This window comes from Kitasatospora sp. NPDC098663 (genome assembly GCF_044760075.1).
Taxonomy (GTDB): domain Bacteria; phylum Actinomycetota; class Actinomycetes; order Streptomycetales; family Streptomycetaceae; genus Kitasatospora.
On record NZ_JBIWAP010000012.1, the window covers coordinates 55,788 to 112,585 of the forward strand.

The window sequence follows — 56,798 nt, forward strand, 5'->3', positions numbered from 1 at the left end:
AGCCTCTACGAGACCGGCCGCGCCGACGTCCCGGTGTACTCGATCCCGGACAACGGCCGGATCGCCACCCGTGCCCTGGAGCTGGACGGCGCCCCCGCGTTCATCGCCGAGGGCATCTTCGCCGCCGAGATCACCGCCGAGTGCGCCGCCGAGGGCCTGCTCGGCGATGCCCTGTGCCTGCGCAACGGCGCGCTCACCACGGCCTGGCGCCGGCTGCGCCGGGACGTCCGGGAGGGCCGCAAGTCGCTGCCGGTGCTGCTGCGGCGCGGCTGGCGGCTGATGCGCGCCGAGCGGTCCATCGTCGGGCGGCAGGTCACCCTGGGCTCCCACCCGTGCGCCGGGGCCGAGGCCGAACGCCGGATCCGCGCCGCGGCCGGGCGGCGGGAGCTGTCCTCCGTCTGAGCCGTCCTCCGTCTGAGCCGTCCTCCGTCGGGGCCGTCCTCCGTTCGGGTGGGCCGTCTCCGGACGGGGGCTCGACGCGGAACGAAGACACGAAGAACGACGGGCCCGGTGCGTCTCCCCCGCACCGGGCCCGTCGCCTTCCCGAACGGCCGTCGGGCTCCCCGTGTTCGCCGCTCCCCCGAGCCGGCGTCCACGCACCGCGACCGTCCGCTACCCGTCCCCCGACGGGAGCTCCACTCCTTCGCGTCACCCGCGTCCGCGTCAGGCGACCAGCTCGCCGAACGCCCGGACGGTGTCGCCCGACTTGTTCAGGTGCTCGTCCTCGCGCAGCCGGCGCAGCGCCCGCCAGATGCTGCTCTTGACCGTACCGACGCTGATCCCCAGCACGTCGGCGATCTCCGGGTCGGTCTTGCCCTCGTAGTACCGCAGCACCAGCATGGTGCGCTGGTTCTCCGGAAGCTTCGCCAGCGCCTGCCAGAGCACGGTGCGCAGCTCGGTGCCGCCCATCGCGTCGGTGTCGCCGGCCGTCTCCGGCAGCTCCTCGGTCGGGTACTCGTTGACCTTGCGGCGCCGCCAGGCGGAGATGTGCAGGTTGGTCATGGTGCGGCGGAGGTACCCGCCGACCGCGGCCTTGTCGGTGATCCGGCCCCAGGCCCGGTAGGTGCTGAAGAGCGCGCTCTGCAGCAGGTCCTCGGCCTCGTAGCGGTCACCGGTCAGGTGGTACGCCGTGGCGTACAGGGAGGCGCGGCGCTCACGCACGTACGCGGTGAACTCCGTGATGTGGTCCTCCGCGACGGCCGGGTGCTCCGCCTGCGCGTCCGCCCGTCCCGCCTCGGTGGTGCGGGCCGCCGCCGGGTTCAGCTGCAGCAGCGTCGCACCGGCGGCCTCGCGGCCGGCCGACTCCCCCGAGCCGACCGTCCGCAGGCCGTTCCCGCCGACGCCCCGGTTCCCCGCCGGAGCGTCCTTGCCCTCGACGCGGACGGGGAGGATCCCCCGCAGCGTGAGGGTGTTGCCGGAGTCGGCCGCGTTCCCCACCCGGCCGATCCCGTACAGCTCCCCCGTCCTGGCGCCGCCGCTCACCCGGCGGGCGACAGGGTTTCCACCGGTGCTGTGCGCGCACCCCCGTACGGTCACGGCACCGGAGTTCTCGTCGGTCCTGACCTCGTACCGGGTCCGCGGGGCGGTGGCTGACGAACGCGCGGTGCGGACAGCCGGGTTGGTCCGGGTCTGAAGCATGGCGTTCATCGTGCGCCCCCTGGGTCGGTACGAGCGGTTCCTGTTGCCGCCTTCCAGCCGGCCGGGTTGGCCCGCTGTCCTGCGGCGACATGGAAAATCTTGCCCGCCGGTTGTGATGGCGCTGTCCGCCGACTGTCACAGGGGTGTCACAGGGGCGGGCCTTTCGTCCCGGTCCGCCTCCCTCCGTACCGGACGCCGGTAGGGCTCCTTCCGGTTCCCGTACGGGCGGTGAGCGATCCTGGGGGTGATTCGGCGCTTCGCGTGGGCCAAAATGGGGCCGTGCCATTCCTCCTTCTGATCGAGGACGACGACGCCATCCGGACCGGCCTCGAACTCGCCCTCACCCGCCAGGGCCACCGCGTGGCCACCGCCGCCTCCGGCGAGGACGGTCTGAGGCTCTTCAAGGAGCAGCGGCCCGACCTGATCGTGCTGGACGTCATGCTGCCCGGAATCGACGGCTTCGAGGTCTGCCGCCGCATCCGCCGCACCGACCAGCTGCCGATCATCCTGCTGACCGCCCGTTCGGATGACATCGACGTGGTGGTCGGCCTGGAGTCCGGCGCCGACGACTACGTGGTCAAGCCGGTGCAGCCACGGGTGCTGGACGCCCGGATCCGGGCCGTGCTGCGGCGCGGCGAGCGGGAGAGCTCCGACTCCTCCGCGTACGGCACCGTGGTGATCGACCGGGCGGCGATGACCGTCACCAAGGACGGGCAGGACCTCCAGCTCACCCCGACCGAGCTGCGGCTGCTCCTGGAGCTCAGCCGCCGCCCCGGCCAGGCGCTCTCCCGCCAGCAGCTGCTGCGGCTGGTCTGGGAGCACGACTACCTGGGTGACTCCCGCCTGGTGGACGCCTGCGTGCAGCGGCTGCGGGCGAAGGTCGAGGACGTCCCGTCCGCGCCGACCCTGATCCGCACCGTCCGCGGCGTGGGCTACCGGCTGGACCCGCCGGCCTGAGTGCCTCTCCCGTCCTCCTGCTTCCCGTCCCCTTGCTTCCCGTCCTCCTGCTTCCCGTCCTCCTGCTTCCCGTCCTCCTGGTTGCCGCCCTCCTGATCCGCCTGGGCTGCCCGAAATTCCTGAACTCCCTGAACTCCCTGAACTTCCGTACGACGACAGGCTCTTGTGACTGATCATCAGACGACGGCCCGCCGCTTCGCCGCGGGTCCGTGGCGCAGGCTGCGTTCCCTGCGGGTACGGCTGATCGCGGTGTTCGCGGCGGTCGCGCTGCTCGCCGCCGTCTCGGCCTCCGGCATCGCCTACTGGCTCAACCGCGACGCGGTGCTCAAGCGCGCCCAGGACACCGCGCTCAACGACTTCCGGGTGTCGCTCAGCCGCAACGTCTCCGAGCTGCCGCTGAACGCGAGCTGCCCGGACCTGACCACGCTCGCGTCCACCGTCGCCAGCTCCGGGCTGAGTTACGACGTGGTGGTGGCCGACCCGGCGCACCCGGAGTGCACGGCCTCCTCCGACCCGGGGCAGTTCACGCTGGCCGACGTCCCGGCGGCGCTGCAGTCCACCGTCGCCAGGCAGCGCGAGGTCACCGAGAACAACCCGTACCCGTACCACCTGTACTGGCAGCGGCAGAACCTGGCGGGCCAGCCGTTCCTGATCGGCGGCACCAAGGTGGTGCCGACCGGCCCGACGGCGTACATGTTCAAGTCGCTGGAGAACGAACGCAAGGACCTCAACACGCTGGGCTGGTCGCTGGCCATCGCCACACTGCTCGCGCTGATCGGCTCGGCGCTGCTCGCCCAGGCCGCCTCGTCGACCGTGCTGCGGCCGGTCAAGCGGCTCGGCGAGGCCGCCCGACGGCTCGGCCAGGGGCACCTGGACACCCGGCTGGAGGTCGAGGGCGGGGACGAACTCGCGGACCTGGCGAGGACGTTCAACCGGGCCGCGGAGTCGCTGCACGAGCAGGTCGAGGAGTTGAGCGCGCGCGAGGCGCAGAGCCGGCGGTTCGTCGCCGACATGTCGCACGAGCTGCGCACGCCGCTGACCGCGATGACCGCCGTCACCGACATCCTGGAGGACGAGGCCGAGTCGCTGGACCCGATGATCGCACCGGCCGTACGGCTCGTGGTCAGCGAGACGCGGCGGCTGTCCGACCTGGTGGAGAACCTGATGGAGGTGACCCGCTTCGACGCCGGCACCGCCAAGCTGGTCGCCGACGAGGTGGACATGGCCGACCTGATCATGTCCTGCATCGACGGCCGGGCCTGGTACGACGCCGTCGAACTGGACGCCCCGCGCGGCATCCTGGCCGTGGTCGACCCGCGCCGGCTCGACGTGGTCTTCGCCAACCTGATCGGCAACGCGCTCAAGCACGGCGGCTCCCCGGTGCGGGTCAAGGTCCGGCAGACCGCGGGCTCCGTCGTCATCGAGGTCTCCGACAGCGGCCCGGGCATCCCCGAGGACGTGCTGCCGCACGTCTTCGACCGGTTCTACAAGGCGGACCGGGGGCGGGCCCGCTCGGAGGGCAGCGGCCTGGGGCTGTCGATCGCGATGGCCAACGCACAGATCCACGGGGGCACGATCACGGCGGCGAACGGGGAGGTCGGGGCGGTGTTCACGCTGACGCTGCCGCTGGCCCCACCGCCTCCGCCGAACGAGGGCGACACCGGTGACGGCCCCGTCGGCGACGCCGCCCAGGACAAGGACGCCACGTGACCGCCCCCACCCGCACCGCCCTGCGCCGCACCGCCGGCGCCCTGCTGCTGCTCGCGCTCGCCTCCGGCTGCGGCATCCGGCCGACCGCCGTCCCGGTGGACGCCGGCGCCCCGGCCAGCCGGACGGCCTGCCCGACCGCCCCGCACATACCGACCGCCCTGGCCACGCCCTCGGCGCCCACGCCGACCCCGCCGGCCCGCGGCGCCGCCAAGGCCGGGGTGAGCCCGAGCCCGTCGCCCACGGTGGTGCCCGCCACCCCGCCGGCCGACAACGTGTTCGGCGCGGTGCCGACGGCTGCACCCTGCCGGTAGTTCCGGCTGTCCCTCGTCCGCCTGCCCGCCTGCCCGTCGCCCCGCCGTTCCGCCGTTCGGCGTCGGGGTGACGGGCGGCCGGGGGCGCGCCCCGGAATGTTCACGCCCGGGGTGGAACCACCGCGCCACCGGCCCACGTCCTTCCCCCCGTGCAGCGAGATGGCACCAGGACACGCGACGAGCGTTCCGGCGCACGGACCAGGAACCGGCCGGCGACGGCCGTCCACCGTCCCCTTCGAACAGCCGGACTGGCGGGCCTGACCTGTCACCTGGCCCTCGTCCTCTGGCTGGTGGTGCTGAGGCCGCTACCGGTTCCCTGGGTGTACGACACCAACCTGACGCCGCTGGCCTCCCTCCGCTCCTCCACCGGCTGGCAGGTGGTCGGCGAGTTCCTCCTGCTGGCCCCCCTCGGCGTGCTGCTCCCGCTGGCCGGCGGCCGCCTGCGGGCCCCCTGGCTGCCGTCCTTCCTGCGCACCACCGGCGCCTCCGCCCTGCTGGCGACCGGCCTGGAGTTCCTCTCCTCCTGGACGCCCGGGCACGTCCTCAACGTCGACCACATACTGCTCGCCGTGATCGGCGTGGCCATCACCCACCTGGCCCTCGTCCCCGGCCTGCGGCGGCTGCTGCGCGACCGGCGGCCGCGGCTCCAGGTGCCGGCGCCCTCCCCCGAGGCCGTACCTGCGCCCGTGCCCGCGCCGAAGGTGACCGCCCTGGTCGGCCCGCCGGTCGCCCGCGCCCGCGCCTACGCCGAGCCCACGCCCCCCGCCCGCTGAGGCCCGTCCTCCCGCACCACGGCGAGTGTGTTCCCCCACCTGCCGCCGGGGCCGCAAAAGACCCGCGACACCTCATAGTCAGTCATTTCCCACCTCGTCAATTGCCGTTCCGTCGGGGTGCGACGACTCCGTGCTGAAAAGGCGGCGCCGAATGTCGGCCGCCTCCGGTAATCTGCGCTGTCGCCCCACAGGCCTCACCGTCTTATCCCCCCGTCCCACAGGAATCCCCCTTGAACAATCTCGATTTCAGCGCCGAGCCGCTTTTCTCCTGGTACGTCGTCGCGCTGGCGATCAGCGGTGCCGCCATGCTGGTCCTCGGAGCGGTCAATCCCGGTAGCGGCCTGAAGGTCGGCTGGCGAATCATCAACGTCCTCGCCGGCCTCGGATTCCTGGGGTACGCCTACTACCTCGCGTTCGTCTTCGAAGGCGGCCGGTACGAGATCTTCTTCAAGGCGTTCATCCTGCCGATCGCGCTGATCGCCAACTCCGTGAAGGCGATCGTCGAACGCGGCAACGCCAAGAACCAGCAGCCGGCCCCGCAGGCGGCGCCGTACGACCCCAACGCCCCGCAGGCGCCGTACGGCCAGCCCGTCCCGCCGCAGGGCGCCGCGCCGCAGGCCGCGCCGTACGCTCCGTCGGCGCAGCCCGTGCCGGACAACCCGTACGCGCAGCCGGTGCCGCCGGCCGGGCAGCCCGGGCAGGCGCAGTAACCGCCTGTCGATCCGCCGCCGACGGGCGGGGGGCTCCGGTTCGCCCGGTGCCCCCCGCCCGTCGGTGTCAGAGCATCAGGAGTCAGAGCGTCAGGGGTCAGGGGTCAGGGCGTCAGGCGGTGGAGGTCGCGCGGGAAGAGTGCGGTCCGGCGGATGTTGTCGGCGCCGGTGAGTCGCGCCGTCCAGCGTTCCAGCCCCAACGCGAACCCGCCGTGCGGCGGCATCCCGTGCGCGAAGGAGCGCAGGTAGCCCTCGTACGGCTGGAGCGGCTCGCCCCGGGCCGCCAGCGCGGCCAGGTAGTCCTCGTGCCGGTGCAGCCGCTGGCCTCCGGTGACCAGTTCGAGCCCGCGGAAGAGCAGGTCGAAGCTGTTGGAGTACTCCGGGCGGCCCGGTTCCGGGTGGGTGTAGAAGGGCCGCTTGCGCATCGGGTAGCCGACCACGAACAGGAACTCGCTGCCGTGCTCGCGCAGCGCCCACTCGCTGAGCCACCGCTCGTGCGCCGGGGCGAGGTCCGGCTCGTCGACGCCCAACAGCCGCATCGCCTCGGCGAAGTGGAGCTGCGGGATCTCCGCCGGGACCTCGGGCAGCTTCACCTCCAGCAGGTCGACGGCGGCACCGGCCCGCTCGGCCACCGAGGCGACCATCCCGGCGACCACCTCGCGCAGCACGGCCATCACCTCGCGGTGGTCGGTGATGAAGCCGAGTTCCGCGTCGAGGCTGGTGTACTGCGCCAAGTGCCGCGCGGTGTCGTGCGGTTCGGCCCGGAACACCGGCCCGGTCTCGTAGACCCGCTCGAACACCCCGACCATCGCCTGCTTGAAGAACTGCGGCGACTGCGCGAGGTAGGCGGGGCGGCCGAACCAGTCCAGCGCGAAGACGTTCGCCCCGGACTCGGTGGCCGAGGAGACCACCTTCGGGGTCTGGATCTCGGTGAAGCCCAGGCCGTCGAGGGTGGCCCGGAACCCGCCCACCGAGGCCGCCGTGATCCGGTGCGGGGCGGACAGACGCGGGTGGCGGAGGGTGACGGGGGCGCCGTCGAGGATCACCGGGAGGGTGGCCTCGACGGTCGGCCGGAACAGGCTGAACGGGGGCGCCTCGGCGAGGCTGGACAGGACCTCGACGGTGGGCGAGGTCAGCTCGACGCCGGCCGGCGCCTGCGGGTTGGCGGTGACGGTGCCGCGGATCCGCAGGACGGTCTCCTCCGGCAGGTCGGGGCCCGCACCGGTGGCGACCACCTGGGCCGGTCCGGAGCGGTCCCGGATCACCAGGAAGGTGACGGACTTGAGTGCGCGGCGGCGGTGCAGCCAGCCGCTGATCTCTACGGATTCGCCGACGTGGCCGGGTAGTTCGGCGGCCAGGACACGGGTCGTCGGGTGGATCATCGCGGCCCTCCAGGGGCGTCGTGGTGATCCCTTCGGAGTGCGGGCGAGAAGGGCAACTCGCGGTACCACCGCACTTTCGCCGTCGCCCGCGCGGGCGGCGGCCTCATTGCGGCCCGTTGACGGGGGCCGGCCGGCGGGGCATTTCCTCCCCGCACTCGGGAGTGTCTTCGCTCCGGGGCGCGGGGCCGCCTTCACAGCTGCCGGCGGCTCTCTCGGCCCACGGGGCCCGGAGGTACTCGTCTCCCTCGACGTGTTGCCGGAGAGGCTAGACCGGCCCGCCGCCGGACCGCAACGGGCTTTCCCACCGCCGGGCGGGCACCACCTGGGGCGCCCTCACTCCGGGCGACCCTGAGACGGACCCCGACACCCGGCTACGACTCACCGGCGAGTCGGCGGGGTGGCGAATCGACTGTCAGGTGGACGTTTCCGGGAGCGCGGTGGCGGAGAGTGGAAATTAAGCCCGCCGGATCGCCCGGATCGGGTGCCACGACACGGAGTTGACCCATGAGCGCCCGTCTCGCCCGTCCCCGTCACAACCGCGTCATCGCCGGCGTCTGCGCCGGGCTTGCCGAGCGCTACGGCGTGACGCCGTGGACCGTGCGACTGATCTTCCTGATCTCGATCATCCTGCCCGGACTCCAGTGCCTGGTCTACCTGGCCCTCTGGGTGCTGCTCCCCCAGGAGCCGTAAGCCCGTAGCCGCACGCCCGGAACCGAACGCCCGACGCCGTCGCGCCGGGCCCGGTACGACGGCGGGCCGCCCGCTCCCGGGATCACCGGGGCGGACGGCCCGTCGCCGTGCCGGCGGCCAGGTCAGCCGGTCAGGCCCGGCAGCGGCAGGGTGTGGGTCAGCCCGCCGATGGGGGTCTTGTCGACGCCCGGGATGGTCGGGATGGCGCCACGCGTGGCGGCACCGGCCTCGGCGGCCGGGGCGGGCGCCGCCTGGCCGGCGGCCGGGGTGAGGGTGCCGAGCGTGCCGGTGACCTTGTCGCCGCCGGGCAGCTTGGCGGCGGTGTCGGTGACCGCGCCGGTCACCGCGGGGTTCGTGACCGCGCCGGTGGGCAGCCCGAGGCCGCCGGGGGCGGCGGCGGAGGCGGTACCGGCGCCCACCGCCGCGATGGCGATGCCGAGCGCCGCGGTGCCGGCGGCCTTGAGAGCCTGCTTCATGGTTCGTCCCTTGGGTCGTCGTCGGTGGCCGACATCGGGACGGGGCGGACGGGCTACCGCCGCCACGGCCTGTCAGCATGGACGGGCACACGGTAGTGAGTGGGCCACGCGAGGACCAAAGGGCGTTCACTCACCCGAGTGAGTAGTCGGATGAACGCCAACTCCCCTTCGGGACATGGGCGTTCACCCGACCATTCGAACGGGCCGGGCCGCTCAGCTGTCGCCGGTGCCCGAGCTGAACAGCCACTCCGCCTTCAGTTCGGCGTACCCCGGCTTGATCACGTCGTTGATCATCGCCAGCCGCTCGTCGAACGGCAGGAACGCGGACTTCATCGCGTTCACCGTGAACCACTCCATGTCCCCCAGCGTGTAGCCGAAGGCCTCCACCAGGTGCCCGAACTCGCGGCTCATGCTGGTGCCGCTCATCAGCCGGTTGTCGGTGTTCACGGTGACCCGGAACTTCAGCCGGCTGAGCAGCCCGATCGGGTGCTCGGCGTACGAAGTGGCCGCCGCGGTCTGGAGGTTGGAGGTCGGACACATCTCCAGCGGGATGCGCTTGTCGCGCACGTACGCGGCCAGCCGGCCGAGCTCGACGCTGCCGTCCTCGGCCACCGTGATGTCGTCGACGATCCGCACGCCGTGGCCGAGCCGGTCGGCGCCGCAGCACTGCAGGGCCTCCCAGATCGACGGCAGGCCGAAGGCCTCGCCCGCGTGGATGGTGAAGTGGTTGTTCTCGCCCTTGAGGTAGTCGAAGGCGGCCTGGTGGCGGGTGGGCGGGTGGCCCGCCTCGGCACCGGCGATGTCGAAGCCGACGACACCCTGGTCGCGGTGGCGGTTGGCCAGTTCGGCGATCTCGGTGGAGCGGGCGGCGTGCCGCATCGCGGTCAGCAGGGTGCCGACCCGGATCCGGTGGCCGGCCGCGCGGGCGTTGGCCTCGCCGAGGCGGAAGCCCTCGTTCACGGCCTGGACGACCTCGTCCAGGGACAGGCCGGCCTCCAGGTGCTGCTCGGGGGCGTAGCGGACCTCGGCGTACACGACGCCGTCGGCGGCCAGGTCCTCGGCGCAGTCGGCGGCGACCTTGATCAGTGCCTCGCGGGTCTGCATCACGGCGCAGGTGTGCGCGAAGGTCTCCAGGTAGCGGACCAGCGAGCCGGAGTCGGCGGCCTCGCGGAACCACTCGCCGAGCTCCTTGGCGTCGGTGGTCGGAAGGCCCTCGTAGCCGACCGCGGCGGCCAGCTCGACGACCGTCTCCGGGCGCAGCCCGCCGTCGAGGTGGTCGTGCAGCAGCACCTTCGGCGCGCGGCGGATCTGGTCGGTGGTGGGGATGCGCGGGCCGGCGCCCGCAGCGGTGACAGGGATCTGCTTCTCCATTGCGGAAATATAGCCCCTACGCGCGTAGACCCACCACTGTTAACACGGCCGGTTCGACGAAAGTCCACCGGGAATTCCACCGCCCGGGTCATCCGCGGCACCTTCGACCCGGTTCCGGCCCGATCGCGGCTCAGGTACGGCCCCGGTGCGGCCCGGTCGCGGCCCGATCGCGACTCAGGTGCGGCCCGGTCGCGGCTCAGTCGTGCTGCAGCAACCGGCCCCGCCGGGACAGCACGAAGTCCCGGAACGCCGCCACCGGCGGGGTCAGCGGCCGCCCCGCCGCCCAGGCCAGTCCGATCGCCCGCCGGGTGCGCGGCGCCGTCACCTCCAGCTCCACCACCCCCGGCCGCGGCACCAGCGCCGGCGGCAGCAGCGCCACCCCCAGCCCGGCCGCGACCAGCCCGCGCAGCGTCTCCGCCTCCTCCCCCTCGAAGGCCAGCCGCGGCACGAACCCGGCCTGGGCGCAGAAGCCGTCCGTGATCGCGCGCAGCCCGTACCCCTCCTCCAGTCCGACGAACGGCTCCTCCGCCACCTCCGCCAGCCGGATCCGCCGCCGGCCCGCCAGCCGGTGGTCCGCCGGGACGACCAGGTGCAGCCGCTGCTCGTCCAGCGGGCGGGCCGTGAAGGCCGGATCGTCCGGCAGCGGCGCGACCAGGCAGAGGTCCAACTCCCCCGCCCGCAACCGCTCCAGCATCGCCCCGACGTAGTCCTGCACCAGCTGGAACCGGACCTGCGGATGCCCCGCCCGGAACCCGCGCAGCAGCGCCGGCACCGCGTCCGTCCCCATCGTGTGCAGGAAGCCGAACGCCACCCGCCCGGCCGCCGGATCGGCCTCCGCCCGGGCCGCCTCCGCCCCCCGCTCGACCTCCGCCAGCGCCCGCTCCACCGAGGCCAGCAGCAGCCGGCCCGCCCTGGTCAGCCGGACCGTCCGCCCCTGACGGGCCAGCAGGTCCACGCCCAGCTCCTCCTCCAGCCGGGCCACCGCCCGCGACAGCGTCGGCTGCGGCACCCCGAGCAGCGCGGCCGCCCGCGTCACGTGCTCCAGCCGGGCCACCGCCGCGAACTGGGCCAGCCGGGGCGCCAGCAGCACCGCCGGCTCGTCCGGCCCCAACTCCGCCACCCGGTACCGCGGCTCCGTGCCGTCCGTCACGTCCGCCCTGTCCGCCCCGGCCATCCCGCCACCACCTCGACTCATACGACAACGCATCGATCATCCACCGTTCATGCATTGGACGCATCAACCGCGGCGCGCCTACCGTCGACGACATGCAGCCCGCCGATACCAGGGCATCCGTGACCACCCCGGATGCCCCCGCCCCCGCCCCCTCGCACGACGACCGCCACCGCCCCGGCCAGCGCGCCTTCCGCCGCGCCAACCTCGCCCTGTTCGCCGCCGGAGTCGCGACCTTCGTCCTGCTCTACTCCACCCAGGGCCTGCTGCCGATCCTCTCGACCGACCTCGACCTCACCCCCGGCCAGGCCAGCTGGACGGCCTCCGCCGCCACCCTCGGACTCGCTCTCGCCCTGCTCCCCGCCAGCGCCCTGTCCGACCGGTACGGCCGCACCGCCGTGATGACGGCCTCCACCCTCGCCGCCGCCACCCTCGCCCTCGCCCTGCCGTTCGCGCCCGACCTCACCACCCTCGTCGTGCTGCGCGTCCTCCAGGGCGCCGCGCTGGCCGGGCTGCCCGCCACCGCCATGGCCTACCTCGCCGAAGAGGTCCACCCCAGCGCCCTGGCCTCCGCGATGGGCCTGTACGTGGCCGGCAACAGCATCGGCGGCATGGGCGGCCGGCTGCTCTCCGGCTGGACCGCCGCCGCCTTCGGCTGGCGCTGGGGCCTCGCCGCCTCCGCCGCCCTCGCCCTGCTCGCCGCGCTCGCCTTCCGGCTGCTGATCCCCGCCGCCCGGCACTTCACCCCCGCCCCGGTGGACGCCCGCGCCCTCGCCCGCACCGTCGGCCGGCACCTGCGCAACCCGCTACTGGTGCGGCTGTACGCGCTCGGACTGCTGTTCATGGCCGTGTTCGGCGCGGTCTACAACACCGTCGGCTACCGGCTGATCTCGGCGCCGTTCCACCTGCCCGAGTCCGTCGCCGCCTCGATCTTCGTCGTCTACCTGGTCGGCACCGGCACCTCCGCGGCCGCCGGCCGACTCGCCGCCCGGCTCGGCCGCCGCGGCGCGCTCTACGTCTCCATCGGCGTGACCGCCGCCGGGCTGCTGCTCTCCCTCACCGAGTCCCTGGTCTGCGCCCTGCTCGGCCTGGTCCTGATCACCGCCGGCTTCTTCGCCGGCCACGCCACCGCCTCCTCCGCGGTCGGCCGCACCGCCACCGAGGGCCGCGCCCAGGCCTCCGCCCTCTACCTGATCGCCTACTACCTCGGCAACAGCCTCGGCGGCACCCTGGGCGCCGACGCCTACCACGCCACCGGCTGGCCCGGCGCCGCCACCGTCGGCCTCACCGCCATGACCCTCGCCGCCGCCGTCACCCTCTACGCCACCCGCCAGGCCCACGCGGCCCGGCGAGCGGTCGCGGACGCCTGACAGCCGCCGCCGATACGCTCCGGGACATGAGCGTCGATCCTGCTGTGTACGCCCGGTTGCGCGAGATCGCGGATCAGCTGCCGAAGGTGCCGGGGACAGGGAAGATCGAGATCGCCGACGGCGAGATCGTCATGATGACGTCACCCGTGAAACGTCACGAGCTCGCCGTCATCCGCCTGGCCCACCAGCTCAATGCCCAGCTACCGCAGACCCACCCCGGCTACCTCGCCCACGGCGGCGCGGATCTGGAGGACGTCGGCCTCGGTCGGCTCCGGAATCCCGACCTGATGGTGTTCCCCGACGCGGCCCTGGACGACGACGACCCGGCGTTCCTCCCCCACGAGATCCTTCTCGTCGTGGAAATCGTCTCCAAGTCCAACCCCGAGAACGACTACCACGACAAGGTCCGCGACTACTCGGCCATGGGCATCCCGTTGTACCTCCTGGTCGATCCCCGCAAGGGCACCGGCATCGTCCACGACGAGCCCGGCTACACCCGCCGCAAGGACTTCGTCTTCGGCGACGAGATCGCCGTCGGCCCCTGGACGCTCGACACCAGCGTCCTGCGGACCTACGCCTGAACCCGCATCCGCAGGGCACCGGCCGACCGGGCCCGAGCACACGGAAGGAGCCCGCACCCGGCAGACCGGGTACGGGCTCCTCGTCGGTCCTTCATGCAGCCGGCACGCTGCCGCATGAAGGGCAATCGCATGACTACGCGATGCGGTCGAGGACGATCGGGTTCGGGGTGAAGGCCGTGCCGGCCGGGGAGACCGTGATGCCGTCGGCCAGCGCCTCGATGGCGTAGTCGTAGCGCTCGGGGGTGTCGGTGTGCAGGGTCAGCAGGGGCTGGCCGGCCACGACGGTGTCGCCGGGCTTGGCGTGCATCTCGACGCCGGCGCCGGCCTGGACCGGGTCCTCCTTGCGGGCGCGGCCGGCGCCGAGGCGCCAGGCGCAGACGCCGACGGCGTAGGCGTCGAGCTCGGTGAGGACGCCGGAGGCGGGCGCCGGGATGACGTGCTGCTCGCGGGCGACCGGGAGCGGGGCGTCGACGTCGCCGCCCTGGGCGGCGATCATGCGGCGCCAGTGGTCCATCGCGGAGCCGTCGCGCAGCGCGTCGGCCGGGTCCTTGCCGTGCACGCCGGCCGCGGCGAGCATCTCGCGCGCGAGGGCGAGGGTGAGCTCGACGACGTCGGCGGGGCCGCCGCCGGCCAGCACCTCGATCGACTCGCGGACCTCCAGCGCGTTGCCGGCGGTGAGGCCGAGCGGGGTGGACATGTCGGTGAGCAGGGCGACGGTGTTCACGCCGGCGTCGGTGCCCAGGCCGACCATGGTGCGGGCGAGTTCGCGGGCGTTGTCGATGTTCTTCATGAAGGCGCCGGAGCCGACCTTGACGTCCAGGACCAGGGCGCCGGTGCCTTCGGCGATCTTCTTGGACATGATCGAGGAGGCGATCAGCGGGATGGCCTCGACGGTGCCGGTGACGTCGCGCAGCGCGTAGAGCTTCTTGTCGGCGGGCGCGAGGCCGTCACCGGCGGCGCAGATGACCGCGCCGGTGGTGCGCAGGACGTCGAGCATCTCCTCGTTGGAGAGCAGGGCGCGCCAGCCGGGGATGGACTCCAGCTTGTCGAGGGTGCCGCCGGTGTGGCCGAGGCCGCGGCCGGAGAGCTGCGGGACGGCGGCGCCGCAGGCGGCGACGAGCGGGGCGAGCGGGAGGGTGATCTTGTCGCCGACGCCGCCGGTGGAGTGCTTGTCACTGGTGGGCAGCGGCAGCGAGGAGAAGTCCATCCGGACGCCGGAGCGGATCATCGCGTCGGTCCAGCGGCTGATCTCGTGCGGCTTCATGCCGTTCAGCAGGATCGCCATGGCCAGGGCGGACATCTGCTCGTCGGCGACCTCGCCGCGGGTGTAGGCGTCGATGACCCAGTCGATCTGAGCGTCGCTCAGCTCTCCGCTGTCGCGCTTGGTCCTGATGACGGAGATGGCGTCCATGCGTGCTCCAAGAGGGGTTTCAAAAGCGAAGAGTGTCGCGAGATGACCGGGTTCCGGCCCACTCGCGACACTCTACGCGCGTAACAATTGTCGAAGCTAGAGCCGTTCCGGCCCGAACGCGTCGGGCAGGACCTCACTCATCGGGCGGATCCCGGAGGGCAGCTCGATCAGCAGTTCCGGCCCGCCGTGCTCGTAGAGCAGCTGGCGGCAGCGCCCGCACGGCATCAGCAGTTCGCCCGCGCCGTCGACGCAGGTGAAGGCCGTCAGCCGGCCGCCGCCGGTGGCGTGCAGCGCGGACACCAGCCCGCACTCGGCGCACAGCCCGAGCCCGTACGAGGCGTTCTCGACGTTGCAGCCGGTGACCAGCCGCCCGTCGTCCACCAGCGCGGCCGCGCCGACCGGGAACTTGCTGTACGGGGCGTACGCGTGGGTCATCGCCTCGCGCGCGGCCGCGCGCAGCCGCTCCCAGTCGATCGCGGCCGACGCCGCAGACGCCGTCACTTGCCCTGGCCCTTGCGGTAGATCTGGCCGTCGGCCTTCGGCATCCGCAGCCGCTGCGACGCCAGCGAGAGCACCACCAGGGTGATCACGTACGGCGTGGCGACGATCAGCGGGCGCTGCACCTCGTCGGTGAGCGCGTACCAGGCGCCGAGACCGCCGGCGACCACGAAGGAGATCGCCGCACCGGTGAACTTGCGCCGGTACAGCTGCCAGAGCGCGAGCAGCGCCATCGCGATGGCGACGGTCAGGATCAGCACGTGCACCGACTCCGGGTCGCGCAGCTGGAGGCTGTCGGTGAAGCCGAACAGGCCGGCGCCCATGGCGAGGCCGCCCGGCATCCAGTTGCCGAAGATCATCGCGGCGAGGCCGATGAAGCCGCGGCCGAGGGTCTGGCCGTCCTTGTAGAAGTGCGCCGCGACCAGCGAGAGGTACGCACCGCCGAGACCGGCGAACGCGCCGGAGGCGATGACCGCGAGGTACTTGTACTTGTAGACGTTGACGCCCAGCGACTCGGCGGCGGTCGGGTTCTCACCGCAGGAGCGCAGCCGCAGGCCGAACACCGTGCGCCAGAGCACGAAGTAGCTGACCACGATCATCGCGCCGGCCACCAGCACGACCACCGAGATGTTGGTGACCAGGCCGCCGACCACGCCGGCGACGTCCGAGACCAGGAACCAGTGGTGCTTCTCGATGTCGGACAGCCACGAGGACAGCCCGGGGACGGTGATGTACGGCAGCGGATCCGCCGGCGGCGACTGGTTCGCACCCGCGCCGACCGCGATGTAGTCCTTGTAGTAGATCCGGTTGACGTACGCGCAGATGCCGGGGATCAGCAGGTTGATGCCGACGCCGGAGACGATGTGGTCGACGCCGAAGGTGACGGTCACGAGCGCGTGCAGCAGACCGCCGAGCGCCCCGCCGAGCATGCCGGCCAGCAGGCCGACCCACGGGTTGACCAGGTAGCCGGCCCAGGCACCGCAGAAGGTGCCGGCGACCATCATGCCTTCGAGGCCGATGTTGACCACGCCGGCCCGCTCGGACCACAGACCGCCCAGACCGGCCATGCCGATCGGCACGGCGGCGCTGAGCGCGGCGGTGATCTGACCGGAGGAGGTCAGCGCGTGGTTGCCGGTGGCCATGCCCACGGCGGAGAACAGGACCAGGGCGCCCGCGATCAGCAGCAGCACCACCGGCCAGGACATCTTGCGCTTCTTGGTGGGCGCGCCCGGCGCCTTCGGACGCGCGGCGGTAGCCGTGCTCATGCGGACACCTCCTTCTTCTCAGTGGCCGCGAGCTGAGCCGCGAGCTGGGCGGCGAGCTGGGCGCCGACCTTCTGCTGCTGGCGCTTCAGGCCGTAGCGGCGCACCAGCTCGTAGGCGACGACGACGCAGATGACGATGGTGCCCTTCATGACGTCGACGATCTCGAAGGGGAAGCCGCCCTGGAGCGGCAGCTGGGAGCCGGTGGTGTCCAGGAAGGCGAACAGCAGGGCCGCGAAGGCGATGCCGATCGGGCTGTTGCGGCCCAGCAGGGCGATCGAGATGCCGAGGAAGCCCAGGTTCGACTGGAAGCTCTGGCCGTAGTAGAACGAGTTCTGCACCAGCTCGGGCATGCCGATCAGACCGGCGATCGCGCCGGAGACCACCATCGAGGTGACCACCATGCGCTTGACGTTCACGCCGGACGCGGTCGCGGCCGACTCCGAGCGGCCGGTGGCACGCAGGTCGAAGCCGAAGCGGGTGCGGGTCAGAGTGAACTGGAAGACCACGCCGACCAGGGCGGCGATGAAGATGAAGCCCCAGAGCGGGCCACCCGCCGTGTCCAGCGAGAAGAAGTGACTGGACTGCGAGATCGGGTCGGTCTGGATCGAGTTGCTGGTGCTGCTCGTCTTCGGCGCGAAGATGCCGGGGACGAGCAGCAGGCCGACGACCGCGATCGAGATCGAGTTCAGCATGATGGTCGAGATGACCTCGCTGACCCCGCGGTAGACCTTCAGCAGACCGGCGATGCTCGCGTACAGGCCGCCGACCAGCATGGCGGTGACCAGCAGCAGCGGGATCTGGATGATCGCCGGCAGGTCGACCTTGGCACCGACGAAGGCCGCGAACAGCGCCGCGACCTTGTACTGGCCCTCGACGCCGATGTTGAACAGGTTCATCCGGAACCCGAAGGCGGCGGCCGCGGCGGCCAGGTAGTACGTGGTGGACCGGTTGAGGATCGCCACCTGGCCGTCCGACTTGGTGGCGTACGTGAGCATCACGTTCCACGCGTCGAACGGGTTCTTGCCCGAAGTCGCCAGCAGGACGGAGCAGATCGCAACGGAGAGCACGACCGCGAGCACCGGCGCCGCCAGTGCGAGCACGATCCGCTCACCGCTGATCCGCTGCGCCAGGCTGCGCTTGGCGGCGGTGTTGGGACTGGTCATGTGGGTTACTCCCCCGCCTGCGGGTCGTCGGCGGTGTCGGTGGGGCCGGCGTCGGACTCGGCCTCGGTGCCCTCCACGAGGATCTCGTGGAACTGCTCGACGGCCTCCGCATCGGACTCGAGGTGGCCGCTGGCGGCACCCGTCATGGCGGTACCGAGGTCCTCGGCGGTGACGGTGGCCGGGTCGGCGTCGGCGACCAGGCGCCCGCGGTAGATGACCCGGATGGTGTCGGACAGGCCGATCAGCTCGTCCAGGTCGGCGGAGATCAGCAGGACGGCCAGGCCGGCCCGCTGGGCGACCCGGATGTGCTCCCAGATCTGCGCCTGCGCGCCGACGTCCACACCGCGGGTGGGGTGCGCGGCGATCAGCAGCTTGGGCTGGTGGCTCATCTCGCGGCCGATGATCAGCTTCTGCTGGTTGCCGCCGGAGAGGGAGGCCGCGGTGACCTCGATGCCCGGGGTGCGGACGTCGTAGGCCTCGACGATCCGCCAGGTGTCCTTGCGGGCGGCGCCCGGGTCGAGCAGGACGCCCTTGGAGTTGGGCGCCTCGGTGACGTGACCGAGGATCCGGTTCTCCCAGAGCGGGGCCTCCAGCAGCAGGCCGTGCTTGTGGCGGTCCTCGGGGATGTAGCCGATGCCGGCCTCGCGGCGGGCCCGGGTGAGCGAGCCGGAGAGGTCCTTGCCGTCCAGGGTGACGGTGCCGCCGTCCAGCGGCAGCATGCCCATGATGGCCTCGACCAGTTCGGCCTGGCCGTTGCCCTCGACACCGGCGATGCCGAGGATCTCGCCCTTGTGGATGCGCAGCGAGATGTCGTCGAGGACGACGCGCTCGATGCCCTCGGCGTCGGTCTTGGCGATCCGCAGGTCCTTGACGTCGAGCATCTCCGTCGTGGTGACGGTCGACTCGCGGCTCTCCGGGGAGGGCAGCTCGGCGCCGACCATCATCTCGGCCAGCTGACGGGCGGTGACGGCCTTCGGGTCGGCGTCGCCGACCGTGGTGCCGCGCCGGATCACGCTGATCGCGTCGGCCACCGCCAGCACCTCGTGCAGCTTGTGCGAGATGAAGATGACGGTGACGCCCTCGGACTTGAGCTCGCGCAGGTTGTCGAACAGCGCGTCGACCTCCTGCGGGACGAGCACGGCCGTCGGCTCGTCGAGGATCAGGATCTTGGCGCCGCGGTAGAGCACCTTGAGGATCTCGACGCGCTGGCGGTCGGCGACGCCGAGGTCCTCGACCAGGGCGTCCGGGCGCACGCCCAGGCCGTACTGGTCGGAGATCTCCTTGATCTTCGCCTTCGCCTTGGCGCCGATGCCGTGGAGCTTCTCGCCGCCGAGGACGACGTTCTCCCACACGGTGAGGTTGTCGGCCAGCATGAAGTGCTGGTGGACCATGCCGATGCCGCGGGAGATGGCGTCGCCCGGGGTGTTGAACTCGCACGGCTCGCCGTTGATCGCGATGGTGCCCTCGTCCGGCTTCTGCATGCCGTAGAGGATCTTCATCAGCGTCGACTTGCCGGCGCCGTTCTCGCCCATCAGGGCGTGCACGGTACCGCTGCGGACGGTGAGGTTGATGTCGTGGTTGGCCACGACACCGGGGAAGCGCTTGGTGATGCCGCGCAGTTCGACGGCCGATGTCGCCGTCCCCGCGCTGGGGGTACCGTCCTCGCGCGGGGGGACGGGGTCGGATGCGGTGATGGCGATCTCCTGGTGGTCTGGAGGCGCGTCGTTGCGCTGGGAGGGCCAAGGGGAAGACGGGGGGACGGGACGGGGCCCGGGGGTACGCGTTGAGCGCACCCTGCCGGGCCCCTCCCGTGATGCTCTGCCGTTCATCGCGCTGCCGGGCAGGCGGCAGTCGCTGGTGCGTCCGGGACGCGCGGGCCTTACTGGGCCGGCGTGGTCGGGACGGTGGTGGCGCCGGAGGTGATCGTCGTGGCGGCGGCCTTCAGCTTGTCCTGGATGTCGTCGAGCTTGCCGCCGGTGGTGGCGAGCGAGACGCCCTCGGCCTTCAGGTCGAAGAGCTTGATGCCGGTGAACGGCTGGCCCTTCTTGACCGACTCGATGTAGGAGAAGACGGCGTTGTCGACGTTCTTCACCATCGAGGTGAGGATGCTGTTCTTGTACTTCGCCAGGGCCGGCTGGGCGGCCTGGTCGGAGTCGACGCCGATGGCCAGGGCGCCCGGCTTGTTGGCGACGGCCTCGATGGCGCCGTTGCCGGAGGAGCCGGCGGCGGCGTAGATGACGTCCGCGCCCTTGTCGAGCTGGCCCTGCGCGGCCTCCTTGCCCTTGTCGGGCGAGTTGAAGCCGGTGAAGTCCGGAGGCGTGGTCAGGTACGTGGTCTCGACCTGGATGTTCGGGTCGACGGACTTCACACCCGCCTTGTAACCGGCCTCGAACTTCTTGATCAGCTCGGTCTGCACACCGCCGATGAAGCCGACGTGCTTGGACTTCGACTTGTTCGCGGCGGCGACGCCGGCGAGGTACGAACCCTCCTGCTCGGCGAAGACCAGCGAAGTGACGTTGGACGGCTGGTCCTTGTCGTTCGAGTCGATGATCGCGAACTTGACGTTCGGGTTGTCCTTGGCGACCTTGTCGACCGCCTGCTGGTAGACGAAGCCGACCGCGATGATCGTCTTGTAACCGCCGTCGATCAGGTTCTTGAGGCGGGTCTCCTTGTCAGCCTCGGCCTCACCGGTCTTGGCGTCGGCCTCGGTGACCGCGACGCCGAGATCGGCCTTGGCCTTGTCGAGACCACGGGCGGCGGAGTCGTTGAACGACTGGTCGCCACGGCCGCCGATGTCGTAGGCCATACCGACCTTGATCGAGCCGTCGCCCGAGCCGGAGGAGGTGTTGCTGTCAGTGCTCTTTGCGCCGCAAGCGGCGAGCGAGGCCATGCCCAGGGAACCCGAGAGCACAACCGCAGCGAGCTTCATTGAACGGCGCAAGGGAGTATCTCCTTCTCACACGCACCTGATTAGCGTGGTCGGACGCCACCGTAACGCGCGTAGAACACGGTTGGGTTACGGGGTGCCGGACCATTCGGGTTGTTATCAAACCGTGGTCTCACGGTCTTCCCAAGGCCCTATTCCCGTGCGCGGACGGTGATCCAAAGCTGGTTTTGCGGCTCAGTCTACGGAACCGTTCGATAACCCCGGATGGCGGTAAACCGGCCGGTCACCGCGATGGGGTGCCGGCCGGTCGCCCGGGAGGGTGTTCACGCGGCGCCCGGGGAGATGTCCGGGGACGGCGTGCGCCGCTCAATCCCGCGGCTCAGTACTGCTGTTCGGTTTCCGCGGCTCGGTCCTGCCGTTCGGCTCCGCCGTTCGCTTTCCGCAGCTCAGTCCTGCGGCTCGTCCAGGGCGAGCGCCGCGAACAGCTCCACGCCGATCCCGATCGCGCGCTCGTCGGCGTCGAAGCGGCCCTGGTGCAGGTCACGGATGGTGGTGTCACCGGGGGCGCGGACGCCGAGCCGGGCCAGCGCGCCCGGGGCGTGCTCCAGGTACCAGGAGAAGTCCTCGCCGCCCAGGCTCTGCTCGGTGCTCTCCACCACCTGCGCGCCCTCCCGGCCGAACCGGTCGGTCATCGCCGCGTCCAGCAGGGCGACCGAGACCGCCTCGCTGACCACCGGCGGCACCCCCCGGTGGTAGTCCAGCGTCCACTTCGCCCGGTAGGTCTCGGCGAACTTGGCGATCAGCTCGTGCAGCAGGTCGGGCGCCTCGCGCCAGCCGTCCAGCTCCAGGCAGCGGACGGTGCCCTCCAGTTCGGCGTGCTGCGGGATGACGTTGGGCGCGGAGCCGGAGGCGATCCGCCCCCAGACCAGGCTGACGCCCCAGCGCGGATCCATCCGGCGGGCCAGCGCGCCCGGCAGGTCGGCGGCCATCCGGGCGACCGCGGTCACCAGATCGGTGGTCAGGTGCGGGCGGGCGGTGTGCCCGCCGGGGCCGTCCAGGTGCAGCACCAGGCGGTCGCAGGCCGAGGTGATCGCCCCGGTGCGCAGGGCGATCCGGCCCACCTCCACCTTGGGGTCGCAGTGCACCGCGAAGATCCGGCCGACGCCGTCCATCCCACCGGCCTTGATCACGTCCAGCGCACCGCCCGGCAGGACCTCCTCGGCCGGCTGGAACACCAGCCGGACGGGACGGCGCAGTTCACCGGTGCGGACGGCCTCGGCCAGCACCAGGGCGGTGCCGAGCACCACCGCGGTGTGCACGTCGTGGCCGCAGGCGTGGGCCCGGCCGGGGACGGTCGAGCGGTACGGCACGTCGGTCTTGGCGTCGTCGATCGGCAGCGCGTCGATGTCGGCGCGGAAGGCCAGGAACTCGGTGCCGGGGGCGGTGCCGGCCGGGACGACGTCGACGATCAGGCCGGTGCCGCCGGGCAGCACCCGGGGGCTCAGGCCGGCCGCCACCAGCCGGTCCCGGAGCAGGCCGGTGGTGCGGAACTCCTGGCGGCCGAGCTCCGGGTGCCGGTGCAGGTCACGGCGGAAGGCGATCAGCTCGGACTCCAGCCCCCGGACCCGGGCGCGCTGTTCGGCGGCGGGGCGTGCGGTGGCCAGAGTGGCGCCCGGCTGAGCGGGCTCAGGACGGTTCATCTCAACAAGGGTAGGCCTGTTGGGGGGATTTGGCCCGACTTCCGGAAAACTAGTCTCCGGATGGGCGCATACCGGCCGAACAGGTGGGTATGACATCTCGTTTCAGCCGCCTTCCCCGATTGCTTGCCCTGTGCAACGATCACCCGGAGCGACGGTCACGGCCGCCCCGATCCTGACGTTGCGTCAGAAGCGCTCCACCGGGGCGTACACGCCCCACACCTCCCGCAGGGCGTCACAGACCTCGCCGACGGTGGCCCGCGCGGCCAGCGCCTCCTTCATCGGGTAGAGCACGTTCCCCGTCCCCTCCGCGGTGCGGCGCAGCCCGTCCAGCGCCCGGCCGACGGCCGCGCGGTCCCGCCCGGCGCGCAGCCGGGACAGCCGCTCGGCCTGCTGCCGCTCGACCGCCGGATCCACCCGCAATGGCCGGTACGGCTCCTCGGCGTCCAGCCGGAAGCGGTTGACGCCGACCACCGTCCGCTCGCCGGAGTCGGTCTCCTGCTGGAGCCGGTAGGCGGTGCGCTCGATCGCGGCCTTCTGGAAGCCCTGCTCGATCGCGGCCACCGCGCCGCCCAGTTCCTCGACCCGGGCCATCAGCGCCAGCGCGGCGGCCTCCACCTCGTCGGTCAGCGACTCGACCGCGTACGAGCCGGCGAACGGGTCGACGGTGGCGGTCACGTCGGTCTCGTGGGCGAGCACCTGCTGGGTGCGCAGGGCGAGCCGGGCGGCCTTCTCGGTGGGCAGCGCGATCGCCTCGTCGAAGCCGTTGGTGTGCAGCGACTGGGTGCCGCCGAACACCGCGGCGAGCGCCTGCACCGAGACCCGGACCAGGTTCAGCTCGGGCTGCTGGGCGGTGAGCTGCACCCCGGCGGTCTGGGTGTGGAAGCGCAGCATCCACGAGCGCGGGTCCTTCGCGCCGAACTCCTCCCGCATCACCCTGGCCCAGATCCGGCGGGCGGCACGGAACTTGGCCACCTCCTCCAGCAGCGTGACCCTGGCCACGAAGAAGAACGAGAGCCGGGGGGCGAAGTCGTCCACCGCCATCCCGGCGGCGATCGCGGTACGGACGTAGGCGATGCCGTTGGCCAGCGTGAAGGCGATCTCCTGCGCCGGATCCGCCCCGGCCTCGGCCATGTGGTAGCCGGAGACGGAGATGGTGTTCCAGCGCGGGATCTCCACCCGGCAGTACCGGAAGACGTCCGCGGCCAGCCGCAGCGAGGGCTGCGGCGGGAAGATGTACGTGCCCCGGGCGATGTACTCCTTCAGCACGTCGTTCTGTACCGTGCCGGTCAGCCGGGCCGGCGCCACCCCCTGGGCCTCGCCGACCAGTTGGTAGAGCAGCAGGAGCAGGGCGGCGGGCGCGTTGATGGTCATCGAGGTGGACACCTCGCCCAGCGGGATGCCGTCGAACAGCACGGCCAGGTCCTCGACGCTGTCGACGGCCACGCCCACCTTGCCCACCTCCCCGGCGGCGAGCGGCGCGTCCGAGTCGTAGCCCATCTGGGTGGGCAGGTCGAAGGCCACCGACAGGCCGGTGCCGCCGCCCGCGATCAGCTGCCGGTAGCGGGCGTTGGACTCGGCGGCGGTGCCGAAGCCCGCGTACTGGCGCATCGTCCACGGCCGGCCGGTGTACATCGTCGGGTAGACGCCCCGGGTGTACGGGTACTCCCCCGGCCGGCCGAGCCTGCTCGCCGGATCCCAGTCGGCCAGCGCCTCCGGGCCGTACAGCGGCTCGATCGGGAAGCCTGACTCGGCGCGGCGCGGCTCGGCTGCCATGAGGTCCCTCCACGGGATCGGCGGGGGCATCGGTCGGTCCTCGCAATGTAGGACAGGACCCGGAGCGGGACCGGTCGGCGCGGGCGCGGACGCGGTTGAGATGATCGGGTGAACGACCGGATGAGCCCCAGGGAGTGGCAATGACCGAGCAGAAGGTGGCCGTGGTCACCGGTGCCAGCAGCGGAATCGGCGCGGCGACCGCCCGCCGGCTGGCGGCCGAGGGCTTCGACGTGGTGCTGACCGCCCGGCGGACCGAGCGGATCGAGGCGCTGGCCAAGGAGATCGGCGACGGGGGCGGTTCGGCCAGGGCGGTCACGCTCGACGTCACCGACCGGGCCGCCGTGGACGCCTTCGCCGCCGAGGTCGGCCGGGTCGACGTCCTGGTGAACAACGCCGGCGGGGCGATCGGCGCCGAGACGGTCGAGCACGGCGACCCGGCCGACTGGCGGGCCATGTACGAGGTCAACGTGCTCGGCGTGCTGCACGTGACGCAGGCGCTGCTGCCCGCCCTGCGGGCCACCGGCGACGGCACCGTGCTGGTGCTCTCCTCGACCGCCGCGCTGGCCGCGTACGAGGGCGGCGGCGGGTACGTCGCGGCCAAGCACGCCGCGCACACCATCGCGGCGACGCTGCGCCTGGAGCTGTGCGGGGAGCCGATCCGGGTGATCGAGATCGCCCCCGGCATGGTGAAGTCCGAGGGCTTCGCGGTCACCCGGTTCCGCGGCGACGAGGAGAAGGCCGCGGCCGTGTACGCCGGCGTGGCCGAGCCGCTGACCTCGGACGACATCGCCGACACCGTCGCCTGGGCCGTCACCCGCCCCCCGCACGTCAACATCGACCTCCTGGTCGTCCGCCCCCGCGCCCAGGCCGCCAACCACAAGGTCCACCGCGGCTGACCCGCCCCCCGGCGGGCAGCCCGGGGGTCATGATCAAACGTGTCACCCGCCAGTGGTACACACGTGCGATGAGAACCTTCCGGGCCGCCCGCCCACGGGTCCTGCTGACGGCCCTGGCGGCAGGCACCCTGCTCCTCACCTCCGCGTGCAACGACACCGCCAAGCCGTCCCAGGACCAGGCCGCCGGCGCCTCCGCGCCCGGCACCACGAGCCCCACGGCCACCCCGCCGCCGACCCCGACGCCCAAGCCCACCGGCGAGGCCGACCCGGCCCTCCAGCCCTTCTACGGCCAGCAGATCGCCTGGGCCGACTGCCCGGCCGACCCCACGGCCGAGAAGCTCAAGATCGACGTATCCGGGATGCAGTGCGGCAAGCTGCACGTCCCGCTCGACTACGCCAACCCCGGCACCGACGCGATCGACCTAGCCCTGGTCAAGTACCCGGCCGCCAAGCCGGACCAGCGCATCGGCTCGCTGATGGTCAACCCGGGCGGCCCGGGCGAGTCCGGCGTCGGGATGGTCAAGTACGGCGCCAAGGACTACACCGGCACCCTGCACAACCGCTTCGACGTCATCGGCTTCGACCCGCGCGGCACCGGGGACAGCTCACCTGTCGTCTGCTACGACGACAAGCAGCGCGACGCCGCCGACCAGCAGGACGTCCCGCTCGACCTGGCGACCCGCAAGGCCGAGCACGTCAAGCAGGCCACCGAGCACGCCGCCGCCTGCCAGGCCAAGTCCGGCAGGCTGCTGCCGTTCGTCGGCACCCGCAACACCGCTCGCGACCTGGACGTGCTGCGCGCCGTCAGCGGCGACAAGAAGCTCAACTACCTCGGCATCTCCTACGGCACCTACCTCGGTTCGCTGTACGCCGAGGAGTTCCCGAAGAACACCGGCCGGCTCGTCCTGGACGGTGCCGTCGACCCCTCCCAGGACACCATGGACCACGGCGTCGACCAGCAGGTCGGCTTCGAGAAGTCCTTCGAGCGCTTCGCCGCCGACTGCGTGGAGAACCACGCCGACGAGTGCCCGCTCGGCAAGGACCCGGCCAAGGCCGCCAAGAAGGCCGCCGACTTCCTGGACGGGCTGTACGACCACCCGCTGACCGTCAAGGACGGCCGCAAGCTGGGCCGCGACCTGGCCTGGACCGGCACCATCCAGACGCTCTACGGCGACGAGAAGACCTCCTGGAAGTACCTGCGCGCCGCCCTGGGCTGGGCCATGGTGCGCGGCAAGGGCGACTACCTGATGAACTCCGCCGACGGCTACAACGGCCGCGACGAGAACGGCCACTACAGCCCGATGCAGGAGTCCAACGGCGCGATCAGCTGCGCCGACGCGGCCCGCCCGGCACCGACGCCGGAGCACGCCAAGCAGGCGGTGGACCGGCTGACCGCCGAGGCACCGCTGCTGTCCAAGGGCACCACCGTGGACGACTACAGCGAGGCCGGCTGCGCCTACTGGCCGTTCAAGACCACGGAGAAGCCGCACACCATCCGGGCGGAGGGCGCCGCCCCGATCCTGGTGGTCGGCTCCACCGGCGACCCGGCCACCCCGTACGCCTCGGCCGAGGCGCTGGCCAAGGGCTTCGCCAGTGCCACCCTGCTCACCCGGGTCGGCGAGGGGCACGGGGCCTTCGGCAAGGGCAACGTCTGCATCGACCGGGCCCTGGAGGCCTACCTGACCGAGGGGACGATGCCGGCCGACGGAACCCGCTGCTCCTGAGGCAGGGGCCGGGTCAGCAGATGCCGGATTAACAGATGAATGCGGGGAGGGCGCTGACACAAAGATGTCAACGTCACAACTTGATAGCTCGTCCGGATGAATTCCGCGCGCGCCCTCCCCAACTGATGACCGCTCAACTACCTTTGAGGAGCTGCCCGACCGGCGCCGTGACGCCGCCCGCAGCCCCCATACTTCAGCTGCTCCACCCCACCCACTTCACCGGCACCTTCCCGCCCTCACGAGGAGGACCCGCTGGCCAGCGACGTCCCGCCACAGCGGCTCGATCCGAGCTCCGAGCCGACCCTCCTCGGGCTGCACCGCTTCAACGAAGCCGATGCCGGCGCCGCCGAGGAGGCCCTCCTGGCCTGCTGCGGCAGCCACCGCTGGGCCCTGCGGCTCACCGCGCACCGGCCCTACCCCGACATAGAGTCCCTGTTGGCCGCCGCCAGCGAGGCCTCCTACGACCTCCGCCCGGCCGACCTGGCCGAGGCGCTCGCCGACGAGAGCTGGATGCCGCAACCGCTGCTCGGCATGCGGGCGCCGGGCAGCCAGGCCGCGCACACCGCGCTGCGGGCCGCCCACGCCGCGTACGAGGCCAGGTTCGGCCACGTCTTCGTGGTCTGCCTGGAGGGCGTGGCCCCGGAGGAGATGCTCGACACCGTGCTCTCCTCGATCCGCACCCGGCTGGCCAACGACCCGGACGAGGAGCGGCTGATCGCGGCGGACGAGCTCCGCCGGATCGCCCTCACCCGACTGGAGCACCTGGTCGCCACCCATTCGGAGGCCGGGGCCCGCTGAGCCTCCTCCCCCATCCCGCCCGCTACTTCTTCTTCGCCTGCGCGGCCCGCAGCTTGGCCACCTGCCGCCGGACGATCACCTCGTCCGGCGCGGCGGCCGGCTCGGCGGCGACCCCGAAGGTGGTGAACACCGCGAGCGCCGGCCCGATCCGGGCCAGCACCGCACGCCGCGAGAGCACCGCGCTCCCCGATTCATTCGTCAGGGTGAATCCGAGCGCGGCGTCCGCTCCCCCGGGGGTGGGCGTGTCCTCGCGGTTCAGCCGGTGCCCGGTCCGGATCGGCGCCTTCTTCCCCGGCTTCTCGGCCGGCGGCGCCGGGGCCATCGAGGTGAACGCGGCGCACGGGCCGAACAGCTTCTCCAGCTCCGCCTGGAGCACGGCCGCCCGCCCCGTCCGGTAGCCGAGCAGCCCGCCGTACACGCCGCCCCTGGGGTCGGCGGCCCGGGCCACGCTCAGGTCCGTCTCCGCGTACGGGTAGCCCGGGGCCGGCGAGGGCGAGGCGGCGCCGGTGGCGGAGCGGGCCGCCACCGTAACGCAGTCGAGCCATCACCCAGAGCGACCAAAGTGCCGCTGGTTCCCGTCCGGCTAGGCCAGTCGTGCCTGATTGATCACACCTGAGACCCCCGGAGGCGGTTCGCGACGCGGCGTCGATAGGATGCTGGCGGCCGGTGGACCGTACCTGGCCGGGCTGACCGACACCGAAGCCGGCCGAGCCCCCAATCGCTTCCGGAGGGTTTTTCCGTGCCGGCTGGAACGCTGTACCGCGGCCGGGAAGGCATGTGGAGCTGGGTGGCTCATCGAGTCACCGGCGTCCTCATCTTTTTCTTCCTGTTCGCCCATGTCCTGGACACCGCTCTGGTGCGAGTGTCGCCCGAGGCGTACGACACCGTCATTCAGACGTACAAGACTCCTCTCGTGAACCTGATGGAGTACGGCCTGGTGGCCGCCATCCTGTTCCACGCCCTCAACGGCCTGCGGGTCGTCGCCGTGGACTTCTGGTCCAAGGGCCCGAAGTACCAGAAGCAGATGCTCTGGACCGTCGTGGCGGTCTGGGTCGTGCTGATGGCCGGCTCCTTCTACGGGATCCTGCAGCACACGCTGATCTCCTGGTTCGGGAAGTGAGCTGACACATGTCCACGGAATACTCCGACGCGCTGGTCGTCCCCTCCGCGCAGGCGCACACCGGCAAGGGCCTCGGCACCGGCAACCCGGCCGACGCGTTCGTCATCGAGCCGCCGCGCAAGCGGACCCCGAAGACCCCGCGCCGCACCCGCACCAACTTCGAGATGCTGGCCTGGCTCTTCATGCGCCTGTCCGGCATCGTCCTCGTGGTCCTGATCCTCGGCCACCTGCTGATCATGCTGGTGCTCGACGGCGGCGTCTCCAAGATCGGCTTCGCCTTCGTGGCCGGCCGCTGGGCCTCGCCGTTCTGGCAGGTCTGGGACCTCACGATGCTCTGGCTCGCCATGCTCCACGGCGCCAACGGCATGCGGCAGGTCATCAACGACTACGCCGAGAAGGACTCGACCCGGCTCTGGCTGAAGGGGCTCATGGGTACCGCCACGGTCTTCACCGTGCTGCTCGGCACCCTGGTGATCTTCACCTTCGACCCCAACATCTGACGACAAAGCATCTAATCGGCAATCGGCAGAGGCCAGAGGCGAGTTAGAACCCCCATGCAGATTCACCAGTACGACACCGTCATCGTCGGCGCCGGCGGCGCCGGCATGCGCGCGGCCATCGAGTCGACGCAGCGCACCCGCACCGCCGTCCTGACCAAGCTCTACCCCACCCGGTCCCACACCGGCGCGGCCCAGGGCGGCATGTGCGCCGCCCTCGCCAACGTCGAGGAGGACAACTGGGAGTGGCACACCTTCGACACGGTCAAGGGTGGTGACTACCTGGTCGACCAGGACGCCGCCGAGATCATGTGCAAGGAGGCCATCGACGCCGTCCTCGACCTGGAGAAGATGGGCCTGCCCTTCTCCCGCACCGAGCAGGGCCGGATCGACCAGCGCCGCTTCGGCGGGCACTCCCGCAACCACGGTGAGGCCCCCGTCCGCCGCTCCTGCTACGCGGCCGACCGCACCGGTCACATGATCCTCCAGACGCTGTTCCAGAACTGCGTCAAGCACGGCGTCGAGTTCTTCAACGAGTTCTACGTCCTCGACCTGCTCATCAACGAGGGCAAGACGGCCGGCGTCGTCGCCTACGAGCTGGCCACCGGCGAGATCCACGTCTTCCAGGCCAAGTCCGTCGTGTTCGCCTCCGGCGGCACCGGCAAGTTCTTCAAGGTCTCCTCCAACGCCCACACCCTCACCGGTGACGGCCAGGCCCTGGTGTACCGCCGCGGCCTGCCGCTGGAGGACATGGAGTTCTTCCAGTTCCACCCGACCGGCATCTGGCGCATGGGCATCCTGCTCACCGAGGGCGCCCGCGGCGAGGGCGGCATCCTGCGCAACAAGGACGGCGAGCGCTTCATGGAGCGCTACGCCCCCGTCATGAAGGACCTCGCGTCCCGTGACGTCTGCTCCCGCGCGATCTACACCGAGATCCGCGAAGGCCGCGGCTGCGGTCCGGACGGCGACCACGTCTACCTGGACCTGACCCACCTGCCGCCGGAGCAGCTGGACGCCAAGCTCCCGGACATCACCGAGTTCGCCCGCACCTACCTCGGCATCGAGCCCTACACGGACCCGATCCCGATCCAGCCCACCGCGCACTACGCCATGGGCGGCATCCCGACCAACGTCGAGGGTGAGGTGCTGCGCAACAACACCGACGTCGTCCCGGGCCTGTACGCGGCCGGCGAGGTCGCCTGCGTGTCCGTGCACGGCGCCAACCGCCTGGGCACCAACTCGCTGCTGGACATCAACGTGTTCGGCCGTCGCGCGGGCATCGCCGCCGCCGACTACGCCAACGTGCACGAGTTCGTCGAGCTGCCCGAGAACCCGGCCGAGAAGGTCCAGACCCTGGTCGACGGCCTGCGCGAGGCCGCCGGCACCGAGTCCGTGGCGCAGATCCGCAAGGAGCTGCAGGAGACCATGGACGCCAACGCGATGGTGTACCGCACCGGCGCCACCCTGAAGCAGGCGGTCGAGGACATCGCCGCGCTGAAGGAGCGCTACAAGAACGTCTCCATCCAGGACAAGGGCTTCCGGTACAACACGGACCTCCTGGAGGCCGTCGAGCTGGGCAACCTGCTCGACCTGGCCGAGGTGCTGGCCGTCTCCGCGCTGGCCCGCGAGGAGTCGCGCGGCGGCCACTACCGCGAGGACTTCCCGACCCGTGACGACGTGAAGTTCATGCAGCACACCATGGCGTACCAGGAGGTGGCCGCCGACGGCAGCACCTCCATCCGCCTCGACTACAAGCCGGTCGTCACGACCCGCTACCAGCCGATGGAGCGTAAGTACTGATGAGCACTCCTACCGTGGAGAAGCACTCGGCCGCTCTGGACGCGGTCGAGGCGGGCGGCGTCGAGCTGATCACCGTCACCTTCCGGATCCGCCGGTTCAACCCGGAGGAGCACCCGGACCCGGTGTGGGTCGACTACCAGCTGACGCTGGACCCGAAGGAGCGCGTCCTGGACGCGCTCAACAAGATCAAGTGGGAGCAGGACGGCACCCTCACCTACCGCCGTTCCTGCGCGCACGGCATCTGCGGCTCCGACGCCATGCGGATCAACGGCCGCAACCGGCTGGCGTGCAAGACCCTGATCAAGGACGTCAACCCGGAGAAGCCGATCACGATCGAGGCCATCAAGGGCCTCACGGTCCTCAAGGACCTGGTCGTGGACATGGACCCGTTCTTCCAGGCGTACAAGGACGTCATGCCGTTCCTCATCACCGAGGGGAACGACCCGACCCGCGAGCGCCTGCAGTCCGCCGAGGAGCGCGAGCGCTTCGACGACACCACCAAGTGCATCCTGTGCGCCGCGTGCACGTCGTCCTGCCCGGTGTTCTGGAACGACGGCCAGTACTTCGGCCCGGCCGCGATCGTGAACGCGCACCGCTTCATCTTCGACTCGCGCGACGAGGGCGCCGAGCAGCGCCTGGAGATCCTCAACGACCGTGAGGGCGTGTGGCGCTGCCGCACCACCTTCAACTGCTCCGAGGCCTGCCCGCGTGGCATCGAGGTCACCAAGGCGATCCAGGAAGTGAAGCGGGCGCTGGTCACCCGCCGCTTCTGATCTCCGTCTGACACCGCGAAGGCCCCCGCCCAATCATCCGATCGGACGGGGGCCTTCGCCGTGGGCTCAGCGCAGCGCGCCGAGGTCCTTCGGGGCGGACCAGCCGCTGAAGGTCACCAGGTGCCGGTCGGCGGTCACGGCCCACAGGTCCGGCGCGCCGTCCCCGTCACCGTCACCCGAGCTGCCGAGGGTCGGGTAGGCGGCGGTGGTGAAGCCGGTGGCGACCACACCGACGGTGGGGTCGGCGAGGGCGGAGAAGTCGAGCAGTCCGTTCGACTTCCTCGGGACCGGGTAGGCGTGCAGGTCGCCGGTGGCCCGGTCGCGCGCCCACAGGGTGAGGTTGCCGGCCGCGTCCGCGCCCGGGGCGATCAGGTCGTAGCCGCTCCAGTCGCCGGTGGTGGCGATGGGCTGGGCGACGACGTAGCTGCGGGAGCTGTCGACATAGGCGTAGAGCTTGCCGTGCTCGACCGAGACGAGAACCGGCAGGGACGGGTGGGCGGCACCGAAGCGACCGCCGACCGGGACGAGCTGGTCGGCGCCCGACCAGTCCGCGGCGTAGTCGCCGGGGCAGGCGATCGACTCCCCGGCCGAGTCGATGCACTCGGACGGCTTCCCTGCCAGGGTGGGGCTCTGGCCGCTGAAGTCGCCCTGGTGCCCGTTGGCGTAGACGTACAGGAACTGCGGGTTGCCCTTGGGGCGCACCAGCAGGTCATCACCGGGGCCGTGGGTGTTGGCCCAGCCCCGGTGCAGCACCAGGTCGTCCTGCCAGCCGGCCCCCAGCGGGGCGAGCGCGCCCGGGATGGTGGAGCTCGCAGTGGTGTCCGTCGCGCCGGCACTGATGATCTGCAGGTTGCCCTGGGCGTCCGGGAGCAGGATGTCGGGCACACCGTCGCCGTTGACGTCACCCGGGGCGGCCGGCTTGGGGCGCGAGTCCCAAGGAGCGTAGAAGGTGTAGGTGGCCGGCTGGCCGACATTTCCGGCGTTGTCCATCGCCTGAACGGTGAGGACGTTGGTGCCCCAGTCCTTGGGCTTGAGGGTGAGTGCGGCACTGCCGCCGGCGCCCGCCTTCACGGTGTTCGCGGAGGCGCAGTCCCAGCCGACGCCCAGGGTGCCGTTCAGCACGTACCGGTAGCAGGCGACCCCGGAGGCCTGGCCGCCGGCCGGCGCGGCGTCGGTGCCCTTGAGGGTGAAGACGCCGTTCTCGCCCGCGTACTTGCCGGGCGTGGTGCCCGAGCCGCTCTCCGGGAAGTCGGTGGAGGAGACGGACAGGCCCGGGTGGGTGAGGTCGACCCGGAAGTGGCAGGTCGCGGTCGGCTCTCCGGTGCCCGAGGAGTCCGCGGACCAGGCCTTCCACGAGTAGCTGTGGCCGTCCGCCAGGCCGCTGGTGGGGAGCTTGGCCGTGCCGGCGCTGGTGCCGGTGGTGGTGTCGACGATCTGGTCGTGACCCGGGGTCGAGTCGTCCCAAACCGCGAAGCGCACCTGTGCGGAGGTGGCGGTGACGGTCAGCGCGGGATTCGCGACCCCCAGCCAGCCGGGGGCGGTGGTGTCGTCGCAGGCGTCGGTGTGCAGGCCCGTGGCGGCGAAGCCCGGTGCGGGCAGTGCCTTCGGGTCAGTGACCGCCGTTCCCGGTACCGCAGCCGCCCCCGGTGCAACCAGCAGGCCTGCCGCGATCGCGGCCGCCGTCACCCCGCCGAGTCTGCGGGCATGCCGAAGTGTCATGGAAGTACCCCACCCCTTTGATCGAGAGATCCCGTTACGTGTACGAGCGGTGAGGATCTTTCCAGTGGGGACCGACAGCGGCAACGGAGATTCAGTCGGTGGCCGGGGTGCGGCGGGTGGCGCGGAGGCCGCGCAGGCCGATGGCGCCGACGGCGATGCCGAGGAGGAAGGAGGTGACGGCGAGGAGGAGGTGGATCCAGAAGAAGGCGGTGGGCTGGGAGTGGTCGCCGTTGGTGAAGGCCTGGCCGCCGGAGTCCTTCCAGAGGTTCTTGACGAAGGTGGTCCAGATGATGATCGACCAGACGCCGAAGGCGGTCAGGAACCAGGAGGTGCGGCGGCTGAGCTTCATGGGGGTCCTCGTCGGGGGTGTGGTGGCGGGGTGCGTCCCCCAGTATGCGCGGACCGCCGATCGGCGTAGGGCGGGCCCCTCATACGGAGGACCGGCCCGGTGTGGCGCACAGCGGATGCCGCGAAGTGGGTACGGTCTGCGCGTGTCCACACGTCGTCAGAAATTCGCGCATCTGTTCGTCGCGACCGCCGCGGCCCTCCCGGCCCTGCTCGCCGCCCCCGGGGCGGTCGCAGCCCCGCAGGAGCCGCCGCCGGCCGCCCCCTCGGTCGGCGGCGAGCGGCTCGGGCGCTCCGGCGTCCAGGTCTCCCCGCTGGCCGGAGCCCCGGCCCTGCCGAGGGACCTCACCGGCCAGTCCTGGATAGTCTCCGACGCCACGTCGGGCGACGTGCTGGCGGCCAGCAACCCGCACCTGCGGCTCGCCCCGGCCAGCACTCTGAAGATCCTCTTCGCCGACACCGTGCTGCCCAAGTTCGACCGCAACACGGTGCACAAGGTCGCCGACGAGGAGATCCTCGGGCTCGGTGACGGCAGCAGCCTGGTCGGCATCAAGGAGAACCTGGACTACCGGGTCGAGGACCTGTGGCGCGGGGTGTTCCTGAGCTCGGGCAACGACGCCGTGCACGTCCTGGCGCACATGAACGGCGGCGTGGAGCAGACCGTCACCGAGATGCAGTCCCGCGCCGACGCCCTCCAGGCCCGGGACACCCGGGTGATCTCCCCGGACGGCTACGACATGGACGGCCAGCTCTCCTCGGCCTACGACCTGTCGCTGTTCGCCCGGGCCGGCCTTCGCAACCCCGACTTCCGGATGTACTGCGCCACCCGGGAGGCGCAGTTCCCGGGCGCGGTGGACAAGAACACCGGCCAGCGCGGCAGTTTCGGGATCGCCAACACGGACCGCCTGCTGGGCAAGTACCCCGGCCTGATCGGCGTGAAGAACGGTTTCACCACCAACGCCGGCTCGACCTTCGTCGGTGCCGCCGAGCGCAACGGCCGCACCCTGCTGGTGACCGTGATGCACCCGGACAGCTACCAGAAGGTCTACGACGAGACCGCGGCCCTGCTGGACTGGGGCTTCGCGGCGGCCGGCAAGGTGCAGCCGGTCGGCAAGCTGGTCGACGAGCTCCCGCCGGACGGCGAGCCCTCCGGCCAGGCCGGCGGCGCCGCCGGCGCGCCCCCGCCGCACTCCACCCCCGCCACCCGGCCCGGCACCGCCCCCACCGCCGCCCCGGCCGCCGCCGAGGACGACGGGCTCGGCGTCGGCGGCTGGCTGGCCGTCGCGCTGGTGACGGCCGTGGCCGGCTACGGGGTGCTGGTCCTGCGGCGCGGCCGCCGCGGGCCGGCCGGCTGGTGACGGTCGGCCGGACGGCCGGACGGACGGCCCGGTCTCAGGGTTTCTCCTGGGGCCGGGCCGCCGTCGTGCCCGCGGCCGTCTCCGCCTCGTCGGCCGCCGCCAGCAGCGCCCGGGCGTGCTCCCGGGTGCGCTCCCGGGCGGCCACCGGATCGGCCATCGCCGTCCAGGCCACGCAGTACATCAGCAGCCGGGAGACGAAGTTGATCCACAGCAGCAGCGCCACCGGCACGCCGAAGGCCCCGTACAGGCTCTTCCCGGCGACGGAGCCGAGGTAGGAGGCGAGCAGGACCTTCAGCAGCTCGAAGCCGACCGCGCCGATCAGCGCGCCCTGCAGCACGTCGCGCCGGCGCTGGCCGCGGATCCCGGGGAACGGCGCCAGCAGGTAGGCGAAGAGCAGCGTGTCGCACGCTATGGCGATGAGCACGCCGACCCCGGTCAGCAGGTAGCCGCTGCGCAGGCCGGTCCAGTCGGCGATCCGCCCGGCCAGCGTCGTCCCGGCGGTGGAGGCGCCCACCGAGATCAGCGACACCACGCCGAGGCCGCCCAGCACCGCGCAGTCCCGGCCCTTGCGCAGCACCACGTTGGTGTCGTCGTCGGGCAGCTGCCAGACGTCCCGGACCGAGGTGCGCATGGTGTCCACCCAGCCGAGGCCGGAGACCAGCAGCAGCGCCCCGCTGACCAGTCCGACGGCGCCCGCGTTGGCCACCAGGGACGGCAGGTTGAGCGCCTCCGAGATGCCCGGCAGCTGGTCGGAGATGTGCTTCTGCAGGTCCGCCACCTGGCTGCTGCTGAGCGTCGAGACGGCGATCGCCAGGCCCACCGTGAGCAGCGGGAACAGGGCGAGGAAGCCGAAGAAGGTGACCGCACCGGCCAGCCGGTTGCCCCGGGCGGCGGAGAAGTACTCGTACACCCGGTACGGGCGGCTGCGCAGCACCCACGTGACGAGCGGGCCGATGACCGGGAGGCGGGTCAGGAAGTCCACCCGACCGGTTATACCGGTCCTTCCTCCGAATGGCCGTCAGACTCGGCGCAGACTCTAGCGTTTCACCAGGCGGCGGGCCCGGGCGAGGGCGCGGACGGCCTGGTAGGCGCCGTAGCGGCCGTGGCTGAGCAGTTCGGTGCGCACGCCGTCCACGCCGGGCGGCGGGCGGTAGCCGGCCGGCCGGAGCCGGGCGCAGTGGGCGGTGGCGCGGCGGAAGTACTCGCGGCGGTCGCCGGGCGGGACCCGGCCGGGCTTGGAGACGACGGTGTTGAGGTGGTGCAGCATCCGGCCGTAGACGACCGGGCGCCAGTGGTCGAGGTCGGGGCGGCCGTCCAGGAAGGCGAAGACCAGGTCGTACTGGGCGAAGACGTCGAAGTGCTTGCGGCTGGCGGTGGCCAGGATGTTGCCGCCCTCCTGGCGCTGGCGGTAGTGCACGCCGACCTCGTCGAGCAGGGTGATCCGGGCCGCGGCGAGCAGCGCCGGGTACGTCCAGGGGGTGTCCTCGTAGTAGCCGGCCGGGAAGACCAGCTGCTGGGCGGTGACGAAGTCGCGGCGGTAGGCCTTGTTCCAGACCACCTGGAGCAGGTCGAGCAGGTCGGGGCGGGCGGCGAGGTCGAAGACGTCCGGGGAGGCGGCGCCGAACACGTGAGCGGAGGCGGCCCGGGTGATCCGGCCGTCGGCGTAGGTGCGGGCGTAGTCGTAGACCAGGACGTCCGGGTCGCCGGTGGCGGCGAGCCGGTCGTCGACGCTCTTGAGCAGTTGGGGGGTGAGCGTGTCGTCGCTGTCGAGGAAGATCACGTAGTCCCCGGTGGCGACCTCCAGGCCGGCGTTGCGGGCCCGGCCGAGGCCGACGTTCTCGGGCAGGTGCAGCACCCGGATCCGCGGGTCGGCGGCGGCGGCCTCGTCGAGCATCGGGCCGCAGCCGTCCGGGGAGCGGTCGTCCACCGCGATCAGTTCGAGGTCGGGGCCGCCCTGGCCGAGCACCGAGTCGAGACACTCGGCGAGGTAGTCCTCAACCTGGTACACGGGGACGATCACGCTGAAGCGGGGCACGGGCCCAGCGTAGTGGCCCCGAAGGGCCCCATGGCCCGGAGGTAGGATCGGTGCGCACGTACGCACCGATCCAAAGTGCGGTCAGGCCCTCACCGGGCTGCCACGCTCCTTCCCGAGAAAGGCCTGCGTAGCCGATGGCTCCCCGCCTCTCCATCGTCGTTCCGATCTACAACGTCGAGCGTTACCTGGTCGAATGCCTCGACTCGATCGCCGCCCAGACCTTCACGGACTTCGAGTGCGTCATGGTCGACGACGGTTCGAAGGACGACAGCGCGGCCCTCGCCGAGGCGTACGCGGCCAAGGACTCGCGGTTCCGGCTGGTCCGCCAGGTGAACAAGGGCCTCGGCGCGGCCCGCAACACCGGCATCCGGCACATCGACCCGGACGCCGAGTTCCTGTGCTTCGTCGACAGTGACGACTCGATGCCGCCGAGCGCGTACGAGCTGATGATCAACACCCTGGACGAGACCGGCTCGGACTTCGCCACCGGCAACGTGCTGCGGTTCCGCGCGGTGGGCTACTACCAGTCCGGCGGGCACTCGAAGCCGTTCAGGGAGACCAAGCTCAAGACGCACATCACCGAGATCCCGGCGCTGGTCACCGACCGCACCGCGTGGAACAAGGTGTACCGCCGCTCCTTCTTCGACGCGGCCGGCATCCTCTACCCCGAGGGCATCCTGTACGAGGACGCGCCGGTCAGCGTGCCGCACCACTACCTCGCCAAGAGCGTGGACGTGCTCTGCGAGCCGATCTACCACTGGCGCGAGCGCGAGGTCGGCGAGATGTCGATCACCCAGATGCGCACCAACCCCAAGGGCCTGGTCGACCGCGTCGCCTCGGTCGAGCTGGTCCGCGGCTGGCTGCGCAAGCAGACCGACCCGCGCTTCGCCCAGTACCTGCGCTCCTACGACGAGAACACCCTCGTCGAGGAGATCCCGATGTTCTTCTGGTCCGTCGTGGACGGCGACAAGGAGTACCGGGACGCCTACATCAAGAACGTCAGCCGGCTGCTGCGGGCGATCGGCCCCGAGCAGGTCCGCAAGCTGCGGGCGCCGCTGCGGCTCAAGTACCACCTGACCCTCCAGGGCCGGATCGACGAGTTCGTCGAGCAGATCAAGTACGAGGGCGAGAGCAACGGCGGTGTCCAGGCCCGCGGTCTGCTGCGCCCGTACGCCGACTACCCGTTCCTGCGCGGCGGTCGCAAGAGCGTGCCGTCCGGCGTGCTCAAGCTGGACAACTCGCTGGTCATGCGCAGCCGGCTGTACGAGACGGCCTGGGTCGGCGGGCGGCTGCAGCTGACCGGGCACGCGTACCCGGAGCAGCTGGGCGCGGCCGGCAAGCACGACATGGTCCGCACCCTGGTGCTGCGCGAGGCCAAGGGCCGCCGGGTGATCGCGGTGCCGATGAAGACCCAGTACAGCCCCGAGGCCACCGCCAGCTGCCACCACGACCTGTACAGCTGCGACTGGGCCGGCTTCACCGTCGGCATCGACCCGAAGAAGCTCAAGCACCGCGGCCAGTGGAAGGACGGCAACTGGCGCGTCCTGGTGGCCGGCGCGGGCAAGGGCGGCGTCTACAAGGGCCGGGTCTGGGCCGGCTGGAGCGACACCGCGCAGTACATCCCGGCGCACTGGGTCGAGCCGGACGTGCGGATCGTGCCGTGGGTCCGGGACGGCTCCGTCTACCTGCGGGTGGAGACGGTCAAGGCCCGGGTGACCGGCCTGGCTTCGCACGGCGGCCGGGTCGAGGTGTCGGGCGCGGCCCGCTCCGGCTCCAGCTTCGCCGGGGCCCGGCTGCGGCTCACCCACGTCGAGTCCGACCGCGAGCTGGCCTTCCCGCTGGAGCTGGGCGCGCCGGTCGGCAGCCTGCAGCCGTTCAGCGTGTCCTTCCCGGTGGCCGAGCTGACCGCCGTCCGCGAGGCCTGGGCCGAGCTGGACCCGGTGGCCGCCGAGCGCGGCCGTGACCGCTGGGACACCGCGCTGCTGCTGGCCGACGGCAGCACCGTCCCGGTGACCTGGGACGACCGCAACGCCCCGGCGCAGCTGCACCTGCCGCTCAACCCGGACGCCCCGGCCGACCGGCGCCGGGCGCTCTACTCCAAGCCCTCCCCCAGCGGGTACCTGCAGTTCTCCGACCAGCTGCTGCAGCCGGTGGTGGACGAGGTCTCCGCCCGCGGCGCGGACGGCTTCCTGCTCAGCGGTTCGTTCCCGCTGTCCGGTGCGCACCGCTGGGAGCTGGTGGTCCGCCACGACTGGCGCGAGGAGGAGCACGTCTACCCGGTGGAGATCGCGGACGGACGGTTCCGGACCGCGCTGCCCGCGGTGCCGACGGCCTCCTTCGCCGGCCGGGTGCCGCTCGCCCAGGGCACCTGGAACGTCTTCTTCCGCCCGGTCGGCGCCGTGGCCGAGGAGCTTCCGAGCTCGTACGCGCTGATCTCGCCGGACTGCTTCGGCGCGATGCCGCTGGAGGTGGAGTCCCGGGGCAAGCGCATCGTGCTGGAGCGCCGCCACCACGACGGCCTCTCCCTGGAGTCGCACTCGGCGCTGCTGCCGGAGGAGCGCAGCGGCTACCGGCTGCGCCAGCTGCGGTTCGTCGACTACCCGAACGCCCGCCGGCACCCGGTGCGCGACACCGTGCTGTACAACGTCGGCCTCGGCGGCCTGTACGCCGACTCGCCGCGGGCGGTCCACGAGGAGCTGGTCCGCCGCGGCCTGCCGCTGGAGCACCTGTGGGGCAGTGACGACCTCCAGGCCGATCTGCCGCAGTCGGCGAGCGCGATCCGGCTGTGGAGCCCGGAGTGGTTCGAGGCGCTGGCGACCGCCAAGTACATCGTCACCAGCACCCACCTGCCCGACTTCTTCGTCCGCCGCCCCGGCCAGGTGGTCCTGCAGACCTGGCACGGCAGCCCGCTGAAGCAGATCGGCCTCGATTTCGAGAAGGTCTGGTTCACGGATGCGAACTACCTGAAGGGCCTCGCCCGGGAGGTGCCGAGCTGGAGTCTGCTGGCGGCCGGCAACAGCTGGTCGGCCCCGATCCTGCGACGCGCGTTCGACTACAAGGGCGAGATCCTCGAAAGCGGTTCGCCGAAGAACGACCTGCTCTTCGCGGCCGACCGGGAGAAGACCGCCGAACAGGTGCGCGAAAGGCTCGGCCTGCCCGAGGGCAAGAAGGTCGTGCTCTACGCGCCGACCTGGCGCGAGGACCGGCGCCGGCCGAACGGCGGGTACCAGCTGGACCTGCGGCTCGACCTGGCGGCGGCCAAGGCCGCGCTCGGCGACGACCAGGTGCTGCTGGTGCGCCGGCACAGCATGATGTGCGGTCAGATCCCGGGCGCCGGCAACGGCTACATCTGGGACGTCGGCAGCTACCCCGACATGGCGGAGCTGCTGCTGATCGCCGACGTGCTGATCACCGACTACTCCGCGAGCGTGTTCGACTTCGCCGCGACCGGCAAGCCGATCCTGTTCTTCACCTACGACCTGGAGCACTACCGCGACAACCTGCGCGGCTTCAGCCTGAACTTCGAGGCGGAGGCGCCCGGCCCGCTGCTGGCCACCTCCGAGGAGCTGGTCGACGCGCTCGGCCGGGTCGGCGAGGTCGCGGCCGAGTACGCCGACAAGGCCGCCGCGTTCCGCACGGCGTACTGCGACCTGGACGACGGCAAGGCCTCCGCCCGGGTGGTCGACGCGATGCTCCGCGCGGAGTAGCACCGAGTAGCACCAAGTAGCACGGGGGTGGCCCGAAGCATCCCCGGGAGCCCCGCAGAGGCGCCCGACGCGAACCGCGTCGGGCGCCTCCGTGCTTTCCTGGGAATTCCCTGACAATATCCACAGCCTTTGCCTGTGCATTGCACTCGAACTAGTGTTTTGTCGGTGAATTTCATAGGAAATTCTCTGGTCCACACTGTTGACCCCGGACGGCGTCCCGGTATGGGATATGAATTCGGCCCCGGTTTCCTCTCGGCATCGGTCCGGCGGCCCCGGTCCACCGCCCATGGCCCGGCCCCCGTCCCGAAGGACCCTCGTCATGCCTGCGCTCACACGGTTCGTCCTTCCGCACGCCGACCCCCGCGTGAGCACCGACCAACCCGCCGCCGACGAGGACGTCACCTTCGGCCTGCTGCGCGCCCGCTGGACCGGCCGCGGCCTGGAGCTCACCGGCTTCGCCCGCCCGGACGACCTCGACACCGGCCGCCCCGGCTCCGCCTGGACCTGGCTGACCCTGCGCCACGCCGACGGGAGCAGGCCGCCCGTCCACCTGCGCTCCCGGCCCCGCCGGCTGCCCGAGGTCACCGACGACAGCGCCCAGCCCGAGTTCAACCACGACTGGTCCGGCTTCACCGCCCTGATCGAGCCCGGCCGGCTGCGCCACGGCACCGACTGGCTGCTCGGCGACTGGCAGATCGAGACCACCCTGTTCACCCGCCCGCGCCCCACCCGGCTGCGCCGCCGGTACGGCACGCTCGCCCCGCACTGGTGCGGCTCCGGCGAGTACCCGCCGGCCCACTGGGTGGACCACGACGTCCGCCTCCAGCCGCACTTCGCCGACGGACGACTGCGGCTGCTGCTCGAACGCCCCGGCATCCGGCTCACCCACGCCACCCCCACCGCCGACGGGCTCGACCTGCGCGGCAGCGCGGACACCTGCCCGTCCGGCACCGTGCTGCGGCTGCGCCACCGGCAGAGCGACGCCGTGATCGAACGGCCCGTCGCCCGCACCGGCAACACCTTCGCCGTCCACCTGCCGTACCGGCCGTTCACCACCGACGGCCGCGGCAGCGGCGAACTGGAGCACTGGGACACCGAGTTCCTGCACCCCGACGGCAGTACCGAGCAGCTCTGCCCGGACGAGCGCGGCGGCCCGGTGGCCGACCAGCACCGGCTGCCCGACACCCCGGACCGCGCCCTCTACCTCAAGCACCTCGCCGACGGCCGGCTCCAGGTGTGCGTCCAGCCCGCGGCCGGCCTCGTCGAGCGGATCGCCGTCCGGCCCGGCGGCTTCGAACTCACCGGCCGCTGCCCGGACCGCGCCGCGGACCGGCTGGAACTCGTCCTGCGGCACACCGGCACCGCGAGCGAGGTCCGCTCCCCCGTCGAGGCCGACCAGGACGGCCGCTTCAAGGTCCTGCTGCCCGCCACCCGCACCGCCGCCGACGGCACCGCACTGCCCCTGCGCAAGGGCATCTGGGAGGCCACGCTGACGCCCGCCGGGCGGCCCGGCCCGAGCCGCCCGCTGCTCGCCGCACCCGCCGCCCTGCCCGCACTGCCCGCCGCCACCACGGCCGGCGGCAAGCGGGTCCTGCTCCAGCGCCGCTGGCACGACACCCTGCTGGTGGACTCCACCCCGGTGCTCACCCCCACCGAGCGCAGCGCCTGGACGCAGAGCCGCCAGCGCGCCGTCCACTACCCCGCCGCCCGCCGCGAACCGCTGCGCGAGGCCGTGCTGTACGACGTGTTCGGCGGCCGCGGCTACGCCGACTCGCCGCGCGCGGTGCACGCCGAACTGGCCCGCCGCGGAGCACCGTTGGAGCACCTCTGGGTGGTCGACGACGCCCAGGCCGAACTGCCGCCCGGGGTCCGGGCCGTCCGGATCTGGAGCCCGGAGTGGTACCGCGCGCTGGCCACCTGCCGGTACCTGGTCGGCAACACGCACTTCCCGGACTTCCTGGAGCGCCGCCCCGGCCAGGTGGTGCTCCAGACCTGGCACGGCTCGCTGCTGAAGCGGATCGCCCACGACGTCGACAACCCCTGGCTGGCCGACCACGGCTACCTGGAGGCGCTCGACCGGGAGACCCCGCAGTGGAGCCTGCTGCTCTCCCCCAGCCCGTTCGCCACCCCGATCCTGCGCCGCGCGTTCCGCTACGACGGCGAGATCCTGGAGGCCGGCTACCCGCGCAACGACGTGCTCGCCCGCCCCGACGAGGCCGCCGCCGCGGCCGTCCGCCGCCGGCTCGGCATCCCCGCCGGCAAGCGGATCGTGCTGTACGCGCCGACCTGGCGCGAGGACCAGCAGCGCGGTGACGGCGACGGCTTCCGGCTCGGCCTGCGGCTGGACCTCGACCACGCCCGGCGCCTGCTCGGCCGGGACCACGTGCTGCTGATCCGCCCGCACTCGCACGTCCGCGAGCCGCTGCCGGGCGCCGGGGACGGCTTCCTGTACGACTGCGGGGACTACCCCGACCCGCAGGAACTGCTGCTGGTCGCGGACGTCCTGGTGACCGACTACTCGTCGATCATGTTCGACTTCGCCGTCACCGGCCGCCCGGTGCTCTTCTTCACCTACGACCTGGAGCACTACCGCGACACCTTGCGCGGCTTCTACTTCGACTTCGAGCCGCAGGCCCCCGGCCCGCTCGTCCCCACCTCGGCCGGGCTGCTCGGCGCGCTGCGCGAACTCGCCGACTCCGGCGCGGATCTGCCGCCCGGGTACGCGGAGCGCCACCGGCGCTTCCGGGCCGAGCACTGCGTCCTGGACGACGGCGGCGCGTCCCGCCGGGTGGTCGACCGGATGCTCGAACTCGGCAGGTCAGTACGGTAGTCGAAGGCCGGCCCGGCGGTTCAGGAGAACAGGTAGCTCCGCCAGGGCCGCCAGACCTCGTCCGCGTCGAAGCGGGAGAGGCCGAAGCCCGGCACCGGGAAGGCCGCCCGGAAGCCGCGCGCCTGCGCGTACGCCTGGTCCAGCGCGTCGTCCGACAGGCCGTGCGCGACCGTCACGTGCGGGTGGTACGGGAACGCCAGCTCGCGGGCCAGCGGGCCGGAGCGGACGTCCGCCTCCAGCAGCCGGCACTCCTGCGCGCCCTCCTCGACCCGGACGAACACCACCGGGGAGACCGGGCGGAAGGTGCCGGCGCCGCGCAGCAGCATCCGGAACGGCCGGTGCGCGGCCGCCACCGCCGCCAGGTGCTCCTCGATCTTCGGCAGCGCCCCGGCCGGCACCTCGGTCGGCGGCAGCAGGGTGACGTGCGTCGGTATCGACCGGGCCAGCGGATCGCCGTGCCCGGCCCGGGCGTCCTGGATCCGCGCGCCGTACGGATCGGGAACGCTCACGGACACGCCGATGGTGACGGTCTCGGGGAGACCGTCACCATCGGGCAGGCGTGTGAGAGGAGTCACCGCTTGGCGGCCGGGAGGAAGCCGACCCGGTCGTACACCGTCTCCAGCGTCCGCGCGGCCACCTCTCGGGCCTTCTCGGCGCCGATCGCCAGCACCCGGTCCAGCTCGGCCGGGTCGTCGAGGAAGGAGCGGGTGCGCTCCTGGAAGGGGGTGACCCACTCGGTGAACAGCTCGGCCAGCTCGGTCTTCAGGGCGCCGTACATCTTGCCCTCGAAGTGCGCGACCAGCTGGTCGATCGACTGGCCGCTGAGCGCGGAGTGGATGCGCAGCAGGTTGGAGACGCCGGGCTTGCCGTCCTCGTCGTAGGAGACGACGGTGCCGGTGTCGGTGACGGCACTCTTGAACTTCTTGGCGCTGACCTTCGCCTCGTCCAGCAGGTTGACCAGGCCCTTGTCCGAGGAGGCGGACTTGCTCATCTTGGCGCCCGGGTCCTGGAGGTCCTGGATCTTCGCCGTCTCCTTGAGGATGTACGGCTTCGGCACCGTGAAGGTCGGGCTGTAGCGGGTGTTGAAGCGCTCGGCGAGGTCGCGGGTGAGCTCCAGGTGCTGGCGCTGGTCCTCGCCGACCGGGACGGCGTCCGCCTGGTAGAGCAGGACGTCCGCGACCATCAGCACCGGGTAGGTGAACAGGCCCACCGTGGTGCTGTCCGCGCCGTGCCGGACGGACTTGTCCTTGAACTGGGTCATCCGGGAGGCCTCGCCGAAGCCGGTGAGGCAGTTCATCACCCAGGCGAGCTGCGCGTGCTCGGGCACGTGCGACTGGACGAACAGGGTGCAGTGCTCCGGGTCCAGGCCGGCGCCGAGCAGCTGGGCGGCGGAGACCCGGGTGTTCTCGCGCAGCTCCTTCGGGTCCTGCGAGACGGTGATCGCGTGCAGGTCGACGACCATGTAGAAGGCGTCGTTCTCCTTCTGCAGGTCCACCCACTGACGCACCGCGCCCAGGTAGTTGCCGAGGTGGAACGAGCCGGAGGTGGGCTGGATGCCGGAGAGAACCCGGGGACGGTCCTTGACCGGACCAGTGACCGCTGCGTTGACCATGCGGGCCATTGTTCCAGTTCCACCGGGCGCTCAGGAAACGTCCGCCCCAGGAGGTTCCGTCAGTGTGACCGCACTCACCCTCACCCGGGCGATCCGCCGGCCCTCCAGCTTGGCCACCGTCAGCAGCACCCCGCCACCGCCCTCGACCGGGACGCGCACCTGGTCGCCGTCCCGGGGCAGCCGGCCGAGCGAGGCGACCAGACAGCCCGCCACCGTCTCGTACGGGCCCTCGGGCAGGGTGGCGCCGGTCTCCTCGGTGAAGTCGCCGAGGTTGAGCAGGCCGTCCAGCTCCATGCCGCCGCCGACCAGCCGGCGGGTGGCGGCCGTCTCCGGCCGGTCGTACTCGTCCCGGATCTCGCCGATCACCTCCTCGACCAGGTCCTCCAGGGTGACGATCCCGGCGGTGCCGCCGTACTCGTCCACCACGATGGCCAGGTGGTGACCCTCGCGGCGCATCTCGCCCATCGCCTCCAGCACCCGCTTGGTGCCGGGCAGCAGCTTCACCGGGCGGGCCAGGTCGCGGACCTTGGCGGCCTGCTCGCCACGCGCGCCGTACAGGTCGCGGACGTGCACGAAGCCGACCACGGCGTCGGCGCTGCCCTCGACCACCGGGTAGCGCGAGTGCGGCGAGGTGTCCGCCTGGTGCCGGACGGCGGCCAGCGGGCGCTCGGCGTCCAGGAAGGTCACCTCGGTGCGCGGGACCATCACCTCGCGCAGCTGCCGCTCCCCGGCGGAGAACACGTCCGCGATCAACGCCCGTTCGTCGCTTCCGAGTTCGGTGTTGGCGGCGACCAGGCCGCGCAGTTCCTCGGAGCTCATCGAGCCACGGCCGGCGGCCGGGTCGCCGCCCAGCAGGCGGACCATCAGGTTGGTGGAGTGGCCGAGCAGCCAGATCACCGGGCGCAGCGCCACCGACATCACGTCCACCACCGGGGCCGCGATCACCGCGATCGACTCGGCCCGCTGCAGGCCGATCCGCTTGGGGGTGAGTTCGCCGAGCACCAGCGAGACGTAGCTGATCACCAGGGTGAGGCCGACCAGGGCGACCGCGTCGGCGACACCCTGGGTGAGCCCGGCCCGGACGAACAGCGGAGCGACCTTGCCGGCCAGGGTGTCCGCGCCGAAGGCGGCGGACAGGAAGCCCATGCAGGTCACGCCGACCTGGACGGCGGCCAGGAAGCGGTTGGGGTCGGCGGCCAGGTGCGCGGCCCGGGCGGACCGCCGGGTGCCGAGCGCCTCCAGCGTCCGGATCTGGCCCTCGCGCAGCGAGATCAGCGAGATCTCGGCGACGTTGAACAGCCCGCCCAGCAGGATGAAGACGAGGACGAGCAGGGCGTCCCCGAGGGTTTCGTTCACAGCGGGTCAGTGTAGGACCGACCGGCGCCCGGGGAGCGGAAGAACGGGCGACGGCCGGTCACACGACGGCCCGCCGCCTCCGGGAAGGAGACGGCGGGCCGTCGGGAAAGCGGTGCCGCGGGGCTCAGATGAGGCCCAGCTCCTGGACCGCGTCGCGCTCCTCGGTCAGCTCCTTGACCGAGGCGTCGATGCGGGCACGCGAGAAGTCGGAGATCTCCAGGCCCTGGACGATCTCGAACTTGCCGGCCTTGGTGGTGACCGGGAAGGAGGAGATCAGACCCTGCGGAACGCCGTAGGAGCCGTCCGAGACGACGCCCATGGAGGTCCAGTCGCCCTCGGCGGTGCCGTTGACCCAGGTGTACACGTGGTCGATCGCGGCGTTGGCGGCCGAGGCGGCCGAGGAGGCGCCACGGGCCTCGATGATGGCCGCGCCGCGCTTGGCGACGGTCGGGATGAAGGTCTCGTCCAGCCAGGCCTGGTCGCTGCCGATGGCCTCGAAGGCAGGCTTGCCGGCGATCTCGGCCTGGAAGACGTCCGGGTACTGGGTGGCGGAGTGGTTGCCCCAGATGGTGACGCGCTTGATGTCGGAGACGGGCGCACCGGTCTTGATGGAGAGCTGGCCGACCGCGCGGTTGTGGTCCAGGCGGGTCATCGCGGTGAAGCGCTCGGCCGGGACGTCCGGGGCGTTGCGCTGGGCGATCAGGGCGTTGGTGTTGGCCGGGTTGCCGACGACCAGGACCTTGATGTCGTCCGCGGCGTGGTCGTTGATGGCCTTGCCCTGCGGGCCGAAGATGCCGCCGTTGGCCTGCAGCAGGTCGCCGCGCTCCATGCCGGCGGTGCGCGGACGGGCGCCGACCAGCAGCGCGACGTTGGCGCCGTCGAAGGCCTCGTTCGGGTTGTCGGTGATCGTGATGTCACGCAGCAGCGGGAACGCGCAGTCGACGAGCTCCATGGCGGTGCCCTCGGCGGCCTTGAGGCCCTGCGGGATCTCCAGGAGGCGCAGGTTCACCGGGACGTCGGCACCGAGCAGGTGGCCCGAGGCGATGCGGAAGAGCAGCGCGTAGCCGATCTGGCCGGCCGCTCCGGTGATGGTGACGTTGACGGGGGTGCGGGTCATTTCTACCTTCTCCAGCAGATCGCCAGGTGCCCCAGGCACACCGGCGCGCTGGAGCCGAGGATGGTCTCTCGACATCGAGAGACCGGCGTCAGGTTATCGCAAAGGGAAGCGTACGCCGCGGGTGCGGGCCTGGCTGATGCGTCACAACGGACGGCGGCCCCCGCCCTGGCTCGCAGGGCGGGGGCCGTCACGGTCACCCCGGCGTCAGTGCTTGGGCCGGCCGATCAACTTGCCGATGTTGTCGAGCAGCGGGATCTCCAGCCACGGGTTCGGCTGCGCCACCAGGGTCAGCAGCACGATCGACGCTCCCAGGAAGGTCAGCACGATCACGTCGGTGAAGCGGCTGCGCACCGCCAGCATCCCGACCTCGGGCAGCACCAGCCGCAGGACGGCCCCGAGCAGCACCCCGCAGCCGAGGATCAGCAGCCCGTACTTGAAGCCGTCCTTGAAGTCGGCGAACCAGGTCACCGCGAGGCCGGCCCCGACCACCAGCAGGACCAGCGTTATCGGCCACTGCCGGACCGGCAGGGTGTGGTCGCGCCCGAGGGCTGCGGCCGCGCCCTCGGGCGGCAGGGTGCCGGTGGTCTTGACCGGCCTGCGCGGGGTCCGCGCCGGTCGCGGTTCCGTCATGCTCGCCGTCCCTCGTGGTGGTGTCGGTCGTGGGGTCAGACGCCGGCGCGGCGCTCGGCCGCCACGACGATGTTGTTGAGCAGCATCGCGCGGGTCATCGGGCCCACGCCGCCGGGGTTCGGGGAGATCCAGGCGGCCACCTCGGCCACGCCCGGGTGCACGTCGCCGACGATCTTGCCCTCGCTGCGGCTGACGCCCACGTCCAGCACCGCCGCGCCCGGCTTGACGTCCTCCGGCTTGACCAGGTGCGGCACGCCCGCGGCGGCCACGATGATGTCGGCCTTGCGCAGGTGGTAGCCGAGGTCCCGGGTGCCGGTGTGGCACAGGGTCACGGTGGCGTTCTCGCTGCGGCGGGTCAGCAGCAGGCCGATCGAGCGGCCGACGGTGACGCCGCGGCCGATCACGACCACCTCGGCGCCGTTGATCTCGACGTCGTGCCGGCGCAGCAGCTCGACGATGCCCAGCGGGGTGCACGGCAGCGGCCCCTCGATGCCCAGGGCGAGCCGGCCGAGCGAGGTCGGGTGCAGGCCGTCGGCGTCCTTGTCCGGGTCCATCAGCTCCAGGACCGGGTTCTGGTCCAGGCCCTTGGGCAGCGGCAGCTGGACGATGTAGCCGGTGCAGGAGGGGTCGGCGTTGAGCTCGCGGACGACGTTCTCGACGTCCTCCTGGGTGGCGGTGGCGGGCAGCTCGCGCTGGATCGAGGCGATGCCGACCTCGGCGCAGTCCTTGTGCTTCCCGTTGACGTACCAGCGGCTGCCCGGGTCGTCGCCGACCAGGACGGTGCCGAGGCCGGGCGTGACGCCCTTCGCCTTGAGGACCGCCACGCGGGCGGCGAGTTCGGACTTGATCGCGGCGGCGGTGGCCTTGCCATCGAGAATCTGGGCAGTCATGACCCCATTCTCCCGGATCGAGGCAAGCCGCCGTACCAGGGCCCGCCTTCCGGTCGGACGGGTACGGAAGGCCTGGACCACGTTGCGGTTGCGCCACAGTCTCGGTCCGGCGCGCGGAACCGGCTGGACACGGCCCCGCCGTCCGGTTGACGATATGCGGGCACTCCCTGCCGCGACCCGGCCCGGTGACGGGCCGACGGACACCCGGCGGGGGCGTACCCGGGGGAAAGAGCACGTGAGCCGACCACTTCAGACCGAGCCGCCCGACCGCTGCGGCGCCGTCCTGCCCGCGGCGGGCCCGTCGACGACTCCGCTCTCACCGTTCTCAGCGCTCTCACCGCGCGTCTGAGCCGGCCGCGCCCGGCTCCGCTCCGGGCTGTCACTCCCCTCCGTTAGCGTCCCGTTCCACCGGCGACCCGACGCGCCAAACCGGAACCGGGCCCTCCGTCCCGTCCCCACGTCCCCGCAACTGCCCGGAGGCATCGATGAGTTACCCGCCCGACCCGAACAACCCGAACAACCCGTACGGCCAGCCGCCGCAGGCTCCCGGCTACGGCTACCCGCAGCAGGCCCCGCCGGCCGGGTACGGCTACCCGCCGCCCGCGCCGGGCTACGGCGGACCGGGCTACGGCTACCCGCCGGCCGTCCCGCAGAACATGCCGGGCCTGGTGGTCACCACCCGGGTGCTGCTGTTCATCATCGGCGCCGTGCAGATCATCGGTGGGGGCATCTACCTGATAGCCGCCGCGGCGGCCAAGGAGGTCACCAACCGGGCCCAGGAGATCGACGGGAGCGACCCGTTCAACGGCTTCGGCAACGCGGCGGCCGGCGTGCTGGTGGTCGTCGGCATCGTGTGCGCGCTGTTCGCGGCCTTCTCCATCACGCTGGGCGTGAAGTTCGGCAAGGGCGGGCCCGCGGTCCGCATCACCACCATGGTGTACGGCTCGTTCGGCGCGCTGCTCGGCCTGCTGGGGCTGGCCGGCTCGTTCGCCAGCAACGCCAACCCGGTCGGCATCGTCTTCACGCTGATGTGGCTCGCGGTCTCGATCACGATGATCGTCGGGATGAGCGTCAAGGACGGCGTCGCCTGGTTCGCCCGGCCGCGCTACTGACCGGCCCCGTCCGAGCCGATCGGACGACGAGCGGCCCGGCTCCCCTTCCGGAGGAGCCGGGCCGCTCTGTCATGCCGTCACCCGGGCGGTGCGTCGGGCGAGCGGTGGAACGCGATCAGTGGAAGAAGTGCCGGGCACCGGTGAAGTACATCGTCACCCCGGCCTCGGCGGCCGCCGCGACGACCTCCTCGTCCCGGATCGAACCGCCCGGCTGGACGATCGCCTTGACGCCGGCCGCGATCAGGATCGCAGGGCCGTCCGCGAACGGGAAGAACGCGTCCGAGGCCGCGTACGCGCCCTTGGCCCGCTCCCCGGCCCGCTCGACCGCGAGCTTGCAGGAGTCGACCCGGTTGACCTGGCCCATGCCGACGCCCACCGAGGCACCGCCCTTGGCCAGCAGGATCGCGTTGGACTTGACGGCCCGACAGGCCCGCCAGGCGAAGGCCAGCTCGGCCAGCTCGGCCTCGGACAGCGCCTCACCGGTGGCCAGCCGCCAGTTCGCCGGGTCGTCGCCCTCGGCCTGCACCCGGTCGGCGTCCTGGAGCAGCACGCCGCCGGAGACCGGGCGCAGCTCCTGGCGGTTGGCCGGCGCCTCGGGGGCCAGCAGCACCCGCAGGTTCTTCTTCCGGGCCAGCACCTCGACGGCGCCGTCCTCGTAGCCGGGGGCCACCACGACCTCGGTGAAGATCGGGGCGATCTGCTCGGCCAGCTCGACGGTGACCGGGCGGTTGACCGCGATCACGCCGCCGTACGCCGAGACCGGGTCGCACTCGTGCGCCTTGCGGTGCGCCTCGGCGACGTCCGCGCCGGTCGCGATGCCGCACGGGTTGGCGTGCTTGATGATCGCGACGGCCGGCTCGGCGTGGTCGTACGCGGCGCGGCGGGCGGCGTCGGTGTCGACGTAGTTGTTGTACGACATCTCCTTGCCGTGCAGCTGCTCCGCGCCGGCCAGGCCGCCGCTGCCGTCGCTGTACAGCGCGGCGCCCTGGTGCGGGTTCTCGCCGTAGCGCAGCACGTTCTGCCGCTCCCAGGTGGCGCCCAGGAACTCCGGGAACCGCTCGTCGCTCGGCGCGTAGCCGGCCTCGAACCAGGAGGCGACCGCGACGTCGTACGCGGCGGTGTGCGCGAACGCCGCACCGGCCAGGCGCTTGCGGGTGGCCAGGTCGAAGCCGCCCTCCTGGACGGCGCGCAGCACGTCGCCGTAACGGGCCGGGTCGACCACCACGGCCACCGACGGGTGGTTCTTGGCGGCGGCGCGGACCATGCTCGGGCCGCCGATGTCGATCTGCTCGACGCACTCGTCCGGGGTGGCGCCCGAGGCGACGGTGGCCTTGAACGGGTAGAGGTTCACCACGACCAGGTCGAAGGGCTCGACGCCCAGCTCGACCAGCTGCGCGCGGTGCGACTCCAGCCGCAGGTCGGCGAGCACGCCGGCGTGCACGCGGGGGTGCAGCGTCTTCACGCGCCCGTCCAGGCACTCCGGGAAGCCGGTCAGCTCGGAGACCTCGGTCACCGGGACGCCGGCGGCGGCGATCCGGCCGGCGGTGGAGCCGGTGGAGACGATCGCGACCCCGGCGGCGTGCAGGCCCTGGGCCAGCTCCTCCAGACCGGTCTTGTCGTACACGCTGATCAGCGCGCGACGGATCGGACGGATGTTCTCCGAAACGGGGGGCGTGGTGGAGCTGGCACTCATGCTCCCACCTCGCTGCGCTCGGCGGGCGCTGCGCGCCAGGCACCATTCTCGATGATTCGCTCGCTCCGCTCACTCATGTGCCGGAATCCATACCTTTCGGTCCTCGATGCGGTGACCCTCGCGGGCCAGCCGGCCCACGACGTCGACGAGCAGCTCGCGCTCGACAGTCTTGATGCGCTCGTGCAGCGCTTCGCCGCCATCGGCGTGGTCGGCGTCGACGACCTCGACGACGCCCTGCGCGATGATCGGCCCGGTGTCCACCCCGGCGTCGACCAGGTGGACGGTGCAGCCGGTGACCCTCACCCCGTACGCGAGCGCGTCGGTGACGCCGTGGGCGCCGGGGAAGGAGGGCAGCAGCGCGGGGTGGGTGTTGACGATCCGCCCGGCGAAGGCCGCGATGAACGCGGGGCCGAGGATCTTCATGAAACCGGCCGTGACCACCAGGTCCGGTTCGTGGGCGGCGACGGCGGCGGTCAGCGCGCGGTCCCAGTCGGCCCGGTCGGCGAAGTCCTTCACCCGGTGGACGAAGACCGGCAGGCCCGCCTTCTCGGCCCGCTCCAGACCCGCGATGCCGTCGCGGTCCGCACCCACGGCGAGGATCTCGGCGCCGTACGCCGGATCGGCTGCGGCGTCGAGCAGCGCCTGCAGATTGGTGCCGGAACCGGAGACCAGCACCACCAGGCGGGCCGGTCCGGGCGTACGGGGCGGGAAGAGCTGGGCGGGGGCGGCGGCCACTGCGCGATTCTCCGTAGGTCGGGCGCCGCCCGCTGGTACGTCCACCGGTGGTGGGGCCACTACGAACGGCAGGTCGAGCGAGGGGGAACACCGGGAGAACCCACCGCGACGCGGGCACCCGGGAACCTCTGCGAGCTGCTGACCGTCACCACGATAACGGCTGGTCGGACGGCCTCCGCACCCTCCCGGCGGCGCTACGCGCGTAGTTGAGACGGGGATCTCCTCCGTCCCGCGCGGCGCAGTCGCCCCGGGCACGGGCCCGCCCGGCACCCCCGCAGCGGGCAGGCCGCCGGAGGACCGGCGAACGGCTGCGGGATCATAGGGGAGGCGGGAGACCGCCCCTCCGACCGAGAAGGAATGGCTGAACCATGAGCAGCGGTGACGACACCGGCGAGCGCAACCCCTTCGCGCCGCCGCCGGCGGATGCCCCGGACCAGCCGTGGCAGCCGCGCAACCCCTGGCCCGGCGTGGGCCGGGACGGCACCGGCGACCAGGGCACCGGCGAACGCCCGCAGCTCCCGCCGCCGCACCCCTGGGGCCTCGGCCGGCCCGAGGACGGCCGCCCCAACCCCCCGGCCCCACAGCCGCCCAAGCTCGACCCCGCCGACCCCGCCCAGCGCCGGGCCCGCAACGCCGCGCTGGCCGGGCCGCTCGCGCTGGTCTGCCTGTTCGCCGGCTTCCACTGGGCCGCCCTGTTCGTCGGCGCGCTCGGCATCGTGTGGGGCATCAGCGCGCTGCGGACCCCCAAGCCCGCCCCGGCCGCCGCCACCGGCGCCGCCCACCAGCCCGCCGCCCACCAGCCCGCCGCCCCGAACCCGCTCACCCCGGCCGCGCTCGCCGGCATCCTCACCGGCGCGATGACCGTCGTGGTCGCGACCCTGGTGATCGGCCTCGGGATGTACTACAACGACTACGTCACCTGCGTCCAGGACTCGCTGACCTCCGTCGGCGCCGACAACTGCGACCGGTTCGCGCCCAAGTGGTACGTCGACTTCACCGGGAACGCGGGCTAGTCCCTGCCCGGGCCCCGCCCGCCCAGACGCAGCACCGCGGCGTACCCGCGGGCCCGCAGCAGCAGCACCCCCCGGCGCAGCCGCTCGGCGGCCCGGGCCGCGGGCGGGGCCGCCTCGTCGGCGTCCGCGTCGGGCTCCTCGACGGCCCGCCCGTCAGCCTTTCCCGCGATCTCTCCGTCGGCCTCTTCGTCGGCCTCCGGGACGGTCGCGGGGCACAGTGCCCGATGGCGCACCAGCAACGCGCCCGGCACGGCCACCAGCGCGAACCAGCCCGCCGCCGCCGGCCCCGTCCACCAGAACGTCGGCCCCAGCCGGGCCATCCGGCCGCCCGCCAGCGCGCCACCGGACAGCCAGCCCGCCGCCGCCACCGCGACGCCCGTCAGCAGCGCCGCCGCCAGCACCGCCACCACCGTCGCCGCGAGCGGCCACGGTCCGTCGCCACCCCCATCGCCGCCGTCGGCCCCGGCCGCCGCGCGCGGGCCGGCCGCCGCCCGGCCCAGCAGCACCGCCGGCACCACCCCCGCCAGCACCGGCAGCAGCAGTGCCGCCAGCCGCCAGCCGCCCGGGCCCTCCGTCGGCAGCAGGGCGAACATCGGGAACTCCGGGACGGGGCCCAGCACGGTGCCACCCGGCGCCACCACCGTCCCGGAGCCCACCGCGAACCCCGGGCCCAGGGCGTACGCCGTCCCCCAGAGCACCGCGTTCGGCAGCAGCACCAGCCCGAGCAGCAGCAGCCCGACCAGGGCCGCCGGTCCGCGCCCGAGCACCGCCATCCCACGCCCGCCCCCGGTCGCCGCGTCCAGCACCGCCGCCACCGCCACCAGCACCCCGCCGGCCGCCACCAGGCCCGCCGCGGCCGCCAGCACCGAGCCGCGCACCGCCGCCGCGCCGCCGGCCGGTCGGAGCGGCGCGGGCAGCCGGTCCAGCAGCCGCCACGCCGGCCTGCGGAGCGGGGCGTCGGGGCCGGCGTGCCGCGCCGAACGCGCGCCCGCCGCCGTCGCCAGCCCGGCCAGCAACCCCACCACCAGCACGTCCGGCAGTGCCCTGGCCCGGAACAGCCCGGCGCCCGTGCAGTGCAGCACCACCGCCGCCGCGACCGCGCAGTAGCCCGCCCAGACCGCGACCGGGCCGCCCCAGCGCGGCCGGGGCCCGCGCCGAGACGCCACCCGGGCGGCAGCCCGGTACAACTGAGCCACCGCCAGCACGCCCAGCAGCAGCGGGGTGACGGTGAGCGGCGCGCCCGCGTCCCCCCGCAGCACCGGCGCGCCGTGCCCGAGCAGCCACAGCGCCCCCGCCAACCGGGTGGCGCCGGTCGCCCCGTTGTCCGCGTACGGCGTCGCCACCCAGAGCCCGAGCACCGGCACCCCGACCACCGCCAGGCCGACCAGCGCCGTCCGCACCCCCGCCAACAGGTCGGCCGGCAACGGGCGTCCGCCCAGTTCGCCCGGCAGTTCCAGGATCGGACGGCCCATCAGCTGCGTCATGCGCCTCATGGTGCCAAGGCGACTCGCCATGCTTCGTGAAGCGGCAAACCGCCGCCGTGTCCCAGATTATTGGCTTATGCGCATTTTCAGACCCGATCCCCAAGCCGCCGGCGGACCGGCCCGGAGCGTCTGATGACCACGCCACCCACCGCCGAACACCCCGCCGGCGCCGACTCCCCCACCCCCGGGAACCGCGCCCGCAAGCCCCGGACCACCCACCCCGACCAGGACGCGGCCCGCCTCCTCGGGAAACTGACGCCCCGTGAGGCCCAGGTGCTCGCCCACCTCGCCGCCGGCCGCGACCTCCCGCAGGCGGCCGCCGCCCTCGGCGTCGCCCCGGCCACCGCCCGCAGTTACGTCCAGCGGGCCATGCGCAAACTCGGCGCGGCCACCGAGGCCGAGGCCGTCGCCCTCACCACCGCCCGTCCGAAGAGCCCCGACCCCGCACCGTCCGACCCCGCACCCTCCGACCCCGCACCGCCCAGCCCCGCACCATCCGGCCCCGCACCATCCGGCCCCGCACCATCCGGCCCCGACGCGCCGGGCGACGCCCAGGCGGACCCTGCCGCCGGCCCCCGCACCCCCGACCCCGCGCCGCCGCGACCGCCCGTCCTCGGCACCGGAGGAGAGCACCCCGGGCCCGCCCCCGCGCACCCCGCCACCCACGCCACCCACAACCCCGCCCACGCCCACGCCACCGCCCAGGCGGCCCCGAACGCCCCGGGAGGGAGCATCAGCACGCCCACCGCCACCACGACACCGCCCGGCATCCGCGACACCCCGCCCGCGGCGCAGGACCGCCCCGACGGCCCGGCCCCCGACACCGGGCGGCCCGCCCACGCGGCCACGCCGGCCGACGGAGAGCCGGCCGGGAGCTTCGAGGAGCTGTACGAGCAGGCGCACACCCGGCTGGTGCAGCAGGTGTTCCTGCTGACCGCCTGCCGGCACCGGGCGGCGCACTGCGTCCGGCTGGCGTTCGGGGCGGCGCGCCGGGGCTGGGCGGAGGTGGCCGCGACGGGGGCTCCGGAAGGGTGGGTGCGGGTACGGGCGTGCGAGCTGGCGCTGTCCCCGTGGCACCGGGGCGGGCCCCGGCGGATGCACGCCTGGAAGCTGCCGCACCGGCGGATCCGGGTGCGGCCGGCGGACGAGTCGCAGGCGGTGCTGCCCGATCACGACCGGCTGACCGACCGGGACCGGGCGCTGCTGAAGGCGCTGCGGCGGCTGTCCCGGCCGCAGCGCCGGGCGCTGGTGCTGCACGACGGGCTGGGCCTGCCGGCGGCGGCGGTCTCGGTGGAGGTGGAGTCGACGCTGGCGGCGGCCGAGGGGCGGGTGTGGGCGGCCCGGGTGGCGCTGGCCCGGTGGGTGCCGGAGCTGCTGGGGCCGGATCCGGCGGCGCCGGGGTTCGTGGACGGCCTGAGCGGGCTGCTGCACCGGGCGGCGGTCCGGGGCTGCCCGCAGCCGCACCGGCCGCCGGTGCCGGTGCTGCAGGCCCGGCACCGGCTGTGGACCGCGAGCCGGACGGGGGCGGCGGCGCTGCTGACGGCGGCGGTGGGCGGGGCGGCGCTGGCGACGCTGGTGGGGATCCGGCCGGTGACGCTGTTCCGGTCCCCGGAGCCGCCGGAGCCTGCGATGTGCCTGTCGGCGGCGGGCGCGGGCGAGCCGGGTGTGCCGGCGCTGCCGGGCGGGCCGCCGAACGTCGTCCGCAGCCTGTGGTGCA

At 72.5% G+C, this 56,798-nt stretch carries 49 protein-coding genes (2 of these 49 cut by a window edge); 22 read left to right on the top strand and 27 right to left on the bottom strand.

Annotated elements, in window-relative coordinates:
* A protein-coding gene (locus ACIQVZ_RS15540) for an ATP-binding protein (protein ID WP_402450364.1) crosses the window boundary here: on the top strand, positions 1-402 show its 3' portion. It extends 207 nt beyond the left edge of the window; 402 of the gene's 609 nt are visible here — the last part of the coding sequence; its start codon lies off the left edge, out of view; the stop codon is at positions 400-402.
* Between the two features lie 261 nt (positions 403-663).
* Here the strand turns inward: ACIQVZ_RS15540 and ACIQVZ_RS15545 are convergent, their stop codons facing one another.
* A complete protein-coding gene (locus tag ACIQVZ_RS15545; protein ID WP_402450367.1) occupies positions 664-1,638 on the bottom strand; it encodes a SigE family RNA polymerase sigma factor in 975 nt (324 codons plus the stop codon).
* A gap of 279 nt (positions 1,639-1,917) precedes the next feature.
* On the opposite strand from ACIQVZ_RS15545, the gene ACIQVZ_RS15550 reads away from it, so the two are divergent.
* The 5 genes from ACIQVZ_RS15550 to ACIQVZ_RS15570 all read left to right on the top strand — a co-directional run bounded on the left by ACIQVZ_RS15550 (position 1,918) and on the right by ACIQVZ_RS15570 (position 6,099).
* Positions 1,918-2,595, top strand: coding sequence for a response regulator transcription factor (locus ACIQVZ_RS15550; RefSeq protein ID WP_063349065.1), 678 nt, complete (start codon positions 1,918-1,920; stop codon positions 2,593-2,595).
* 165 nt (positions 2,596-2,760) lie between these two features.
* Positions 2,761-4,305 carry a HAMP domain-containing sensor histidine kinase gene (locus ACIQVZ_RS15555; RefSeq protein ID WP_350877283.1) on the top strand — a complete coding sequence of 515 codons (1,545 nt, stop codon included), beginning with the start codon at positions 2,761-2,763 and terminating at the stop codon, positions 4,303-4,305.
* Positions 4,302-4,616, top strand: a complete 315-nt coding sequence (locus ACIQVZ_RS15560) for a hypothetical protein (RefSeq protein WP_363369413.1) — start codon at positions 4,302-4,304, stop codon at positions 4,614-4,616. The genes ACIQVZ_RS15555 and ACIQVZ_RS15560 overlap by 4 nt, the downstream gene beginning before the upstream one ends.
* A gap of 269 nt (positions 4,617-4,885) precedes the next feature.
* A complete protein-coding gene (locus ACIQVZ_RS15565; RefSeq protein ID WP_402450503.1) occupies positions 4,886-5,389 on the top strand; it encodes a VanZ family protein in 504 nt (167 codons plus the stop codon).
* 230 nt (positions 5,390-5,619) lie between these two features.
* Positions 5,620-6,099 carry a hypothetical protein gene (locus ACIQVZ_RS15570; protein WP_402450370.1) on the top strand — a complete coding sequence of 160 codons (480 nt, stop codon included), beginning with the start codon at positions 5,620-5,622 and terminating at the stop codon, positions 6,097-6,099.
* A 104-nt stretch (positions 6,100-6,203) separates the two neighbouring features.
* Here the strand turns inward: ACIQVZ_RS15570 and aspS are convergent, their stop codons facing one another.
* A complete protein-coding gene (gene aspS / locus ACIQVZ_RS15575; protein ID WP_402450372.1) occupies positions 6,204-7,481 on the bottom strand; it encodes an aspartate--tRNA(Asn) ligase in 1,278 nt (425 codons plus the stop codon).
* A gap of 504 nt (positions 7,482-7,985) precedes the next feature.
* Between aspS and ACIQVZ_RS15580 the strand changes: the two genes are divergently transcribed.
* The gene (locus tag ACIQVZ_RS15580) at positions 7,986-8,171 is read left to right on the top strand and encodes a PspC domain-containing protein (RefSeq protein ID WP_063349060.1); all 186 of its coding nucleotides are present in this window, start codon (positions 7,986-7,988) and stop codon (positions 8,169-8,171) included.
* A gap of 122 nt (positions 8,172-8,293) precedes the next feature.
* Here the strand turns inward: ACIQVZ_RS15580 and ACIQVZ_RS15585 are convergent, their stop codons facing one another.
* The 3 genes from ACIQVZ_RS15585 to ACIQVZ_RS15595 form a co-directional block, all read right to left on the bottom strand.
* On the bottom strand, positions 8,294-8,647 hold the full coding sequence (locus ACIQVZ_RS15585) for an ATP-binding protein (protein ID WP_350877273.1): 354 nt from the start codon (positions 8,645-8,647) through the stop codon (positions 8,294-8,296).
* 213 nt (positions 8,648-8,860) lie between these two features.
* Complete coding sequence (locus tag ACIQVZ_RS15590) at positions 8,861-10,018, bottom strand: adenosine deaminase (protein ID WP_402450374.1); 1,158 nt, start codon at positions 10,016-10,018, stop codon at positions 8,861-8,863.
* A gap of 196 nt (positions 10,019-10,214) precedes the next feature.
* Complete coding sequence (locus ACIQVZ_RS15595; protein WP_350877271.1) at positions 10,215-11,192, bottom strand: LysR family transcriptional regulator; 978 nt, start codon at positions 11,190-11,192, stop codon at positions 10,215-10,217.
* A 92-nt stretch (positions 11,193-11,284) separates the two neighbouring features.
* Between ACIQVZ_RS15595 and ACIQVZ_RS15600 the strand changes: the two genes are divergently transcribed.
* Together ACIQVZ_RS15600 and ACIQVZ_RS15605 are read left to right on the top strand one after the other, a co-directional pair.
* Complete coding sequence (locus ACIQVZ_RS15600) at positions 11,285-12,559, top strand: MFS transporter (protein WP_402450376.1); 1,275 nt, start codon at positions 11,285-11,287, stop codon at positions 12,557-12,559.
* A 26-nt stretch (positions 12,560-12,585) separates the two neighbouring features.
* Positions 12,586-13,140, top strand: a complete 555-nt coding sequence (locus tag ACIQVZ_RS15605) for a Uma2 family endonuclease (RefSeq protein ID WP_402450379.1) — start codon at positions 12,586-12,588, stop codon at positions 13,138-13,140.
* 133 nt (positions 13,141-13,273) lie between these two features.
* On the opposite strand, the gene ACIQVZ_RS15610 is transcribed toward ACIQVZ_RS15605, so the two are convergent.
* The 8 genes from ACIQVZ_RS15610 to ACIQVZ_RS15645 all read right to left on the bottom strand — a co-directional run bounded on the left by ACIQVZ_RS15610 (position 13,274) and on the right by ACIQVZ_RS15645 (position 23,837).
* Positions 13,274-14,551 (bottom strand): thymidine phosphorylase, encoded by a 1,278-nt coding sequence (locus tag ACIQVZ_RS15610; protein ID WP_402450382.1) that lies wholly within the window; start codon positions 14,549-14,551, stop codon positions 13,274-13,276.
* Positions 14,552-14,647: 96 nt separating this feature from the next.
* Positions 14,648-15,052, bottom strand: a complete 405-nt coding sequence (locus tag ACIQVZ_RS15615) for a cytidine deaminase (protein ID WP_350877263.1) — start codon at positions 15,050-15,052, stop codon at positions 14,648-14,650.
* Positions 15,049-16,314, bottom strand: coding sequence for an ABC transporter permease (locus tag ACIQVZ_RS15620; protein ID WP_350877261.1), 1,266 nt, complete (start codon positions 16,312-16,314; stop codon positions 15,049-15,051). Before ACIQVZ_RS15620 ends, ACIQVZ_RS15615 begins: the two co-directional genes overlap by 4 nt.
* Positions 16,311-17,477 (bottom strand): ABC transporter permease, encoded by a 1,167-nt coding sequence (locus tag ACIQVZ_RS15625; protein ID WP_402450384.1) that lies wholly within the window; start codon positions 17,475-17,477, stop codon positions 16,311-16,313. The genes ACIQVZ_RS15620 and ACIQVZ_RS15625 overlap by 4 nt, the downstream gene beginning before the upstream one ends.
* Positions 17,478-17,482: 5 nt before the next feature.
* The gene (locus ACIQVZ_RS15630) at positions 17,483-19,009 is read right to left on the bottom strand and encodes an ABC transporter ATP-binding protein (protein ID WP_402450505.1); all 1,527 of its coding nucleotides are present in this window, start codon (positions 19,007-19,009) and stop codon (positions 17,483-17,485) included.
* Positions 19,010-19,356: 347 nt separating this feature from the next.
* On the bottom strand, positions 19,357-20,418 hold the full coding sequence (locus ACIQVZ_RS15635) for a BMP family ABC transporter substrate-binding protein (protein WP_350877257.1): 1,062 nt from the start codon (positions 20,416-20,418) through the stop codon (positions 19,357-19,359).
* Positions 20,419-20,810: 392 nt separating this feature from the next.
* Positions 20,811-22,064, bottom strand: a complete 1,254-nt coding sequence (locus ACIQVZ_RS15640) for an amidohydrolase (RefSeq protein WP_402450387.1) — start codon at positions 22,062-22,064, stop codon at positions 20,811-20,813.
* 183 nt (positions 22,065-22,247) lie between these two features.
* Entirely contained in the window at positions 22,248-23,837 is a 1,590-nt protein-coding gene (locus ACIQVZ_RS15645) for a methylmalonyl-CoA mutase (RefSeq protein ID WP_402450389.1), read from the bottom strand.
* Between the two features lie 140 nt (positions 23,838-23,977).
* Between ACIQVZ_RS15645 and ACIQVZ_RS15650 the strand changes: the two genes are divergently transcribed.
* The 3 genes from ACIQVZ_RS15650 (at position 23,978) to ACIQVZ_RS15660 (ending at position 27,255) form a co-directional block, all read left to right on the top strand.
* Complete coding sequence (locus ACIQVZ_RS15650; protein WP_350877251.1) at positions 23,978-24,733, top strand: SDR family oxidoreductase; 756 nt, start codon at positions 23,978-23,980, stop codon at positions 24,731-24,733.
* 68 nt (positions 24,734-24,801) lie between these two features.
* On the top strand, positions 24,802-26,457 hold the full coding sequence (locus tag ACIQVZ_RS15655) for an alpha/beta hydrolase (RefSeq protein ID WP_402450391.1): 1,656 nt from the start codon (positions 24,802-24,804) through the stop codon (positions 26,455-26,457).
* Positions 26,458-26,817: 360 nt separating this feature from the next.
* Positions 26,818-27,255, top strand: coding sequence for a 2-oxo-4-hydroxy-4-carboxy-5-ureidoimidazoline decarboxylase (locus ACIQVZ_RS15660; RefSeq protein WP_402450508.1), 438 nt, complete (start codon positions 26,818-26,820; stop codon positions 27,253-27,255).
* A 22-nt stretch (positions 27,256-27,277) separates the two neighbouring features.
* Here ACIQVZ_RS15660 and ACIQVZ_RS15665 read toward each other — a convergent pair whose 3' ends face one another.
* Positions 27,278-27,781: a hypothetical protein gene (locus ACIQVZ_RS15665; protein ID WP_402450394.1), complete on the bottom strand. Its 504-nt coding sequence runs from the start codon at positions 27,779-27,781 to the stop codon at positions 27,278-27,280.
* Between the two features lie 213 nt (positions 27,782-27,994).
* Between ACIQVZ_RS15665 and sdhC the strand changes: the two genes are divergently transcribed.
* The 4 genes from sdhC to ACIQVZ_RS15685 are packed head-to-tail and all read left to right on the top strand — an operon-like array spanning position 27,995 to position 31,445.
* Positions 27,995-28,375 (top strand): succinate dehydrogenase, cytochrome b556 subunit, encoded by a 381-nt coding sequence (gene sdhC / locus ACIQVZ_RS15670; protein WP_063349043.1) that lies wholly within the window; start codon positions 27,995-27,997, stop codon positions 28,373-28,375.
* A gap of 8 nt (positions 28,376-28,383) precedes the next feature.
* Positions 28,384-28,875 (top strand): succinate dehydrogenase hydrophobic membrane anchor subunit, encoded by a 492-nt coding sequence (locus ACIQVZ_RS15675; RefSeq protein ID WP_350877244.1) that lies wholly within the window; start codon positions 28,384-28,386, stop codon positions 28,873-28,875.
* 54 nt (positions 28,876-28,929) lie between these two features.
* The gene (sdhA, locus tag ACIQVZ_RS15680; protein ID WP_350877242.1) at positions 28,930-30,672 is read left to right on the top strand and encodes a succinate dehydrogenase flavoprotein subunit; all 1,743 of its coding nucleotides are present in this window, start codon (positions 28,930-28,932) and stop codon (positions 30,670-30,672) included.
* Positions 30,672-31,445: a succinate dehydrogenase iron-sulfur subunit gene (locus ACIQVZ_RS15685; RefSeq protein ID WP_350877240.1), complete on the top strand. Its 774-nt coding sequence runs from the start codon at positions 30,672-30,674 to the stop codon at positions 31,443-31,445. Before sdhA ends, ACIQVZ_RS15685 begins: the two co-directional genes overlap by 1 nt.
* A 66-nt stretch (positions 31,446-31,511) precedes the next feature.
* On the opposite strand, the gene ACIQVZ_RS15690 is transcribed toward ACIQVZ_RS15685, so the two are convergent.
* Both ACIQVZ_RS15690 and ACIQVZ_RS15695 read right to left on the bottom strand, forming a co-directional pair.
* The gene (locus ACIQVZ_RS15690) at positions 31,512-33,164 is read right to left on the bottom strand and encodes a hypothetical protein (protein WP_402450397.1); all 1,653 of its coding nucleotides are present in this window, start codon (positions 33,162-33,164) and stop codon (positions 31,512-31,514) included.
* A gap of 91 nt (positions 33,165-33,255) precedes the next feature.
* Positions 33,256-33,513 carry an SCO4848 family membrane protein gene (locus ACIQVZ_RS15695; protein WP_063349038.1) on the bottom strand — a complete coding sequence of 86 codons (258 nt, stop codon included), beginning with the start codon at positions 33,511-33,513 and terminating at the stop codon, positions 33,256-33,258.
* A 142-nt stretch (positions 33,514-33,655) separates the two neighbouring features.
* Here ACIQVZ_RS15695 and ACIQVZ_RS15700 point away from each other — a divergent pair, with 142 nt between their 5' ends.
* Entirely contained in the window at positions 33,656-34,867 is a 1,212-nt protein-coding gene (locus ACIQVZ_RS15700; RefSeq protein WP_402450400.1) for a D-alanyl-D-alanine carboxypeptidase family protein, read from the top strand.
* A gap of 34 nt (positions 34,868-34,901) precedes the next feature.
* On the opposite strand, the gene ACIQVZ_RS15705 is transcribed toward ACIQVZ_RS15700, so the two are convergent.
* Both ACIQVZ_RS15705 and ACIQVZ_RS15710 read right to left on the bottom strand, forming a co-directional pair.
* Positions 34,902-35,849 carry a YihY/virulence factor BrkB family protein gene (locus tag ACIQVZ_RS15705; protein WP_402450402.1) on the bottom strand — a complete coding sequence of 316 codons (948 nt, stop codon included), beginning with the start codon at positions 35,847-35,849 and terminating at the stop codon, positions 34,902-34,904.
* 54 nt (positions 35,850-35,903) lie between these two features.
* Positions 35,904-36,902: a glycosyltransferase family 2 protein gene (locus ACIQVZ_RS15710; RefSeq protein WP_402450405.1), complete on the bottom strand. Its 999-nt coding sequence runs from the start codon at positions 36,900-36,902 to the stop codon at positions 35,904-35,906.
* A gap of 134 nt (positions 36,903-37,036) precedes the next feature.
* Here ACIQVZ_RS15710 and ACIQVZ_RS15715 point away from each other — a divergent pair, with 134 nt between their 5' ends.
* Together ACIQVZ_RS15715 and ACIQVZ_RS15720 are read left to right on the top strand one after the other, a co-directional pair.
* Positions 37,037-40,609: a CDP-glycerol glycerophosphotransferase family protein gene (locus ACIQVZ_RS15715; protein WP_402450406.1), complete on the top strand. Its 3,573-nt coding sequence runs from the start codon at positions 37,037-37,039 to the stop codon at positions 40,607-40,609.
* Positions 40,610-40,928: 319 nt separating this feature from the next.
* Positions 40,929-43,439 (top strand): CDP-glycerol glycerophosphotransferase family protein, encoded by a 2,511-nt coding sequence (locus tag ACIQVZ_RS15720; RefSeq protein ID WP_402450409.1) that lies wholly within the window; start codon positions 40,929-40,931, stop codon positions 43,437-43,439.
* A gap of 20 nt (positions 43,440-43,459) precedes the next feature.
* On the opposite strand, the gene ACIQVZ_RS15725 is transcribed toward ACIQVZ_RS15720, so the two are convergent.
* From ACIQVZ_RS15725 to ACIQVZ_RS15750, 6 genes are all read right to left on the bottom strand, one after another.
* Positions 43,460-43,948, bottom strand: a complete 489-nt coding sequence (locus tag ACIQVZ_RS15725) for a 2'-5' RNA ligase family protein (protein WP_350877226.1) — start codon at positions 43,946-43,948, stop codon at positions 43,460-43,462.
* Between the two features lie 62 nt (positions 43,949-44,010).
* Entirely contained in the window at positions 44,011-45,051 is a 1,041-nt protein-coding gene (gene trpS, locus ACIQVZ_RS15730) for a tryptophan--tRNA ligase (protein WP_350877224.1), read from the bottom strand.
* 30 nt (positions 45,052-45,081) lie between these two features.
* Positions 45,082-46,407, bottom strand: a complete 1,326-nt coding sequence (locus tag ACIQVZ_RS15735; RefSeq protein WP_350877222.1) for a hemolysin family protein — start codon at positions 46,405-46,407, stop codon at positions 45,082-45,084.
* Positions 46,408-46,531: 124 nt separating this feature from the next.
* Positions 46,532-47,524 (bottom strand): malate dehydrogenase, encoded by a 993-nt coding sequence (locus tag ACIQVZ_RS15740; RefSeq protein WP_350877220.1) that lies wholly within the window; start codon positions 47,522-47,524, stop codon positions 46,532-46,534.
* Between the two features lie 204 nt (positions 47,525-47,728).
* Positions 47,729-48,154, bottom strand: coding sequence for a DUF3017 domain-containing protein (locus tag ACIQVZ_RS15745; RefSeq protein WP_063349030.1), 426 nt, complete (start codon positions 48,152-48,154; stop codon positions 47,729-47,731).
* 35 nt (positions 48,155-48,189) lie between these two features.
* On the bottom strand, positions 48,190-49,044 hold the full coding sequence (locus ACIQVZ_RS15750; protein WP_371518483.1) for a bifunctional methylenetetrahydrofolate dehydrogenase/methenyltetrahydrofolate cyclohydrolase: 855 nt from the start codon (positions 49,042-49,044) through the stop codon (positions 48,190-48,192).
* A gap of 485 nt (positions 49,045-49,529) precedes the next feature.
* Between ACIQVZ_RS15750 and ACIQVZ_RS15755 the strand changes: the two genes are divergently transcribed.
* On the top strand, positions 49,530-50,156 hold the full coding sequence (locus ACIQVZ_RS15755) for a hypothetical protein (RefSeq protein ID WP_402450415.1): 627 nt from the start codon (positions 49,530-49,532) through the stop codon (positions 50,154-50,156).
* Positions 50,157-50,271: 115 nt separating this feature from the next.
* Here ACIQVZ_RS15755 and purH read toward each other — a convergent pair whose 3' ends face one another.
* Together purH and purN are read right to left on the bottom strand one after the other, a co-directional pair.
* A complete protein-coding gene (gene purH, locus ACIQVZ_RS15760) occupies positions 50,272-51,849 on the bottom strand; it encodes a bifunctional phosphoribosylaminoimidazolecarboxamide formyltransferase/IMP cyclohydrolase (RefSeq protein WP_402450417.1) in 1,578 nt (525 codons plus the stop codon).
* A 69-nt stretch (positions 51,850-51,918) separates the two neighbouring features.
* On the bottom strand, positions 51,919-52,584 hold the full coding sequence (gene purN, locus ACIQVZ_RS15765) for a phosphoribosylglycinamide formyltransferase (protein WP_402450418.1): 666 nt from the start codon (positions 52,582-52,584) through the stop codon (positions 51,919-51,921).
* Between the two features lie 368 nt (positions 52,585-52,952).
* Between purN and ACIQVZ_RS15770 the strand changes: the two genes are divergently transcribed.
* A complete protein-coding gene (locus ACIQVZ_RS15770; RefSeq protein ID WP_402450420.1) occupies positions 52,953-53,597 on the top strand; it encodes a hypothetical protein in 645 nt (214 codons plus the stop codon).
* Here the strand turns inward: ACIQVZ_RS15770 and ACIQVZ_RS15775 are convergent.
* Complete coding sequence (locus ACIQVZ_RS15775; protein WP_402450421.1) at positions 53,594-55,081, bottom strand: DUF6350 family protein; 1,488 nt, start codon at positions 55,079-55,081, stop codon at positions 53,594-53,596. The two genes, ACIQVZ_RS15770 and ACIQVZ_RS15775, sit on opposite strands and share 4 nt — an antisense overlap.
* A 132-nt stretch (positions 55,082-55,213) precedes the next feature.
* On the opposite strand from ACIQVZ_RS15775, the gene ACIQVZ_RS15780 reads away from it, so the two are divergent.
* Positions 55,214-56,798, top strand: partial view of a sigma factor-like helix-turn-helix DNA-binding protein gene (locus tag ACIQVZ_RS15780; protein ID WP_402450423.1) — the 5' portion only. 170 nt of this gene lie beyond the right edge of the window; 1,585 of the gene's 1,755 nt are visible here — the first part of the coding sequence; it begins with the start codon at positions 55,214-55,216; its stop codon lies off the right edge, out of view.

Excerpts from the sequence above, each read along its gene's own strand:
- ACIQVZ_RS15675 (WP_350877244.1), top strand. The coding sequence starts at position 28,384 with ATGTCCACGGAATACTCCGACGCGCTGGTCGTCCCCTCCGCGCAGGCG.
- ACIQVZ_RS15590 (WP_402450374.1), bottom strand. The coding sequence starts at position 10,018 with ATGGAGAAGCAGATCCCTGTCACCGCTGCGGGCGCCGGCCCGCGCATC.
- ACIQVZ_RS15770 (WP_402450420.1), top strand. The coding sequence starts at position 52,953 with ATGAGCAGCGGTGACGACACCGGCGAGCGCAACCCCTTCGCGCCGCCG.
- ACIQVZ_RS15775 (WP_402450421.1), bottom strand. The coding sequence starts at position 55,081 with ATGACGCAGCTGATGGGCCGTCCGATCCTGGAACTGCCGGGCGAACTG.
- ACIQVZ_RS15640 (WP_402450387.1), bottom strand. The coding sequence starts at position 22,064 with ATGAACCGTCCTGAGCCCGCTCAGCCGGGCGCCACTCTGGCCACCGCA.
- ACIQVZ_RS15645 (WP_402450389.1), bottom strand. The coding sequence starts at position 23,837 with ATGGCAGCCGAGCCGCGCCGCGCCGAGTCAGGCTTCCCGATCGAGCCG.
- ACIQVZ_RS15750 (WP_371518483.1), bottom strand. The coding sequence starts at position 49,044 with ATGACTGCCCAGATTCTCGATGGCAAGGCCACCGCCGCCGCGATCAAG.
- aspS (WP_402450372.1), bottom strand. The coding sequence starts at position 7,481 with ATGATCCACCCGACGACCCGTGTCCTGGCCGCCGAACTACCCGGCCAC.
- purH (WP_402450417.1), bottom strand. The coding sequence starts at position 51,849 with ATGAGTGCCAGCTCCACCACGCCCCCCGTTTCGGAGAACATCCGTCCG.
- sdhA (WP_350877242.1), top strand. The coding sequence starts at position 28,930 with ATGCAGATTCACCAGTACGACACCGTCATCGTCGGCGCCGGCGGCGCC.
- ACIQVZ_RS15755 (WP_402450415.1), top strand. The coding sequence starts at position 49,530 with ATGAGTTACCCGCCCGACCCGAACAACCCGAACAACCCGTACGGCCAG.
- ACIQVZ_RS15605 (WP_402450379.1), top strand. The coding sequence starts at position 12,586 with ATGAGCGTCGATCCTGCTGTGTACGCCCGGTTGCGCGAGATCGCGGAT.
- ACIQVZ_RS15720 (WP_402450409.1), top strand. The coding sequence starts at position 40,929 with ATGCCTGCGCTCACACGGTTCGTCCTTCCGCACGCCGACCCCCGCGTG.
- ACIQVZ_RS15595 (WP_350877271.1), bottom strand. The coding sequence starts at position 11,192 with ATGGCCGGGGCGGACAGGGCGGACGTGACGGACGGCACGGAGCCGCGG.
- ACIQVZ_RS15745 (WP_063349030.1), bottom strand. The coding sequence starts at position 48,154 with ATGACGGAACCGCGACCGGCGCGGACCCCGCGCAGGCCGGTCAAGACC.
- ACIQVZ_RS15625 (WP_402450384.1), bottom strand. The coding sequence starts at position 17,477 with ATGACCAGTCCCAACACCGCCGCCAAGCGCAGCCTGGCGCAGCGGATC.
- ACIQVZ_RS15685 (WP_350877240.1), top strand. The coding sequence starts at position 30,672 with ATGAGCACTCCTACCGTGGAGAAGCACTCGGCCGCTCTGGACGCGGTC.
- ACIQVZ_RS15695 (WP_063349038.1), bottom strand. The coding sequence starts at position 33,513 with ATGAAGCTCAGCCGCCGCACCTCCTGGTTCCTGACCGCCTTCGGCGTC.
- ACIQVZ_RS15715 (WP_402450406.1), top strand. The coding sequence starts at position 37,037 with ATGGCTCCCCGCCTCTCCATCGTCGTTCCGATCTACAACGTCGAGCGT.
- ACIQVZ_RS15610 (WP_402450382.1), bottom strand. The coding sequence starts at position 14,551 with ATGGACGCCATCTCCGTCATCAGGACCAAGCGCGACAGCGGAGAGCTG.
- ACIQVZ_RS15545 (WP_402450367.1), bottom strand. The coding sequence starts at position 1,638 with ATGCTTCAGACCCGGACCAACCCGGCTGTCCGCACCGCGCGTTCGTCA.
- ACIQVZ_RS15655 (WP_402450391.1), top strand. The coding sequence starts at position 24,802 with ATGAGAACCTTCCGGGCCGCCCGCCCACGGGTCCTGCTGACGGCCCTG.
- ACIQVZ_RS15690 (WP_402450397.1), bottom strand. The coding sequence starts at position 33,164 with ATGACACTTCGGCATGCCCGCAGACTCGGCGGGGTGACGGCGGCCGCG.
- trpS (WP_350877224.1), bottom strand. The coding sequence starts at position 45,051 with ATGGTCAACGCAGCGGTCACTGGTCCGGTCAAGGACCGTCCCCGGGTT.
- ACIQVZ_RS15650 (WP_350877251.1), top strand. The coding sequence starts at position 23,978 with ATGACCGAGCAGAAGGTGGCCGTGGTCACCGGTGCCAGCAGCGGAATC.
- ACIQVZ_RS15600 (WP_402450376.1), top strand. The coding sequence starts at position 11,285 with ATGCAGCCCGCCGATACCAGGGCATCCGTGACCACCCCGGATGCCCCC.
- ACIQVZ_RS15740 (WP_350877220.1), bottom strand. The coding sequence starts at position 47,524 with ATGACCCGCACCCCCGTCAACGTCACCATCACCGGAGCGGCCGGCCAG.
- ACIQVZ_RS15620 (WP_350877261.1), bottom strand. The coding sequence starts at position 16,314 with ATGAGCACGGCTACCGCCGCGCGTCCGAAGGCGCCGGGCGCGCCCACC.
- ACIQVZ_RS15580 (WP_063349060.1), top strand. The coding sequence starts at position 7,986 with ATGAGCGCCCGTCTCGCCCGTCCCCGTCACAACCGCGTCATCGCCGGC.
- ACIQVZ_RS15630 (WP_402450505.1), bottom strand. The coding sequence starts at position 19,009 with ATGGGCGAGAACGGCGCCGGCAAGTCGACGCTGATGAAGATCCTCTAC.
- ACIQVZ_RS15585 (WP_350877273.1), bottom strand. The coding sequence starts at position 8,647 with ATGAAGCAGGCTCTCAAGGCCGCCGGCACCGCGGCGCTCGGCATCGCC.